Source organism: Paenibacillus hemerocallicola (genome assembly GCF_006265175.1).
Lineage (GTDB): Bacteria > Bacillota > Bacilli > Paenibacillales > NBRC-103111 > Paenibacillus_AB > Paenibacillus_AB hemerocallicola.
Genome location: NZ_VDCQ01000079.1, coordinates 1 through 43,071, shown reverse-complemented (window position 1 = coordinate 43,071; position 43,071 = coordinate 1). Strand labels below are relative to the sequence as shown.

The following is a 43,071-nucleotide window of genomic DNA, read 5'->3' as shown; positions in this document are numbered from 1 at the left end:
GAACCAACAACCGCAAGGCGTACTGCAATTGCTCCGTTAATTTGCTGTCTTTCTCTCCGGAGGGTTTGGTTTACGCCAAACCCTCTTTTCTTCTAAAGCGCAGCGTTACGTTCGTGTTGCGCTTCGGTTGATATAATCCTTTTATCAACAATTGAGTCATTTGCTGAGAGCTGACTCAGGGAGGATACGATCATGTTGGTGGTAGGCCGAAATCCGGGAGAATATGTCGTAATCGGTGACGGGATTACTGTTCGAGTAGTGAAGAGCAATGACGGAGACTTGCGGTTGGCCATCGATGCACCCAAAGATTTGCCCATTTGGCGAGGGGAACTGTATGAGGAGCTATTTCCCCGAAAGGACGGAGTTTCCATCAAGCGCTAGAATCGAACTGAAACTGCAAATGAGGCAGGCAAAGCCAAGGGCTCCGGGGTACACGTTCCGGAGTTTTTTCTTTTTGAATTTCAATAAATTTTCATCAACTACATGACGTATTCATCACCCCGAAGGAATTGTTCAGTATTTGTTCAGCGGCATCCGTTACACTGGAAGAGGGTGATATGGGATGCACAAATATAAGCAGCTCGAACAATTCCTCTATGTTCAGAAAAACACGAAGGTTACATTGGCTTTCGAGCAGATCGAAGAAATTCTAGGGTTTTCTTTGCCCAAGACGGCGAAGACGCAATGTCATTGGTGGAGCAATACGATCAGCGATTCTAGGTCGCCGGCGATCGCTTGGTTAAGGACGTTCCGAAGGGTTTCTCACGTCGAGCCAGGCAAGCACGTGACATTTAGCCGGTCCTTGATTTGAGCTATGCCTCCACAAGAAAGATCCCGTGATCCGAGCGGATAACGGGAATTTTTGCGTTTCGTTTTTGGAGGAGAGGGAATCCTAATCATACAAACATACGCAACGCATAGTAGAATGTGTCTTCAGCCACATTTTCTTTTTAATGCAACTTTTTGTATACTAAAGTATAGAAATTCATTCCATTTTGAGGAGGACAAGTTCATGTATGACATGGTTATCGTCGGAGCAGGCCCGGCTGGGGCAAGCGCGGCTCTTTTCGCGGCCAAGGCTGGTAAAAAAGTTTTGGTCGTAGACAACGACCATAGTGTAACGAAACGGGCATGGGTCGAGAATCATTACGGTGTGCCGGAAATCAGCGGACCGGATTTGCTGGAGACGGGCAAGAAGCAAGCGGCCAAATTCGGCGCCGAATTCGTGTCTGGCAAAGTGAGCGGTGTTTCCCGCGGGGAAGACGGCATCAAGGTACAGACGGAAGAGGCAGCATACGATGCCGGTCATGTTATATTGGCGACCGGATTCCTCCTCGATTTGGCGGAAGCGTCCGGGCTTGACACCGAACCCGGCAAAGAGCCTAGAGTGAAAGCCGTGTTCAAGACGGACAGCGAAGGCAGAACGAGCATACCGGGAGTGTGGGCGGCAGGAACATGCGCCGGAGTCAGCGTGCACACGATCATTACGGCCGGTGACGGGGCGAAGGTCGCCATCAATGTCATCAGCGAAATCAACGGCGAGCGTTACGTCGATCACGATGTTTTGAAGGCTTAAGAGATCTGCGAATAAATAAATGTCGAAGCAGCGGGTGCTAACCGCTGCTTTTTAATTTTGCTGCTTTTTTTCATTGAGGGATTCTGAGAAAAAAAACCCGAAGCCTGCCTGCAAAGCCAGTGCTTCAGGAGATTTTGCTGTTAAAGAAGCATGCCCCGTATTATCTCTGGAGAAAGCTTGGCCGGAGCCGGTGTTTCGACCGTATTAGTCGCTCCGAGGCGCAGCGCGCGTTCGATCGCTTCCGTATCCTTCAGCAAGTTCCCGGTCAAGACGCAGGCGACCGTTTCGTCCGATCCGATCGTACCGCCCGCAACGAGCCGACGCAGTCCGGCGAGCGTCGCAGCCGAAGCCGGCTCGCAGCCGATTCCGCACCGGTCTATTAGAGCCTTCGCTTCGAGAATCTCCTCGTCGGTTACCGAGGCGGTAACGCCGTTCGCGTTATCGATAGCGTAACGCAGCGCTTTCGGCCAATTGGGAGGGTTGCCTATACGGAGCGCCGAGGCGACCGTATCCGGCTTTGGGGTCGGGGATAGCGATCGTTGTCCCGAGCGGACCATCCGGTGAAAAGGCGAGGCGCCTTCCGCCTGAATAACGGCGATCCGCGGGGCGGAATCGATCAAGCCGATTTCGCGAAGCTCGGCCAGCCCTTTACCCAGCGCGGAAGCGTTGCTTAGAGCGCCTCCCGGTAAGACGATCCAATCCGGCAGCTTCCAGCGCATTTGGTGCGCGAGTTCGAATACGATGCTTTTCTGGCCCTCAATCCGAAGGGGATTGATCGAGTTGCAGACGTACAGACCGAGCGATTCCGCATAACGGTCCAGAAAAACGATTCCGTCGTCATACCCGCCTTCCGTCCGAACCATCCTAGCGCCATAAGCTTCGGTCTGCAGCGCTTTGTTCTGCGATACTCCCTCTGCGGGAAGAAAAATGACTGCTTCCGCGTTTGCAAGCGCCGCATACATGGCCATGGAGGAAGAGGTATTCCCGGTAGAGGTGCAGGCGAGACGTTCGTAGCCGAGCCAGAGACCGTGCGAGACGGCTACCGTCATGCCGTTATCCTTGAACGAGCCGCTCGGATTTTCGCTTTGCGCTTTCATCCAGAGCCGGCGCACTCCTGCCGCCTTTCTCAGCGATTCATTTTCGTACAGCCCGGTATTTCCTTCGTATTTCGTAATGATCCGGTCGACCGGCAGTTCGGGATGGATAAGCTCTTTGTACCGCCATACTCCGCCGGAGAGAGGCGTGTTGCGTTCTGACAGACGAGCGTCGAACAACCGCTTGAGCTGTTCCGCATCCGTGCGCGAGTAATCGTGGAGGACGTCAAACAAGCCTCCACAGCCGCAACGGTATAAGCCGCGCTCCGAGAAAGGGGCCTCCCTGCCGCATTGCAAACAGACGAATTTCATCCGGTGTGAGGAGCGTCCGCAACCGTGTTCCCGTTGCGCATGTCCTCGTCCCTCCTTATGTTCTTGTCATGGCGGCGCCGCAGCTTTAGAATAAGGGAGTATGAATAATAAATCCAATATATATTTATTACATAATCATAAATTTGTTTGATAGGATGATGCTCGGTGAATTTGCACGCGTTTCGCGTATTTCACGAGGTTGCGGAAAGCGGCGGGGTAACGAAAGCGTCGGAAAGGCTGCGGATTAGCCAGCCGGCGGTAACGGCGCAGCTGCGCAATCTGGAACGAGAGCTCGGGCTGGTTCTGTTTCGCGCGAAAGGACGCGGCGTGGCACTAACGGAGGCGGGGGAGCGGCTGGCCGAGCAGGGGAGACGGCTATTCGCGCTGGAGCACGAGATCGAACGCGAGACGGAACGAATTCGTCTCGGAGAGCAAGGACGGCTGCGCATAGCGGCCACGTATTTACCGGCCAATATGCTGTTGCCGCGATGGATTGCGCGGTATAAGCGGGAATATCCGGAAGTGGAAATCCTTTTGACTACGGTCAATTCGAGTAAGGCATTCGACCGGCTGCTTCATTATGAAGCGGATTTGGCTGTCGTGGGGGGCGGACGAGAGCTGCCGGACGGGCTGGCGCACATGCCGCTCATGCAGGACGAGCTGTGGTTTATTGTGCCGGGGGGTCATCCGTTGGCGGGACGCGAGGCGTCGCTTCAGCGTCTGGTCGCGGAACCGTTTGTCGTGCGGGAAGAAGGCAGCTCCGGTCGGGAGCTGCTTGAGGCATTATGCCGTCTGCACGGAGTGACCATGCCCGGTATCGGTCTGCAGGTCAGCGGCACCGGCGAGACGATCAGGGCGGTAACCGCAGGTTACGGAGCGGCTCTCGCTTCCGCCCTGGAGGTCCGGGAAAGCATCGGACGCGGCGAGATTGCAAGAGTGAGCGTGGACGGAATCCGTCTGCACAACCCGATCGGGCTGTATACGCGCAGCGGAGATACGCTTCCGCCTTTCGCCCGATTGTTTATCGACTTTATTACCGGCGGGCCGTAACCGTTTGTCGCAGAATCCATTCCGCGGTTTATGCCGCCGTCGTCATGCGAAGAGGCTCGACGGACGTTCGAGGTTCTTTTTGCGAAGAGTGGGCAGCTAGACCACGTCGGATGCTTTTTTGCATGTAGATCAGCGATGGCCGGCTGCCCCTTGGTTCTGTAACGATAGTCGCGCTTGTGCGGCATTGACAATGAGGATGTCTTCACCTAGAATAAACTTATTTATTAAGTTAAATCAATAAATCGGTACTTGATCACGGAGTTATGCAGACTGGTACAGAATATTCAATGAAACAAGCGCGGGTTGTGCCGGATGAAAACCGTAATGCGAAGCAGCCTGATGGATAGAGGGGCTAATCGGCGGTGCGGAACTGTTTCAAGGGGAGGGAAGCGCGTGTATAAAACGGAGCGGATTTATGATCTGGAGCTATTGGCCCGGCAAAACCTGCACATTCATACCACTTATTCGCCTTGTGCAAAGCCTGAAATGATCGCCCGCGAAATCGTCAATACGGCCGTGAGGGATCATATCCGGATCATCGCCCTTACCGATCACTATAACAGCAAGGATTTCCGAATATTGGACACGAATTTGGCTTTGAAAGAGCAAGCGGAGGCATGCGGCGCCGATATTCAAGTGCTGTATGCCGCCGAGCTGTCCGCATACGGGGTCGGCAAATTTCTCGATGCTCCTGAAATCAACGAAGCATTGGACTACAGACTGTATGCCTACAACCACTACCATCTGGACTACTGGGAACACCCCGAGGACAAGTCGCCGCGAGGGTATGTACGGCATGCGCTGGAAGTTTTGGAGTCTTTGTTCGCGACGAACCGGGCCGATTGCATCGCCCATCCCTTTATCGGCAGATTCATTCGTTGCTTCGATGACAAGACGCTAGTTACGAGGGAGATCATCGATAACGAGTTGGGGGATATCCTCGAGAAAGGGAAGCGAGCCCAGGTCGCCTGGGAACTGAACGTGCCCGCCATATTCGCCGATCCGGAATTCTCTAAGCGTTATTGGCGCATCGGCCAAGAGGTCGGCGTAACGTTCAACATGGGTACGGATGCCCATCAACTGGCTGCGGTCGGAACATCGCAGCACCTGGATCGATTGAAACGGTTATTGCAATAAGGCGATCCCCGGAAGCGCGTGCTTCTCGTACGCCACCTGCTTGCTGAACGCAACCGGCTATCCGGCGCGAATAGTTTCCATAGTAGCAGTCGGGAGACGATCCCGACTGCTATTTCGCATGCATGCAATGGCTGCTACTGTGCTCTTGCATGAGCTCCATATCGAGAATGGCGGGATCGTGTACAAATAAATGCAAGGATAGAAACCCTTTTTGGGAAATATAGGTGAAGGCAGGCATGTTGGACACCCGCAAGTCTTTGCGGTGGACAAACAAAATCACGGTCGTCTCTCCTTGTAAAATGTGCTCTTATGAAAGGCCGGCGAGTAAGTCCGCTACAGATCGGGAATATGCCCCCGCTCGCCTCTACACCAGACTTTCTAGCGAAACTCGGCTTTGCCGCATCTATTCATTTTCGCAATGGTACCGTCTTATTCCTGCCGAAAATCGTGCAACGGAACCGTCTTCATCTTTTGCACGATTGGCGGGGAAGCGATTTGTTCTGTTCCGCCCCATTGGGGTGGCTTATAATTTTCATATAACACTTGCGATCGGAGGGATGGCCGATGCGGCTGCATGTACGTGCTCGCGACGTATTGCTCGTTCTGACCGAAGCGGGGCATCCCGTGAAAATCAAGCAATTGGCCGAACGGTTCGCCGTAAGCGAACGGACGATCAAATACGATCTCGAGCTGATTCGCGAACGGCTCGCCGGAACGAAGGCGGAGCTGATGTCGCGGCCGAACCGCGGCGTATGGCTGGAGGGAGACGAGGCAACGAGGCGTCTGCTGCGCGAGGCGGTAGCGTCGGAAGAATCGTCTTCGTTCCTGAGCGCCCGGGAAAGGCAAAACCGCATGGCGCTGCTGCTGTTGGACCAGTCGGGCTTCATCACGCTGGAGCAATTGGCCGAAGGCGTGCAGGCGAGCAGAAACACGGTCCTGTCCGATCTGCAGAAGGCGGAGGAAAGCTGGGGCAGATGGGGGATCGGCTTGGAGCGCGAATCCGGCAAAGGGGTCCGCTTGACGGGAGCCGAATCCGAGAAGCGCAGATTGCTGCAGTCCGTGGCCGAATCGGTGCTGACGGGAAGCGACATGCTGCGCATCGTGCAAGGCTTGTGGCGCGGATTTCCATGGCCGAAGGACGTCGGGAACAAGCTCGAGCCTTCGCTGCTCGGATTGGCGGACATGGATCGCGTGCAAGCCGCAACCGGCCGGATCATACGATTATGGAAGGAACGTCTCGACACGACGGTTTCGGACGAAGCGGCAATAGGCGTCCTGTTTCGTATGGCGGTCACGGTGAAACGTCTAAGGAACGGACAGGCGCTCCCGGCGACGCGGGCGGAGGACGGCCGCAGGCAACAGCAAGAACAAGAACATGTGGCGGAAGGCGGGGAGGCGGTACCGGCATGCCAAGAAATGCTTTTGCAGTCATTTGGCGAGCTCGGGCTTCTGCAGGATATGAATGCGAAAAGGTTTAGTGCGGAGTGGGAGACCGCTTATGCGCTCATGCCGCTAGTGTCGGGAGAAGGCAGGAGCGACATGGTGGTGCCCGCCGAACAGAGGCGGAAACGGATGGAGCTGGCGTCCTTCGTCCGAAAGCTTGTCGACCGGCTTGCGGAGCGGATGGAGCTGCCGTTTGGCCGCGATGGCGAGCTGTATGAAGGGCTGCTGACCCATTTGATCCGCAAAGCGGATCGAAGACGGTTCGGCGTTCATGACGCCAACCCGCTGGCGGCGGAAATCGCCAGAACGTACCCGGAGCCGTTCGAGGCGGTGAAGCTCGCTTGCCGGCAGCTCGAGAGCGCATATGGCTTCAAGCTGAGCGATAGCGAGGTCGCGTACTTGGTCATGCATGTGCAGGCCGCCATCGAGAGGGAGCGCGAGACTGTCCGCTTCCGCGCAGTCGTCGTATGCGGGACCGGCAAAGGAACGGCACGGCTGCTGAAGACGCTCATCCAAAACCGCGTGCGGCATATCGAGGTGGCGGAATGCTGCTCGGTGTCGGAGGCCGAGAACGCAGTCAATCGAACCGATGCGGATTTGGCGATCAGCGTGCTGCCGATGGAGCTTCCCGTGCCGGTGGTCAAGGTAAGTCCGCTTCCGACCGGAGAAGATTTCGCGGCGATCGCGGCTTGCCTGGAGAGGCTCGATCCGTCTAAAACCGAGTCCTCGGACCGGCGTGGCAAGGCGGGAGGCTGGGCGCATCCCGCAGCGGCCACGCCGGAGCCTTCCTCGGTAATGCCGCTGGCCGATATGCTAGGTCGCCTTGATCCGGCGGACTGGCCCGCTGCCGAGCAGGTCTCCAGAGATTTGACCATTCGCGGCTTCGAGCTGATGCAGGCCATCGCCGGCCGGTTTCAGGCGAACTTGACGGAGTCGGCAACCGCCGGGCTGTCGCTGCACGTCATGCTGATGGTGCAGCGGCTGGCGTTCGGCCATCCCTATGAGGATATGCAGCCGGTCTTGCCGGCGGACACGCCGGAGGAGGCGGAGTGGCGCGAAGCTCTGGCCGGTATTTTCGGGCAATACGGACTACCGGCCGCGGAAGCGGAATGGCGCGCGATCATGCGCTACTTTCAACCTTTAGGGGAGGGGGGATTATCATGAACAGCAAAACACTCGTTATCCGGAACGGAACCGTGATCGACCCGTCGCTCGGCTTGAACGGGAGTTACGATGTACGGGTCCGCGGCGGGCTTATGGAAGGCGTGTATGCCCCGGGCACGCTGCCGGCAGGCGACGGGACGGAGCAGGAGCTGGAGATCGATGCCTGTGGCTGCATCGTCACGCCGGGCTGGATCGATTTGCACGCACACTTGTTTCCCGAGCGGGCCGTACTGGGCGTGGAGGCGGATAGGGTCGGCATCCGGCAAGGCGTGACGACACTGGCGGACGCGGGAAGTACGGGGACGGCCTACTTTGGCCGATTCGCCGAGGAAGTTATAGCGGCGAGCCGTACGGAAGTGCTCGCTTGGCTCAATATCGCCGAGCAGGGGCTTTGCGAAGGAAGGGCAGAGCTTGCCGACTTGTCGCGGCTAAAGGTCGAGCAAACGGTCGAGCTTGTGCGGGCAGAGCCGTCCATCATCGGGATCAAAGCAAGAATGAGCGGTTCTGTCGTCAAAGAGAACGGCATCCGGCCGCTCGAAATCGCCAAGGCTGCGGCCCGGACGGCGAACGTACCCGTCATGGTGCACATCGGCAACGCGCCTCCGCGCCTCGGCGAGGTTCTGGACTTGCTAACGGCGGGGGATGTCGTTACCCACGCATTTCACGGCAAGGCGGGCGGATTGTTCGATGCCGACGGGCGGATCATTCCCGAAGGGGTGGCCGCGCTCGCGAGAGGCGTCCGCTTGGACATCGGGCACGGAAGCGCCAGCTTCAGCTTCAAGACGATGCGGCGCGCTCTGGAGGCGCGTATAGGACGATACACGGTAAGTACCGACATTTACCGGCAAAATTGCGAGGACGGGCCGGTATACAGCTTGGCGGTTACTATGTCGAAGCTGCTCGCTCTCGGTATCGGGCTCGACGATATCATCGGAGCGGCGACGAGCCTGCCCGCGCAGATCGCGGGACGCGGGGAACAGTTGGGCACTTTGCGGACCGGAACGATAGCCGACATAACGATTGCACGGGTGAAAGAGGCGGAGACGGAGTTCGTCGACGCGGAAGGGGAACGGCTGGCCGGCACGCAGGTTATCGAGCCGGAGTGGACGATTAAAGGGGGAGAGCTGCACCGATGCGGGTAGACAAGGAGACGATCGGGCAAGTAACGGCACAGCTGCTGGCCGATGAAAGCGAGCGACGACTGGTGGCCGGTTGGCTGGAAACGATTCTGGAATCGGCGGGCGCGGCGGGCTTGACCTTTACGCCTGAGCAGCATCTTGGGCTCGGTACGCATATGCTGGCGGCGCTTAGACGGGGTGAAAGCGGCGAAGCGCTGCCGGAAGTGGAGGCGGACACGCTCGAGCAAGTGTCCTCGAAAGCGCTGACGCTTAGCCGGGACATACTGGAGCCGATTGCCGCAGAGCGCAACTACGCCTGGAACAGCACGGAGGCGCTGCTGCTCGCCGTACATTTCGAAGCGGCCATGGAGGAGTAACGCGACATTCGCACACAAGAACCTATAACGGAGGAGAAACCATTATGGAACATCAACAAGTGAAAGTCGTTATCGGCGATCGGCTCGGCAAAGGGCAAAACGTAGCCAAAGGCGTGGAGGCCGCCGGCGGCATCGCCATCGTCATCCCCGGGGTAGGCGCGGATATGAAGCTTGGCGACGTGATGAACAAGGAAAATGCCGATTTCGGCATCTCGTTCTGCGGCAGCGGAGGAGCCGGCGCGATTACGGCCCAGACGAAGTACAAATACCCGGCCGCCTACAGTCTTCGTTCGGTCGAGCAAGGCTTGACCGCCATCCGGGACGGCAAGAAGGTGCTCGGGTACGGATTCATGGATACGGAGGAGCTGGGACGCCGTCTGACGGAACAGTTCATTCAAGCCAAAAGGGGTTGAAGCCTCGCGATGGAATTCGTTCTTTTTATGCTGAAATCGATGGCCGTAGGGGCGCTCGCCGGCTTCGGCGTCGGCGCGGGCATCGCCCGCATGTTCCATGTTCCGGACGTGCAGGGGATGGGGGCGTTTCGGGTCATGGGCGAGCTCGGCGCCTGCGAGAACGATCCGCGGGCCCATGCGAAGTACGGGACCCAATATTTATGGTCGTCACTGCTGACCGCGCTCGGAACCGGAGTGCTTACCCAGGATGTGACCAGCCGGATCGTTCCGAACTGGGCCGCGGCCATTTTGTTCAAACGGCGAAGCGCGCCCGAGGAGGCGCTCTATCACCCCCGCCGCATGGCACTGCTCGGAGCGCTGCTGGGCATGGCCGTCGTCGCTCTGCTGAACGGGGCCTTCTGGATGATGCCGGAGTCGACCAAGGCTGCCGCCGCCGCGGTGCTCATCCCGGCCGCGAAATGGTTCGTCCATCCGGTCATGCCGGCCATCTTCTGGCTGGCGGCCATGGACGCGGGCAAGCGGACCGGCATATGGGGAACCGCTCTCGGAGGAATATCGCATTTTGTGCTGGGCAACGCCGTTCCCGGCATTATGCTGGGCATTTTTATCGGCAAACGGGTGGAGGACATCGGATGGAACCGCGCGACGATCGCATGGGTAGCCTTCATCCTTGCAGCGTTAGCGGCCGTAGGATTTGCTAGGGAAACCGATCTGCAGCTGCTGCGTGATATGGATGCAAGCGCGCCTTCCTGGCTGATCGGCGTTCACGACTTTTTCGGAACCGGAGGGGGCGGGCGGTAATGGAGAACAAATCCGGGTTCTGGTATTCCAATCGGGCGTTTCCGTTATTTACGGCCATTATGGCCGCCGGAGTATTCGCCGGCACGCATTTGTACTATACGGCCCACACGGGCGTGTTCAACGAATTGTCGGTAGTGGCCATGCTTACGGCCGCGCTGCATGGCGGCGGATATGGCGCGGCCGCGGCATACGGGATCAGCTTCATGCTGGCCCGCGTGTTCGAGGGCTCTCTGACCGGCGTCCTCGATATCGGGGGCGGCATGCAGACCGGTATCGGGATCGGCATACCTGCGCTGCTGCTCGGCGCAGGCGTTACGGCGCCGCTCGCTTCTTTCCCGCTAGCCCTGCTGACGGGCGCGCTCCTCGGGTACGCGGTAGGCGCGGCCGTGCTCTGGCTGCGGGCGAGGTCGCAGCGACCCGATGCGGTTCCCGCGGCCTCGACGTACGGCTCCGATATCATTATAGGGGCGGGCAATTCGGCGGCGAGATTTCTCGGGCCGCTCGTCGTAGCCTCGGCTCTGACGGTATCGATCCCGATCGGCCTCGGCGCTCTCGCCGGAGCGATCCTGTTCTATTTATGGGATCGGCCGGTCGCCGCCGGCGCCATTGTCGGGGCGATGGTCCTCGGAACGATTTTTCCGGTCGCGTAGAAGATGGATGAATAAATCCTAAGAGATGATTGAAATGCAGATGGGGGTGGGAAAGATGCAGCGGAAAGTTTACGGGCCTCATTTGAAATCAGCCTCCCACCGCACGGTCTATTCAAGGGAACCTGATTTCAACGGGAGGCTGAAGCGCTTATTCCCGCTTCCAGTCTTAACCGCTCCATCTCTTGGCTGACTTATTCTCCGTACCTCTTCACCGGTTTAAACAACCATAAAGGCGGTGTCCATATGAACGTATTCAGCAAATTCGGCTTGAAGCAAGTCGTCAACGCCAGCGGCAAAATGACGGCGCTCGGCGCAAGCGCGGTCCACCCCGAGGTAGCCCGGGCAGTATCCGAAGCGGCGCAGGATTACGTGGAGATCGACGAGCTGCTGGTCGCGGCCGGCCGCGAAATCGCCAAAGCGACCGGGGCCGAGGACGGCTGTCCGACGACGGGCGCGGCTGCGGGGATCGCCATCGCGACGGCTGCGGTGATTGCCGGAACGAATTTATCGCTTATCGAGCGGCTGCCTCGTCCTGCCGGCGTGCCCGACGAGATCGTGCTGCAGAAAGGCCACTCCGTCCACTTCGGCGCTTCCGTCACTCAGATGATCGCGCTGGGAGGCGGCAACCCCGTGGAGGTCGGCCACGCCAACCATACGGAGAAAGCGCATCTGACCGAAGCGGTCAACGACCGCACCGCGGCGCTGCTGTTTATCCAATCGCATCATGCGGTCCAGAAGGGCGTGCAGTCGCTGGAGGCTATGAAGGAAATCGCGGCTGCCAAAGGAATACCGCTCATCGTGGACGCGGCGGCGGAAGAGGATATGCGCAAATATATCGCGCTCGGCGCCGATCTCGTCTGCTACAGCGGCGGCAAGGCGCTGGAAGGTCCGACGTCGGGCTTTATTTGCGGGCGCAAAGATTTGATCGAAGCTTGCCGTGCGCAGTACAAAGGGATCGGCCGGGCCATGAAGGTAGGCAAGGAAGGCGTTGTCGGCCTGCTGACCGCTCTGGCGCGGTATGGCGCCAAGGAAGAAACGGGCGGCGAGCAGAAAGCGCGGATGGAGCGGTTCCTGCAATTGCTGGAGGGCGTCCCGGGGGTCAAAGGGGGCATTTCCCAGGACGAGTCGGGACGGGACATTTACCGTGCCAAGCTGGAAATCGATCCCGCTACCGCCGGCATGGACGCCAAGCAGCTGATCAAACGGCTGCAGTCCGGAGATCCGGCCATTTATACGCGCAATCATTATTCGAACGTCGGCATTATTTTCATCGATCCGCGTCCGCTGCTGCCGAATCAGGAGCAGCTGATCGCGGACCGTATCCGTGACATTATTTCGAAGGGGAGTTCCATATGAGCCGCAAGCCAGCAGTAGGATTGAACGTACTTGCCAAAGATTTGGACAATGCCAAGCTAATAACGGAAGCTGCCCGGGGAAACGTCATGGTCGGCGTGATGGTTAAAGAGTTTGCGACCGTAGACGCGGCAGTCGAGAGGGTCGAGGCGTTCCAGGCGGCCGGTGTGCAAGTGTCCGTCGGGCTGGGCGCGGGAGACCCGACCCAATGGGAGAAGGTCGTTCAAGTAGCCGTACGGACGAAGCCCGTTCACGTCAATCAAGTATTTCCGGCAGCAGGCTATACGATCGGGGCGCTGAAGCAAGCCGGTTCGTCCGGCACGCTCGTCAATGCCTTGGTTCAACCGGCCGGGGAGCCGGGTAAAGTGATCGTAACGACGGGAGCGGCGAGCCGGGCGTTCAAGGAAGCCTTGTCCTGCGAGGCGGCTGCGGCTATGCTGGCCGACATCGGCGTACATTCGGTCAAACTGTTTCCGATCGAGGGCGCGAAGCGTCTCGACGAAGTCGCCGCGATGGTTAAGGCGGCGGTTGCTCAAGGCATTACGATGTTCGAGCCTACGGGAGGCATCGAGCCGTCGAATGTGGCCCGAATCGTGCAAGTATGCGCGGAGAACGGGGCGCAGCGCATCATTCCGCACATCTATACATCTATCGTAGATCCGGCTACCGGTCTGACCCGCATCGGTGATGTGGAGCAGTTGCTGGATCAGTTGAGCGACTGGATCGATTAAGGGGGAGCTGCATCATGATTAGCCGGGAACTGGAATTGCGCAATGCGGGCGGGCTGCATGCCCGTCCGGCAACTTTTTTCGCCGAGACGGCCGCCAAGTTCGAAGCCGTCGTTACGGTCAAATTCAAAGACAAGCAGGCGGACGGCAAACGGGTCATCGGTCTGATGAGGCTCGGAGCGAAGCAAGGGGACAGCGTGACCATCGTGGCGGACGGAGCGGATGAGGCCGAGGCTATTGAGAGTCTTGCCGGGTTTCTGGCCCATATCGACGGCTAAGGGAGGAATCGAGCGATGATTCAGGGGATACCGGGAGCGTCGGGAATCGCGATCGGCCGCGCATTGCTCTTAAGCCGCAATGCCGCCGTAGTCAAGAGAGAAACCGTGCCGCAAGGGGAAATCGGACGGGAGCTTATACGCATCGACGAGGCGCTCGGGCGGACGAAGGAGCGGCTGCAGCGGCTGCGCTGCGAAACGGAGCGAAAGCTGGGCGAACGCGAGGCGGACATCTTTGCCGCTCATCTGGCCATCTTGTCCGACCCGGAGCTGGAAGAGGAGATACGCCGCAGCGTATCGGAGGAGGCTCGCAGCGCGGAAGCGGCCGTTACGGCGGCGGTCCGGCTGCTCGCCGACGAATTCGAGGCCATGGATGACGCCTACATGCGGGAGCGGGCAGCGGATTTCCGCGATCTCGGCCAAGCGCTGTTGGAGCAGTTGGGCGGGGCCGGGCTCTCACCCTTTGCCGGAATCGAGGAGGAGTGCATCCTGATCGCTTACGAGCTGACGCCCTCGGATACAGCCCAGCTGCCCCCGCTCGTGCGAGGCTTCGTCACGGAAGCCGGCGGCGCAACGTCCCATGCCGCGATTATGGCCCGAAGCCTGGGGCTTCCGGCGGTCGTAGGAGCCCGCGCGGTCATGCAGAGCATCTCGGACGGCGATACGATCGTCATAGACGGGGCTTCGGGGGCCGTATGGGTGAATCCGTCCCCGCAGCGGCTCGGCGTCTATGAACGGAAAAGAGCCGAATGGCAGGCGGGAGTGGCGGCGGATCGGGAGCAGGCCGGCGCCGAGGCGGTTACGTTGGACGGCCGTACGATTGCGCTCGGGGCCAACATCGGGAGCGCCGCGGAGGCCGGGAACGCGCTCGCGAACGGAGCCGAAGAAATCGGCTTGTTCCGAACCGAGTTCATGTACATGAACCGGGACCGCGCGCCGGACGAAGAGGAGCAGGTGCGCCAATATGGAGCCGTCTTCGCCGCCATGGGCGCCCGTCCGGTCGTTCTCCGGACGCTGGATATCGGAGGGGACAAGGAGCTGCCCTATTTGAACCTGCCCGCGGAACCGAATCCGTTTCTCGGCTGGCGAGCCATTCGTCTATGCCTGGACCGCCGCGATTTGTTCGACGCGCAGCTTCGCGCTATGCTTCGGGCGGCAGGGGCGGACGGCCAGTTGCGCATTTTGTTTCCGATGATCTCGACTGTCTCCGAGCTTCGCCGCGCCAAAGCTGCCGTAGAGGAAGCTGTCGCCGGCCTGCGCCGGGAAGGGTCGGCGGTACCGGAGCGGTGGGAGACGGGAATCATGATCGAAATCCCGTCTGCGGCGCTGCTGGCGGACGTGCTTGCGGAGGAAGCCGACTTCTTCAGCATCGGTACGAACGATTTGACGCAATATACGCTGGCGGTGGACCGGATGAACGAGCACATTTCCGCGCTCTATGACAGTTATCATCCGGCGGTGCTTCGCCTCATCCGACACGTGGTCGAATCGGCGCACGCTCGCGGGAAGCGTGTCGGCGTCTGCGGCGAAATGGCCGGAGATCCGTCAGCCGTGCCGCTTCTTGTCGGACTGGGCGTGGACGAATTGAGCATGAACGCGCCTTCGCTGCCGGCCGTCCGCAGAATCGTTCGCGGTATCCGCCAAGCGGAAGCGTGTGGGCTTGCCCTGGCGGCGCTCGGGCTGGAAGACGGACATCAAGTACGGGAGCTGCTGGAGCGGGGATTATAGACTTCAGACGCAAAGCGGCTCGGTGTAATAGATTACAAGCCCGGCAAGGCGGATATCCGCGCTTGCCGGGCTTGTGCCGGGTTGTTGCCTTTACTTCGCTTCCGCTACCAGCTCGTTGTAGAGGTCGTCCCAGATGACTCTGCGGGCGGACACATAACGAGTTTTGTAGTACTTCTCGTTCATATTGTTCCTCACAACGCCATCGTCGGTTGCCGAGTGAATGAACTCGTCGTTGCCGAGATAGATGCCGACGTGGGAAATGCCTTTGCCGTCGGTGTTGAAGAACACCAGATCTCCGGGTCTCAGATCTTTTTTGTCGATCCAATACCCTTTCGTAGCTTGCGATTTCGATTGGTGGGGCAGCTCGATGCCAATCTTGTTGAATATGAACATCGTGAAGCCGGAGCAGTCGAACCCGCTCGTGGTCGTCCCAGCGCTCTTATACTTGGTGCCGATATACTCGTCAACCGTCTTGTCGAGCACGGTTTCCGCGAAAGCGCTACCAATCTGAGCACAGAACAGAACGACCATGGTTGTTAACACAATAGCTGCCTTTTTCAAAGAGGCGACTCCTTCCGGTGCCTACGAGGTTAGCTGAGGGTTCGGTCGAAGGTGCCCTATGATCACTTGCATGCGAGATCAATTCACCCGGAATGGTTCCCCCGTTTCCTGCTTGCGCAGGAATTCGGCATGTTTCGATTATTTTGTTTCCGGGTAATTATAATTCGCCTTTTCCGATGGATTTCCTGCTTTATTCCAACATTTTTTTTGATAAAATCAATTTTATTTCAAAAAAGCTTAAAATAACGAGAAAAAACCCCTTCTCTGTCGTGAAAGAGAAGGGGGCGGGCTCGGTTATAAAGTCGAAAAGAGATTATGGAATACTAAAAGGGGGCGGGGAAATGTGCGTAAAGCGGAGCGGCTGACTTTATAATCGAGTTGTAACCTCGGCAATTTCAAATAAGACAACTGGATTTTAACGGAAGTGGAGTGCATTCCCCGCCTCCTTGCCTTCATAGCTTCCTCTCTTTGAATACTTCCGGTTCGCCATATCTCATTTCGCTTCGCCGGCATATACGTGATACTGCGCGGCGATCGTCCACAGCTTGAACAGCAAGTTCACGATATGGAACAGCTGCTGCAGAATAAGGGCGGAAATGCCGGCCCACAAGAGAGAGGCGGATAATGCGGCGGCCGTCGCCGCGCCGGACAAAGCGATAATCGTCAGAGCCAGAGCCGCGATGACGGGAAGCTTGCGGAGGAACAGCAGGAGAGACTTGCCGGCCGTGTCCTCCGCCGTTCGTCCAAGCTGAATATAGATGAAGCACAGGCGGAGCAGGAAGCCGTACAGGACATAGGCAGCGATCCAGGGCAGAAGCGCGAGTCCGAGCGATGTGTAATCGCCGTGCTTCAGGAACGCTTTCTCCGCTACCGGATACAGCCAATACAAGGGCGCCAGCGTCAACGCCATCTGGATCAGATAGTATCCGAAGAACGGCCGTCCCAACTGCCGGATTCCTTGCAGAAACCGATAGCCCGAATTCATATGGGCATTGTGGATCGAATAGTAGACTCCCGCGTTCAGCAGCGGAGTAAGGAGCATTCGCGCGGCCACGAATGCGAGCAGCAGCCACAAATACGTATGGCTGATATCGGTTTTCATCAGGCGGAACTGCCCTTCCGCCATAAACAGATGGGAGGCGCCCGGCGCCAGATGCTGGCCGGGAAACCGGTGCATCAGCGGGACGACAACCGATTTGACGAATAGGAGCAGCAGGAAGCCCCAAGCGAAATGGTACAGCCATAGCACGAGAAGGAGAAACGTATGCGATGTCGTCGTTTTGAAGCCGTTTTTCAAATGGCGGAGCATAAGCGGCATTCACCTCACCAGGCGACCCCGTTCAACAAGGTCTCGATCAATTTGACGATCCCGATATTCCAGCGTACCTTCCACTTGCTGTCCACGGACACTTGCATAAAGTTGTTGATCCGCTTCGTCTCCAAAATCATTGTCTGCCGCGGATCGATCGCGACCCATTCGATCGGCGATTCGCTCGTAAGCGTGTACAGCACCTGCGGATCCCGGCCGTCCCAGCTTTTGTCCACGTCGGAGCCGTCCGTAAAGTGAAAGCGGATCGGCACGTCCATATAGTGGCCGCCGTATTTCTTGATCAGCACGGCATTCTCGTACACCGTCTTGTCGTCCTGCTTGATTTTGCGGGTCTGAATATGCTCGACGGCATAGTCGGTCATGCTGCCGCCGTTGACGAACTGATCGAAATATTCGCTCCAGCTCGTTTTCGTGACGCTTTCGAGCACGGCTTGGAAATCGCTCGTACCCGGGTGCTTGAATTTCCATCGTTCGAAATACGTTTTCAGCACGCGAAGCATCTGCTTCTGTCCGATTTGCTTCTCGATGCCCGTCAACACGAGCTTCGCGCGGGTATAGACGTTATCGGCGTAGCGGCTGTGCCCGCCATACAGCCATGACGCTTGCCGGAGCGGCTCCGGACTCGTAATATAGCTCGATTCGAGCGGGAGGTTCGTTTTCTGCCCGAATTCGCTCGCCATGAGCAAATCCTCGGCATAGGACGTAAAGCCTTCGTCCAGCCACGCCTCCTCGAATTCGTTGCTCGCGACCATGCCGTACCAGTACTGGTGGCCGATTTCGTGCACGATGACGCGCTCGAGCTCGAAGCCGTCGGTGCTGTCGGACGCCTCCCAGCCGGTGACGAGCGTCGGATACTCCATGCCGCCCGCGCCGTTGCCGCCAGGCGGGGGGATGACGATGGACAAGGTCGAATACGGATAAGTACCGAACCATTCGCTGTATTTGGCCAACGCCCGCTTCGCCGCGTACAGGTAGCGGTCTTTCAACGATTCGTGCGCGGGATCGAGGTACAGCTTGATTTTGACGCCGGGCACGTGAGGGGTCGAGAACGGCTCCTCCACATAAATGAAGTTCGGAGAGGCCGCCCAGGCGAAATCGTGAACGTCGTCGGCGTAGAACTGGTACGTCTTCTTCGTCCCGTCGTCGGCGGCAGGCTTGGTCGGAAAGCCGGTAGCCGCCACCGTATAGTTGGTCGGAACCTGAATGCGCACGTTGTACATGCCGAAATCGGCGTAAAATTCCGAGTTGCCGTGATATTGATGCAAATTCCAGCCTTCCTCGGCTCTGCCGCGCATCCCTTTTTTCTCATAGACGGCGATCTTCGGAAACCATTGTCCCGCCATGACGAAATCTCCCGCATAGCCCATCCGGGCGAATACATAAGGGAGCTTGACCGAGAAACGAAACTTGACGGTCGTCTCGCCGCCGGGATTGACCGGTTGCGGGAGGCGTATTTTCATTAATGTCTGATCCTGCTTGTTGCCATCGTCGGGCTGTACGAATTGCATCGAGGGTGTCAGATCGGTTCCGTCCTCGGTTGCGATCGATTCGATCGTCATGGCACCGTAGCTGTCGTTTTTCATTTCGTCCTGCCGCAGCTTGCCTCCGGATTCGCGCAAAAACGTCGACTTCTTCGATTGGAATGCATTCGGATACAGATGAAAGTATAGCTCGCTGACAGGCTGGGTTCCCGGGTTTTTCCATGTCAAGGCTTGGGCACCGGTCAAGCTCTTCTGTTCGGCGTCCAGCTGGACGGCAATATGATACTCCACGATCCGGTTGCTGAGCGGCTTCGGCGTATCCTTGACGGTCGGCGACGGCGGCTCGAGCGGTTGGGGCGCAGGCCCGGGTTCGTTCAAGACGGTAGACGCTGCGTAAGGCCAGGGGCGCCCCGCGAATTGGACGGTAATCGTCGCGGCAAGCAGTGCAAGAAGGACAAGCCATAGTGTGCTGCGTTTGGACAGGCGTTTGATCATAAACGATTCTCACCCCGTTGACAAGCATCTACAGCATGTATATGTTTGCTTTTCGCGGATTATTAGCTAAAATAAGTGGAAACGGGACGATTTTTCGCCAGTCGGAAAAATGGAAGGTGAAGCTGCCATGGAAAACAATGAAAAAAAGAAGCTGGCGCTGAACGTCGTCAGCAGCAAAGAGCATAAAGGCTTCGGCGCGGGCGCGCTCGATTTGTCCAATTTGTCCAGCGTCATCATTGACGGAGACGAAGCATACATCGATTTGGGCGCGATTCATGCCAAGAGCAAGGTGGAGCGCGGCGTCAAGTTTTCCATGAACAAGGAGGACGTGCCGAACGGCCGCAAGTGCTGGATCGTGTGGGTGTACGTCGGAAGAAACGAGGAAGGGCAATTTTACTCGGGGGCGACGGCCTGCGAGATGCTGGTCGATACCGAAGCCAGAAGAGGCTGGAAAATTCTCGCCGAACACGTCAACAAAATGGACTACGCGCTCAAAGGGCGAATCATTTTGGACGGGTTGAACGAGACGGAGAAGACGGCTCTCCGAAACGTCTTGATCGGACATAACGCGGAATGGTGGGAACGCTCGGGAGAGGCTCTGAAGCAAGGGCTCGCCTGATCTCGAATCTTTTGTGTCGATTGTGTGTCAGCCGTTGTGGGATTGAGGCTTCTCGGTTAAACTAATTGGAGTATATTTGCACAATATACTAGGACAGCAAAAAGGCAGACGATTTCTCGTCTGCCTTTTTGTGTTGCGGCGCAGGCTTCGGGCCCTGCAGGGCCGCTCCACGCCGAACATCGCGGCGCTTTGTCCGGACCGCCTCAGTCGTTCCACCAGCGTTTCAAATCATTCCACCACGAGCCCTTCTTCTGCTCGTTCTTCCCGTCGCTCGGCGGAGCGTTCCCGTGCTCGGAGCAATAGTCGGTCGGCTCCGTCCCTTTGACGAACACTTCCGCCCGGGCGCCCGGACACTTGTCGGTAGCCAGCTTGCCCGTAGCCGGGTCGATATAGACGCTGACCACGTTGTCCGGCATCGGGAACAGCTTCGGGGGGACCGCTTCGAGGGCATGCTCGGTGAAGTCCGCGAAGATCGGAGACGCCTTGTACGAATCCACGGAGCTGATGACGCGGTCGCGGTCGTATCCGACCCAGACGGCGGTCGCAAGCTCGGGCGTGAAGCCGACCATCCACGCGTCGGTGTTTGTCGTACCGGTTTTGCCGGCAACCGGCCGCTTGATCTGCTCGGCGACCCGGCCGGCCGTTCCTCCCGGGTCAAAGACGCTTTTCATCAAATTGGTGAGCGTATAAGCGTATTCCGGCTCGACGACCTTTACCTTGGAAGGCTTTGCTTCATATAATACTCGACCGGTGGAGGATACGATTTTCGTAATGACCGTAGTCTCGATTCGCACGCCTTGATTGGCGATAACCCCGAATGCCCCCGCCATCTCGAGGGGGCTGACCGGGTACGTGCCGAGCGCAAGCGAAGGAAGCGGCTCGAGAGGGCTCGTCACGCCCATTTTTCGCGCCGTCTCGATAACTTTGTCCGCGCCGACCTGCATGATCGTTTGTACCGCGTAGATGTTGTCCGATTTCGAGATCGCTTCCCGCAAATCGATAAAGCCGTTCGGGTATTTGCCGGCGAAATTGCTGGGCGTGTACGTTTTCCGCCCGTTGTCGTACGTGAACACGGTCGGTTCGCTCTTGAACCGGCTAACCGGAGTAAAGCCCGGCTGCTGCAGCGCCGTCAAATAGACGAACGCCTTGAACGCGGAGCCCGGCTGCCGGCTGTCCGATATGGCCCGGTTAAACTGATTGGCGCTGTAATCTTTGCCGCCGACCATCGCCTTCACGTAGCCGTTGCGCGGATCGATCGCCACGAGAGACGCCTGCAGCTCGTCCTTGTCGTCCAACTGCTTGGCGACGGCTTCTTCGGCGACCTTCTGCATAGCGAGATCAAGCGTCGTGTATATCCGGATGCCGCCCTCCTCGAACTCGCGATCGTCGATACCGAGCTGCTGTGTGGCTATATGGCGCACGTAATCGCGGAAATACGGCGCCTGGACGACTGTGTTTTTTTTGGCCGCCGGCTGGATATCCAGCTTCTCCCGCTTGGCGTTCTCCGCCTCCTGCTCCGTAATGAAGCCCTGATTGGCCATTTCGGATAAAATCAGCTCCTGGCGCTGCTTGGCATTGTCCATATCGAAATAAGGCGAGTAATAGCGCGGCCCCTTCGGTACGCCGGCGATCATCGCGCTTTCGGCAAGCGACAGCTCGCTTACGTCTTTGCCGAAGAACAGCTTCGCCGCGGCTTGGACGCCATATGCGGAATTGCCGTAATACGTGGCGTCGTTCAAATACTTCTCCATAATCTGATCTTTGCTGAGCTGCATTTCGAGCTGGACCGCGTACATCGCTTCTTTTATTTTTCTCGACCAGGTGCGATCCTGGGTCAAATATAGATTTCGGGCCAGCTGCTGGGTCAGCGTGCTTGCTCCCTGGACCCTGTCCATATGCTGCACGTTGACGACGGCGGCGCGGGCAATACCGCGCAAATCGACTCCTACGTGATCGTAGAAACGTTTGTCCTCGATGGCCAGCGTAGCGTCGATCAAAGATTTCGGTATGCTTTTCAGCGGCACGAATTCGCGGTTTTGGCCCGGCTGGAACGAGGTGATCAGCTCGCCGTGCATATCGTACATTTGCGACGGCTGGGAGAATGTCCCGACCGGGAGCGCTTGGGAATGCAAATAGAGCACGAGCACGACGAGTCCCGATATGCCGAGCAGGGCGCAGCTGAACATAAACGTCACGAATTTGCGGAAGCGCCCCTTTTTGGGACGGCGTCCCTGTCTCGAACGGCTTCCGCCGCCGCGGCCGTTTGTGCTATGATCCGTTCCCTCCATAGCGGCTCCTCCTTCGGTGGGCATCTTTGGAAACTACTATTCCTAGTATGGGGTGCGAAGGAGGCTGCTATTCAAGGAAGCCGAAGAAAAAGCGAAGATTGCTTCCGATTTCGTGCTGCTTCTTTTAAGTTTTTATGAAAGACGACGGTTTTTGCATCGGGCCGTTGCATTTTTGCGGTGTTTTACTATAATACAATTTGTGCCTTGTGGTACAATGAAGGAAGCGAGTTAAGGGAAGGAAGGGATGACCCTCATGGAACTGTGGTATACCGAGAAACAGACCGAGGAATTCGGCATTACGGCCAAAATTAAAGAAACCCTCGTTAGGGAGCAGACGGAATTTCAAGATTTGGCGATCATCGACACGACGGAATGGGGCCGCATGCTCGTGCTGGACGGCATGGTCATGACCACGGTACGCGACGAGTTCGTCTACCATGAGATGGTAGCCCATCCCGCCTTGTTCACCCATCCGAATCCGAAGCACGTGCTGGTTGTCGGCGGCGGCGATGGCGGCGTCATTCGCGAGGTGCTGAAGCACCCCAAGGTCGAGAAAGCGGTACTGGTCGAAATAGACGGCAAAGTTATCGAATATTCCAAAAAATATTTGCCCGAAATCGCAGGCGAGCTGGATAATCCGCGCGTGCAAGTCATTGTCAATGACGGATATATGCACATTCATGAGCATAAAAACACGTATGACGTTATCATGGTCGACTCTACGGAGCCGGTCGGGCCCGCTGTGGAATTGTTCAGCCGAGGCTTCTACCAAGGCATCTACGAGGCGCTTAAGGAAGACGGCATTTTCGTCGCCCAGACGGACAACCCTTGGTTCAAGGCGGATTTGATCCGCACGGTCAACCGGGACGTTCGCGAGATTTTCCCGATCGTTCGCGTGTACGGGGCGAACATCCCTACTTATCCGAGCGGTCTGTGGACGTTTACGCTCGGAAGCAAAACGTACGATCCGCTGCAGGTCGACGAGACCGGCATTCCCGAGATCGAGACGAAGTATTACACGCCGCGGCTGCACAAGGCTGCGTTCGCGCTGCCCAAGTTCGTGGAAGACTTGATCAAATAATCGAAGCATCACGATAAAGCCGAAAGATGAAGGACGCCCTTCATCTTTTTTTTCAGCTTGCAGGCCGAATACGGCTCGTACCTACATACCTGGGGAGAAAGGGAGAGGATTGCCGATGCCACGGTTGGATTCGCCGGTACTGCTCGACGATTACAAACGACATTTGACGGATGTGCTGCTGCCTTTCTGGTGGAATGAAAAGGCGCTCGATCGCGAGCTGGGAGGCGTATTTACATGCTTCTCGAATGACGGCAAGAGCCGGACAAGCACGGATAAGTACGTATGGTCCCAGGGGAGATTCGTGTGGGCACTGGCGCGGCTGGCCGATGCGGTACGGCGGGGCATGGTGCCTGGCGATGCGAATGCTTATTTGGCTCATGCGGCGAAGACGGTCGGCTTCCTGAAGCGTCACGCGATCATGGATAACGGCAACTGCGCCTACTTGTTGACCCGGGAAGGCGAGAAGAAAGAAGTATACCCGGGCAAGGGGTACGATATCAGCTTGTTCGTCGATTGTTTCGTGGCGATGGGGTTTGCGGAATTCGGACGGGTAAGCGGGGATGCGGAGACGATTGCCGAAGCGCTCGGACTGTTCGACCGTCTGGAGCGGCGGATCGCTTCCGGGGATTTGCGCAGCGAGCCTTACACGCTGCCGGATGCTTTCCAGTCGCATTCGATTCCGATGATTATGCTGAACGTCGCGCAGTCGGTTCATGAAGCTTTGCTCGCTTCCGGACATCCCCGGGCCGGCGAGCTTTCGCAGCGGCGGGTAGCCTACGCGAACGAGATTATTACGACTTTCTTCCAACCGGACGATACAGTGGCGGAGGTGCTCAGGGCCGACGGCAGCCGGGACGCGGATTGGGTCGTGTCGCGCCACTTGAACCCCGGACATACGCTCGAGGACATGTGGTTCGTCCTGCACGAAGCGGAGAAGGAGCGCAACGCGGAATGGATCGAACGCGTATCCCGGGCAATCAAGCGGGCGTATGCGATCGGTTGGGACGAGACGTTCGGAGGGCTTCTCCACTACGTCGACTGCGAAGGCGGACCGCCAAAGGGAACGGACCGGGGGACGGCCTTCGACGCCAATGTGTTGAATACGTGGGACAGCAAGCTGTGGTGGGCGCATTCCGAGGCGCTGTATACGACGCTTCTCGCCTACCGTCTGACGGGGGATCGCGATTTCGCCGAGCTGTACGAGAAAACGCATGAATACGTGTTCCGGACATTCCCGAACCCGGACGTAACCGTCGGCGAGTGGATCCAGATCCGGGACCGCGACGGACAGCCGCTGGATAAAGTGGTCGCGCTGCCGGTCAAAGATCCGTACCATATTATCCGCAATGTGCTGCTGATCGTCGAACGGCTTTCCGACAAAGCTTGAACGTCCGTTTTCGACAAGATCCGTTGAATTTCGGGGCGCGGTGCGATACACTTAGGAACTGGTGCTAAAGGAACGTAAACGGGAGCGGTCGATATTATGAAGCGGAAAGTCCGAATCCGCATCGAGAGCAAGCAAGCGGAGCAGGTCCATGTCCAGCAAGCGCAAGGCGAGCTGTACCATATGAACGATTCGTACTATTTGCGCTATGCGGAGCCCGACCCGGATATGGGCAGGACGACCGCTACCGTAAAGTGGGACGAGAAGCAAGTGAAAGTGATTCGCCACGGCGACGTCGAGTCCGATCTGACGTTCCGCTCGGGAACGCGTACGGCCGGTACCTACGCTCTGCCGCAGGGCCGGATGCAGCTGGAATTGGTAACTCACGGTATCGACCGCAAGCTGTCGGACGGATTGGGCTCGCTCGCATGGAGCTACGACATGTACACCGATGGCGTCTACGCCGGGCGAATACGGCTAAGGCTAGTGATCGAGGAGGATTGTACGGAATGAACGTTATCGCACGGATTGAAGCTTTGCTGCAGGAGACGATCGCGGAAGCGGTCGTGGAGGCGGGAATCGCAGATCGTTCGCAGCTGCCGAACATCGTACTGGAAGTGCCGAAGGAAAAGGCGCACGGCGACCTGTCCACGAACATCGCCATGCAGCTCAGCCGAGTGGCCAAGCAAAACCCGCGGCAAATCGCGGAGCGTCTGATCGAACGCCTCGATATGGCAAGAGCGTACATCGCCAAGGTCGAGATCGCCGGTCCGGGCTTCATCAACTTCTTCATGGACCGGAGCTATTTGTACGACGTCGTCCATGAAGTGCTGGAAGCGGATGCCGATTACGGCCGGGTGCCGGTAGGCGTAGGAAAAAAGGTGCAAGTCGAGTTTGTCAGTGCCAATCCTACGGGCAGCCTGCATCTCGGTCATGCGAGAGGGGCCGCCGTAGGGGATGCGCTTTGCCACGTGCTCGATTTCGCGGGCTACGACGTCACACGGGAATATTACATCAACGATGCGGGCAATCAGGTGGACAACCTCGCCAAGTCGATCGAAGCGCGGTACTTGCAGGCGCTCGGACAAGAAGCGGAGATGCCCGAGGACGGCTATTACGGAGAAGATATCAAACGGTTCGCCCAAGAGCTGAAGGACCGGGAAGGCGACAGGCTAGCCGTCTTGACCGAAGCGGAACGCAGAGCTTACTTCAAATCGTACGGGCTGGAAAAGGAGCTTGCCAAAATCAAACGGGATTTGGCCCGCTTCGGCGTTACCTTCGACGAATGGTACAGCGAGACGTCCCTGTACGAGACCGGCAAAATCGCTCCCGCGCTCGCGCAGCTGCGCGAGAACGGCCACATTTTCGAGCAGGAGGGAGCGACCTGGCTGCGCACGACGCCGTACGGCGACGACAAGGACCGGGTGCTCATCAAGAACGACGGCAGCTATACGTATTTGACCCCGGATATCGCCTACCACCGCACGAAATACGAGCGCGGCTTCGACGAGATGATCAACATCTGGGGAGCGGACCATCACGGATACATCCCGCGGGTGAAAGCGGCGATGGCAGCTCTCGGCTTCGATCCGGACAAGCTGACCGTGCTTATCGCCCAAATGGTAAGCCTGTATCAGAACGGCGAGAAGGTGAAAATGTCGAAACGGACGGGCAAGGCGGTCACGATGGAGGACCTCATGGATGAGGTCGGCGTAGACGCCATCCGTTACTTCTTCACGATGCGCAGCAATGACTCCCATCTGGATTTCGACATGGATTTGGCCATCTCCAAATCGAATGAAAATCCGGTGTTTTACGTCCAGTATGCCCATGCGCGCATTTGCAGCATTTTCCGCCAGGCGGAAGAGCAGGGAGTAGCCGTCCTGCCGCACGGCGATGTCGATCTGTCCCCGCTGCAGACGGAGGCGGAATTCGATCTGCTGCGCAAAATGGGGGAGCTTCCGGCAGAGCTTGCGGAAGCCGCCGCCCAGTACGCTCCGCACCGGCTCATCCGTTACGTGTATGAGCTGGCTTCGCAGTTCCATAGCTATTACAAAGCGGAACGGGTTATTACCGACCGTCCGGAGTTGACGCAAGCCCGTCTTGCCCTCCTCGCCGCGCTGCGGATCGTCCTTCGCAACGTGCTGGGGTTGGTTGGCGTATCGGCGCCGGCGAGCATGTAAGGGTGCGGTTCGGGATGACCGGAAGCCGCCGGTTACCTTTCGAAGCGGCATGGAGCTGTCACGGACCGAGGTGCCGCAGTACCCGGGCGGCATCGATTTCGCCGCCCTTCGCCCCGGCGCGCGACTTCAGGCCGGATACGGGATTCGACGTTTTTTGCAAAATCGATTTGATTTCGGTCGGAGACAGTCCCGGCTTGACGGCCAGCATTAGGGCAATCACGCCGGATACGTGCGAGGTCGCCATCGAAGTGCCGCTCAGCTCCATATATTTATGCTGCAGCCAGGTCGACTTGATTTTGTCGCCCGGCGCATACAGATCGATCGCCCTGCCCCTGTTGCTGAACGGGGCTATTTTTTTGTTCGCGGCCGTTGCCCCGACGGAGATGACTTGGGAGAAGCGCGCGGGATAGTCGATGGACGACAGCTTGCCTTCATTGCCGGAGGACGCGACTACGACGATCCCCATTTTGTGAGCGTTCCGGACGGCGTCGTGAAGCGATCTGCTGCGGTTTTTCATGCCGAAGCTCATATTGATAATATGCATCCGGTTGCGGACGCACCAATCGATGCCCAGGACGATGTCCGACACGTACGCGGTTCCGTTCTGATCGAACGCCTTGACGGGATGGATGACGGCGTGAGGCGCCACGCCGACGAGGCCGGAATCTTGATTGGAAGCGGCGATGGTGCCGGAAATATGCGTGCCATGGCCGTTATCGTCCACCGGAAGCAGACTGCGATGCAGCAGGTTGATGCCGCGGGATATCCGTCCCCGCAGGTCGGGATGCGTATAGTCGATACCGGTATCGACAACTCCGATCCGGATGCGGCTGCCGCGCGTTTCTTTCCACGCCTCCGGCGATTTGATTTGACGGACTCCCCAAGGGATCGCCGGCCCGGTTTGGCGGAGAGCCGCGGATTGCTGCATGTATTTGGCATGCGGCGCATGAACGCGTATCGGAATATCCTCTTCGACAAGACGGATGCTCGGATGTCGAAGCGGCGTTGAACCGGGCTTCAGCGTGCACGATATCGCGTGGATGATTTTAATCGGCTGGATCAGCGATTTGACGGGGAACAGTTCGTTTGCTTTCTCGAATGCGGCCAGAAACCGGCCGTACGCCGACTTGTTTTTGAAATGGATAATATGGCGCTTCGACGGCTTCGGAGATACCCCGATCGCTTCGCGCAGCATTCGCAGCAGCGCCGATTCGCTCAAATGAATTCCCTCCCCTACTCCTCATGTCGGTACGTGATATGATATGAACCTGTACGATCCGCCCGCATAGGATGAGCGCCTTTTTTCGCAAAAGTTAGGCGTGCGGTTGTGTCATCGATGCGCCGGGCTCATAGTATGAATGAAGAGCACCTCCGGGCGCTCTTGTCGCATGCAGGGTGGTGAATGGTCGTCACTGGCCTTGCGGATACAGTCCGAGCGGAAGCCGTTTATCGGCTTCCGTTTTTGTGCCTTGACGGCGGCTCCGGGATTTGGAGGCGGTACAGTTGCATTTTTGCAAAAAATAGGTTTTACTTAATGAATATAATGGGCATTGTAGTGAAGGGACCGTCTCTATGCCCTTGAGACAGGCCGGGAGATACAGGATCGGTGTTGTCATCAGACCCTATTGGAAAGGAAGTGTCAGGCCATGAGCAGCCCATATACGCTGAAAATCGATGCGGAGCAGGCGAAAGAAATGCCGATGGTCGATCTTGCGTTCGAAGTGTTGAAAGCTTCAAAAAACCCGTACTATTACCGGGACTTGATGCAAGAAATAGCCAAAATCAAAGGCTTGACCGACGAGCAAGTGATGCAGGTTATTGCACAGCTCTACACGGAGATTAATATAGACGGAAGATTTGCATGCGTCGGCACGAACCTGTGGGGCTTGAAGCGGTGGTATCCGGTCGAGAAATCCGAGGATTCGGTCGGCAGCGCCAAACATCCGCGCATCATCAATGACGACGATGACGACGACGATTATTTCACCGAAGAGGAAACCGAGGAAGAATACGAAGCGTACGAAGGCGAAGACGAGTTCAGCGGGGAAGAGGAAGAGGACTTCTACCAGGACGAGGAAGCGATCGACGACGCGGAGATCGAGGAAGTCGAGGGAGAAATCGCCGAAATCGACGAGGAAGCGGAAGAGGACGAGGATTTCGAGGAAGGCGAAGAGGAAGAGAGCGACGCCGAAGAAGACGATTCCGACGAGGACGACAAAAAATAAGCCGGTCGATGAACCGGCCGGAAGATGTCTTTTAAGAGATGATCGCGTTCCCTTGACAGGCTCCCGGCTACCGGGTAAACTATGTTTTGGGCTATAGATTTACAATTCGGCAACGAATCCGACTAAAGTGCCCCGTCTCGGCGGGAGTCACTTTTATTTTTTTTGCCCGGGCTATCGGGCGTACTTGCTTTCCAGACTTGAACGGAGGTTTACAAACGTGACCAAGTATATTTTCGTAACAGGCGGCGTCGTTTCTTCGCTCGGTAAAGGGATTACCGCTGCGTCCTTGGGGAGACTGCTCAAAAACCGGGGGCTTAAGGTGACGATTCAGAAATTCGACCCGTACATCAACGTCGATCCCGGCACGATGAGCCCTTACCAGCACGGCGAAGTATTCGTTACCGACGACGGAGCGGAAACCGACCTGGACCTCGGCCACTACGAACGCTTCATCGATATCAATTTGTCCAAGACGAGCAATGTAACAACCGGGAAAATTTACTCGTCCGTCATCACGAAAGAGCGCCGCGGAGAATATTTGGGCGGTACCGTTCAAGTCATTCCGCATATTACGAACGAAATCAAGGACCGGGTGTTCCGTGCCGGGCGCGAGACGCAATCCGACGTCGTTATTACGGAGATCGGGGGCACCGTCGGCGATATCGAGAGCTTGCCGTTTCTGGAAGCGATCCGTCAGATCAAGAGCGACATCGGGCGCGATAACGTCATGTACATTCACGTTACGCTTATTCCATATTTGAAGGCGGCCGGGGAAGTGAAGACGAAGCCGACCCAGCATAGCGTCAAGGAGCTGCGCAGCATCGGCATTCAGCCACAGGTAATCGTATGCCGCACGGAGCATCCTCTTGCCGAGGATATGAAGCGGAAGCTGGCATTGTTCTGCGATATCGACGCGGAAGCCGTGATCGAATGCCAGGATGCGGGGACGCTGTACGAGGTGCCTATGATGCTGAGGGAACAGGGGCTGGACGACATCGTCGTCAAGCATTTGAAGCTCGACGCGTTCAGGAACCCGCCGAATATGACGGAATGGGAGCAACTCGTCGCCAAGGTGAAGTCGCTCAAAAACCGTACGGAAATCGCCATCGTCGGCAAGTACGTCGCGCTGCACGACGCTTATTTGAGCATTGTGGAGGCGCTCGGCCATGCCGGAATCGACTGCAATACCGAAGTGGAAATCCGCTGGGTCAATGCGGAGGACATATACGATCATAACGTCGCCGAGCTCTTGAAGGGCGTGCAGGGCATTCTCGTGCCGGGAGGCTTCGGAGACCGGGGGATCGAAGGGAAAATTTCGGCCATTCGTTATGCCCGAGAGAACGGCGTGCCATTCTTCGGCATTTGTCTGGGCATGCAAGTGGCGGTCGTGGAATATGCCCGTTCCGTAACGGGCTTGGACGGAGCGAACAGCTCGGAGATTCACCCTACTACGCCGTATCCGGTCATCGACCTGCTCCCCGAGCAGAAGGACATCGAGGATTTGGGCGGAACGATGCGTCTCGGGTTGTATCCGTGCAAAATCGCCGAAGGATCGCTCGCGATGAGATGCTACGAGGACGAGCTTGTCTACGAACGCCACCGTCATCGGTATGAGTTCAACAACGAGTACAGGGAAGTACTGGAGTCTGCGGGTTTGAAAATATCCGGCACGTCCCCGGACGGACGGCTGGTGGAAGTGATCGAGCTGCCGGGTCATCCGTGGTTTCTGGCGGTGCAATTCCATCCGGAGTTCACGTCCAGACCGAACCGGCCGCAGCCTTTGTTCAAACATTTCGTACGGGCATCCATGGAGGTTTCGGTACAAAAGCGAGAAGAATCCGCGGTTAAATAATAAGGAGAGCATCGGGTGAATCGGCCCGGTGCTTTTTTTCGTTCATTAACTTTTTTGTAAATACTTACAACTTTCTTCGAGAAGCAGCAGGAATCTCGAAATTCGCATCGAATTTGAATTAAGAACGAAAGATAAGCATGGTATTGATGTGCGGTTCAATATTAAAAAGCCGCCTTATGGCGAAAGCTTGCCGGGTTGTCGAAAATGCGGAATTTCGATTCCGGAGAATGAGCGGATGCCGGGGCGGGTACGGGCGTTTCTTAAGCACGAATGTACTTCTTCGAAAATGCTTCGATCCGAAGCTTTTCTTACCGTTAAAGAATGATTGCTTCGCTACGGCACTAGAGCGAAGGAGAGGCATTCTTTACCAAGAAAAACTTCCGGCTTTCGGGGTCCCCGAAAAGTAACCGGTGTAGGCTCGAAGGCTTGCGTCACTTTTTGGGGGAGAGAGGCGGTCGCACTTCTTCGAAATACGTCGATAGACGTTTTTCTTATAAGGCTTTGCTTCGCAAAGTTGTGAGGAGGTTTGATGATTGGATAAGAAGAAAGTGTTGATTGTCGACGATCAAAACGGCATCCGGGTATTGCTGGTCGAAGTGTTCAGCAACGAAGGATACAATACGTTCCAAGCTTCCAACGGCAAATTGGCGCTCGAAATCGTCCGCAAAGAATCCCCTGATCTAGTGCTGCTCGACATGAAAATTCCGGGCATGGACGGCTTGGACATTTTGAAGCACATCAAACAGATCGATACGAGCATCAAAGTCATTATGATGACCGCATACGGCGAACTGGACATGATCAAGGAAGCGACCGATCTGGGAGCATTGACGCATTTTACGAAACCGTTCGATATCGACGACTTGAGACTGGCGGTCAATAAGGAGCTGCGCTCCGGCTCGCCGAGACTGGCGATAGGATCCTAACAGGATCCTTTTTTGTATTTTCATCCCTGCTGCCGACAGCCCGCAAGGCCAGACGACATCGGGAAAGTCGGCGGTGAACAGGTTACCATTTCGCGGACGAGTATGCTATAATAGTTCAGTATTGCACCCGGATCTCAATTCATGTAGAACGTTTAGGAGGAACGACAATGCCACTTGTTTCGATGAACGAGTTTTTACCCAAAGCGAAAGCTAATAAATTTGCTGTCGGACAATTCAACATGAACAACTTGGAGTTTGCTCAAGCGATTACGGATGCGGCCATCGAGGAAAACTCGCCGTTCATTTTCGGCGTGAGCGAAGGCGCCCTGAAATATATGGGCATGGAATACACCGTAGCGATTGCCGAAGCGGCAGCGAAAAAATCCGGCTTGCCAATCGCGCTCCATCTCGACCACGGCAGCAGCTTCGAAGTCGCCATGAAATGTATCCGCGCGGGCTTCAGCTCCGTTATGTTCGACGGCTCCCATTACACGCTGGAGGAGAACATCCGTCTGACTAAAGAGGTCGTGAAAGCCGCTCGCGCCATGGGCGTATCGGTCGAAGGCGAGCTGGGTACGATCGGCGGCGTCGAAGACGACATCAGCGTCGACGAAGAGCATGCCAACTTGGCCAAGCCCGAAGAAGCGATCCGGTTCTACGAGGAAACCGGCGTGGACTGCCTCGCTATTGCAGTAGGCACGGCGCATGGTATGTACAAAGGCGAGCCCAAGATCCATTATGACATCATCGAGCAAGTCGCCAAAGCCGTTCCGGTGCCTATCGTGCTGCATGGCGGTTCCGGCGTGCCGGACGAAGCGATTCGTCTGTCCATTGCTGCCGGCGTAGGCAAAATCAATGTAAACACCGAGAATCAGGTCGCCTGTACGGAAGCGATCCGTGAAGTTTTGGCCAAAGACGCGAACGTATACGATCCCCGCAAATATTTGACGCCTGCCCGCAAAGCCATGGTTGAAGTCGTCAAAGCGAAAATTCGTTTGTTCGGCAGCAGCAACCAGGCGTAAACGGGTGCGTGGGCGGGAAATTCACCGGCGGGAAACGTCCCGGTGGGTTTCCCGTTCTCTTCATTCGCAGCAGGTAAGGGGGGAGTTAGCAGGAATGGCGGGAAAACTCATGGTCGCAGGAGGCCGACCGCTTCGCGGCACGGTCACGGTCAGCGGAGCCAAGAACAGCGCGGTAGCATTGATTCCTGCGGCGATACTGGCGGAAACGACGGTAGTGTTGGATAATCTCCCGATCATCAGCGATGTCGGCATATATACCGAGTTGCTTACGGAGCTGGGAGCAAGCGTACAGCGGAATGGCGATCAGATGATCGTCAATCCGGAATCGTTGAAATCGGTACCGATGCCAAACGGCAATATCAAGAAGCTTCGCGCTTCGTATTATTTGATGGGAGCGCTTCTCGGCAGATTCGGGGAAGCGACGATCGGACTTCCCGGAGGCTGCAATTTCGAGCCAAGGCCCATCGACCAGCATATGAAAGGCTTTGAAGCGCTCGGGGCGGAAGTGCGCAATGAATACGGCAGCCTGCACATACGGGCGAAGCAACTGCGAGGAGCCAAAATTTATTTGGATGTCGTCAGCGTTGGGGCGACCATCAACATTATGTTGGCGGCTTCCCGCGCCAAAGGAATCACTTTGATCGAAAATGCGGCCAAAGAGCCAGAAATTATAGATGTAGCAACTCTACTGAACTCGATGGGTGCCAAAATCAAAGGGGCGGGCACGGAAACGATCCGCATCGAAGGGGTCGACTCGCTTCACGGTTGCCGGCATTCCATTATTCCCGACAGAATTCAAGCAGGCTCTTATATGATCGCGGCAGCGGCCACGCGGGGAGATGTCGTCATCGACAATGTCATCCCGAAGCATTTGGAGGCTTTGACTGCCAAACTCCAGGAAATGGGTGTCCACATCTACGAGATGGACGAATCGATTCGCGTCGTAGGCCAGCCGGAATACGAAAGCGTCGACGTGAAAGCGCTCGTCTACCCCGGATTCGCCACCGATCTCCAGTCCCCGATGACCAGTCTCCTCACTCAAGCGAAAGGCGTTAGCATACTAACCGACTACGTGTACAACAACCGCTTCAAGCATGTTCCCGAACTAATCCGGATGGGTGCCAAAATCAAAGTCGAAGGACGCTCCGCCATTATTGAAGGCGGCATACTATCGGCGGCGAAAGTGCGGGCGACAGATCTTCGCGCGGGAGCGGCTTTATTTACGGCGGCGTTGACGGTACCGTCGGGCGTAACCGAAATTAGCGGAACCGAGTACATACACCGGGGTTACGAGAATTTGGTGGCGAACTTGCGCAATCTGGGTGCTGAAGTATGGGAAGAGGAGAGCACGGAACTGACGGCTGCAAGAATAGATTGAAAGAAAAACGGAAATGCTAGATTCAAATGCCCTTCCGAACTTATGAATAGTGTGGTGGATGAATAATATGGACATGCATCTGGCGCAGCTGGAGCAGTTGAAATTAACCGAATTATACAAGTTGGCGAAAGAACATCAAATTACGGCTTATGGCCAAATGAAGAAAAAAGAACTGATCTTTGCCATTTTACGAGCCCAGGCCGAAAAGGGCGGTTTGATGTTCATGGAAGGCGTGCTGGACGTTTTATCGGAAGGGTACGGATTCTTAAGACCGATCAATTATTTGCCGAGCGCGGAAGATATATATATTTCGCAGTCGCAGATTCGCAAATTCGACCTGCGCTCCGGCGACAAAGTATCGGGCAAATGTCGCCCCCCAAAAGAAAACGAGCGGTATTTCGGTTTGCTTCAGGTCGAAGCCGTTAACGGAGAAAAGCCGGAGACGGCGGCGGAGCGGTTGCACTTTCCAGCCCTTACCCCCCTCTATCCTGAAACGAAGTTCGTGCTAGAAACAACGCCGACCCATCTTTCCACGCGCATAATGGATTTGTTGAGCCCGGTTGGCATGGGGCAGCGCGGTTTGATCGTCGCGCCTCCGAAGGCGGGGAAAACGCTTCTTCTGAAAGAAATCGCCAACAGCATCTCGTTGAATTATCCCGAGGTAGAGCTGTTCGTGCTGTTGATCGACGAGCGTCCCGAGGAAGTAACGGACATGCAGCGTTCGGTCAAAGCGGAAGTAGTCGCATCCACGTTCGACGAGCTGCCGGAAAACCATATCAAAGTAGCCGAACTTGTGCTGGAACGGGCACAGAGAATGGTAGAGCATAAGAAAGACGTCGTCATTTTGCTGGACAGCATCACCCGGCTGGCACGGGCGTACAATCTAGTCATTCCGCCTTCGGGCAGAACGTTGTCCGGCGGTATCGATCCGAGCGCGTTTCATCGCCCGAAACGATTTTTCGGCGCGGCACGGAACATCGAAGAGGGCGGAAGCTTGACAATACTCGCCACGGCTTTGATCGAAACCGGCTCGAGAATGGATGACGTCATTTACGAGGAATTCAAAGGAACCGGCAATCTCGAGCTGCATTTGGACCGCAAGCTGGCGGAACGCCGCATTTTCCCGGCGATCGATATTCGCCGTTCGGGAACGCGGCGCGAAGAAATGCTGCTCGGCAAAGAAGACCTCGACAAAATTTGGGCAATACGCAAAAATATGAACGATTCGCACGATTTCGTCGACGCATTTCTTAAGAAATTGGGCGATACGAAAACGAACCGCGAATTTTTGGATACGCTGGAAGCGAAGCCGGACGGCAAGCGCGTCAAAAACTCCGCTTCCTGACCAACTTGGCGATAAAAGAGGGACATCTCATGCATCTGGTATATTCGGACGAAACGGGCAACGTATTCGACCACCCGGAATGGACCGGACTCGGACGCAGCGGCGACATGATTACGGAAATTTGGGAGGACGAGCTGATTCCGCTGCCGGAAGGCGCTACTCTGGTCAGTTTGCCCAATACGCGGGCGATCGGTTGGAACAACCGGACCGAGTCGATGGAGCCGTTGGACGGGGCCTGTTCGGCAGTAGGCGCTCTTCTGCCCCAAGGTTACACCCGATTGCTGCTGCCGGGCTACGTGAAAACCGACAAGACGCAGCTGCTGCCCTTGTTCGGCTATACAGCCGTCGTCTGGAAAGACGGACAATTTTTCGTTGCGGCGAAGCAGTCCGATAACCCGGAACCATGGAATCCGAAAAATTGCGATACGCGCGAGCTCGGTATTGGGGTCGAACGACTGCTGCACACTTATCCGGACAACCGGCTGTATCAGCATTTGTCGAAATGCGCCTTGGAATATGAATGCTTGACCGCCTCCAATACGTTCTTATCCCGGCTGGAAGGTGCGGTCCCGGTATCGTTTTCCTGCAATGCGGGATGCTACGGCTGCATATCGGAGCAGCCTGACGACAGCGGATTTCCGGCGCCGCAAACCCGGATGAACTTCAAGCCGACTGTGGACGAGATTGTCCAGATCATGCTCGAGCATCTGCGGGCGCCGGAAAGCATCATCAGCTTCGGCCAAGGCTGTGAAGGGGAGCCTTCCACGCAGGCCAAGCTTATCGTGGACGCGATCCGCCGCGTTCGGGAGCAGACGGATATCGGCTACATCAACATCAACACGAATGCGGGACTCTCCGACCATATCCGGGCGATCGTAGACTCGGGACTCAATTTGATGCGGGTTAGTACGATCAGCGCCTTGGACGAGCATTACAACGCTTACTACAAGCCGCGAGGCTACACGCTTGCTAATGTGGAAAAGTCGCTGACTTACGCTGCCGGAAAAGGTGTGTATACATCGATCAATTATTTGGTGTTTCCCGGCGTTACGGACCGGGAGGAAGAAATCGAAGCGATGCTCGGCTTTGCCAAACGGACCGGCTTGCGATTGATCCAGCTTCGGAATTTGAATATCGATCCGGAAGGATACTTGAAGCTTATTCCGAAGCCGCAAGGCGAATTGTACGGCATGAAGCGGATGATCGAAATATTCGAATCGGAGCTGCCTGACGTTGTAATCGGCTCTTATACGCATGTGCCGCCTCAGCCGGCAGCCAAATAACGGGATCACAACAATTCAGTTGCGCAAGACATGGACAGCGTGATATAATGCCGTCATATGTCCATATAACTCTGGGTCACCAATGAGACTCAGGGCGGAAAGAGGTGAAAGGATCATGAAAACTGAAATTCAACCGAAATATTTCGTGACGAACGTAACTTGCGCTTGCGGCAATACGTTCGAGACGGGTTCCATCAAGCAAAATCTCCGTGTGGAAATTTGCTCCGCATGCCACCCGCACTTTACCGGCAAACAGAAGTTTATCGATGCCGGTGGTCGTGTCGATAAATTTAAGAAAAAATACGGCATCTAAGCTTTACCCTTTGCCGTTATGCCCATGTGAATACAACAACCTCTCTTGGTCATCCTATACCCAAGGGAGGTTGTTTCTTTATGAAATACAGATCGCTGCGACTCCTCGGAGCCGCACTGCTGCCCGTACTGCTGGCCGCGGCTTGCGGCACCGCGGGCGGGGGGACGACGAAGACGAAATCGTACGACAATGACGGGTACTTGGGCATTAGCAATACGAATCCGAACTTGCAGACCGGTCCTTCATACCACACGTATCAAGTCGATACGGATATGATGCGCAGTGCGGTCGTTCCGATCGCTGGAGTGCGCAAGGTGCGTATTACGACGAACGGCACGAACGCCAATGTGAAGATCACCGCTCCGAAGGATTCGTCCGATGCGGAATTGGAGCGGATTCGGGGCGAAGCGCTGCAAGCTCTTCAGCATAATGTTCCCCGATACGACTTCAAGGTTACCGTGCGTAGCGAATGAAAAACGGTAAGGCAAAACGTTGGATCGCGTTCCAAATGATGAAAGTTGCGGATTGCCGGACAATCCGCTATACTATGTATACCGTGCTAGACGGGGAGGTAGCGGTGCCCTGAACCCGCAATCCGCTATAGCGGGGTTGAACTCCTGTTCTCGGTCTTATCGATGTGAGGTCTGACTTCTATACGCAGTGTTGACGGTCGGGTCCTCCGCAATGGGCGCTTGTGAACCCGGTCAGGTCCGGAAGGAAGCAGCCGTAAGCAAGAAGGTTCATGTGCCGGAGGGACGCCTGACTCGAGCTAAACGGTAGAGGTTCCGCTTGGATCGTAAGGTCAACAACAGGTGCACGGTTAATTCCATACAACTGAGCTATACATCACCGGATGAACGCATTGTCGTTTATCCGGTGTTTTGCTATTGGAAGGAAAAAACAATTCCAAGTAGAATTGTAATATGAAGGGGGGCCGGGCTATAGGCGTCTGGTATAAAAATAAAAAGGTGGTATTGCATGGACAAGTTCCGGATCACGATGCCGTCTCCGCAAAGTTATATTCGAAGTTTGGGTCCGATTTCGGCCGCCATCTTCGATGATCGTGGTATCATTATCGATTGCAATCGGCAATTTACCGCCCTGTTTAACGGGAACTTCGAAATAGGGAAAACCCCCTTGTCGGAGCTGCTTCCCGACGAAAACAACTTGGAGACGCTGCGCCTTCGCTGGGAGAACAGCCAGGAAACGGGAGAGAACGTAATTGTTAAGGCAAATACCGGCCCCGCCGCCCCGTCGGAAATCCGATGTTCGTTATGCAGCGCCGAACACGGGGAACGGAAAATGCACATACTCGTTTTGCACGATAAGGGGGTCGCCGGCGAGTTAAGCTTGCTGCAGCAGTTTTCGGGTACATTCATAAAGGACGTCAATCTGGGCGTTCTGCTTGTGGACAATGAGTTTCGGCTCGTCGACGTAAGCGAACTGGCGTGCTCCATTCTGGGGATCGACCGGCAGCAATCCATCAATCGCCCGATGGAGGACATTTTCCAATCGGTGCCGAAGGAGCATCAGCTTGTTCAGCGGACGCTGCTGGACGGCGTCTTGGTACGCAATCACGGGGTTTCGTGGACGAACAACCGGGAACGGTACGAGCTGCTGATGGATTCCAATCTGCTGCGCGATGAGGCCGGGAACGTCGTGGGCGCGTATGTCATCTTCAAGGACGTTACGAATCTGCGATCGCTCGAGCAGCAAGTGCAGCGCAGCGACCGGCTGGCGATGATCGGGCAGATTGCGGCCGGAACCGCCCACGAGATCCGCAATCCGTTGACGTCGATCAAAGGCTTTCTGCAAGTGTTGAACCGGACGTTTTATCAAACCGGGATGGAGCGGGAGCAAGGCTACACCGACCTGATGCTGGGTGAAATCGACCGGATCAACGAATTGGTCAACGAGTTTCTGCTGCTAAGCAAGCCGAAAAACGTCACGTACGACAAGATAGACATGTCTTCCGTGATCAGGGATATATTGCCGATCATCAACAATCAGGCCGTTCTGCACAATGTGACGATCCAATATCAGTCCGTCTACCAGATCCCGAAAATCGTCGCAGACCGCGAGCTGCTCAAGCAAGTATTTATCAATTTATGCAAAAACGGAATCGAAGCAATGGTGCAAGGAGGGACTTTGACGATTATAGAGAGGGTAGAATACCGCGAACGGAAAGTGCATGTGGAAGTTCATGATGCGGGCCCCGGCATTCCCGCTTTTCTGATCGACAAAATATTCGATCCTTTCTTCACGACGAAAGACAGCGGCACGGGACTCGGCCTATCCGTATGCCAACGCATTATACACGATATCGGGGGCAGCATACGGGTCTCTTCGAAAGGATACGGGACTACGTTTACCGTGAGCATGCCGTTCTCGCCGAGCTGACGGTTCGTTGGTCAAAAGAGGCCGGTATGGTGTATAATAAGGGGAGAAAACACGTCAAGCCATAACGAAGTATACGGTGGGAGAGTCGGAATGGCGCACATTGCATTATATCGTACGTGGAGGCCGCAAGCTTTCCGCGATATCGTCGGACAAAAGCATATTACCCAGACGCTGCAAAATTCGCTGCGCGAAGAAAGGCTCACTCACGCCTACTTGTTCAACGGTCCTCGGGGGACGGGGAAGACGACGGCCGCCAAAATATTGGCCAAAGCGGTGAACTGCGAGCGGGGGCCAGCCGAGGAGCCGTGCAACGAATGCTCGGCCTGCCGGCGCATTACCGAAGGGGCCGTCATGGACGTAGTCGAAATCGATGCGGCGTCGAACCGCGGCGTTGAAGAAATCCGGGACATCCGCGAGAAGGTGAAGTATGCGCCTACCGAAGTGCGGCAGAAGGTGTACATTATTGACGAGGTGCACATGCTCACGACGGAAGCGTTCAATGCGCTGCTGAAAACGCTCGAGGAGCCTCCGGCCCACGTCATGTTCATCCTGGCGACGACCGAGCCCCATCGGCTGCCCGCCACGATCATATCCCGCTGCCAGCGTTTCGACTTCCGCAGGGTGCCGCTGGACGAGCAAGTATCGCGCCTTACGTTCATTTGCGGAGAGGAGCGGGTTACGGCCGAGCCGGAAGCGCTCCAATACGTAGCCCGTCTATCGGATGGCGGCATGCGCGACGCGTTGAGTTTGCTCGATCAGATTATCGCCTACACCGGGAATCACGTTACGCTTCAGGAAGTGCTCGGAATTACCGGCGGAATCGGGTTGGAGCAGTTCGGACGTCTGGCCGAAGCCGTCGTTAACCGCGATGCGGGTGCGGCCCTATCTTGTATCGAGCTCATGATGCAGGAAGGCAAAAGCGCCGAGAAAAGCATGGAGAATCTGCTCTATTATTTTCGCGATGCGCTTATGCTCAAGCTGGTGCCCAACGCGGACGAGTGGACCGACCGGATTACGGATGCAGGCGCTTTCCGGACCATGATCGGCTCGTTTTCGACCGAGCGGCTGTTTCATATTATGGATGTGCTGAACCATTACCAGGCCGAGATGAAATATTCCGCTCAACCGCAAACCCTATTCGAAGTTGCGATTCTTAAGCTATGCAGCTCGCAGGAAGCGGCAGCACCGCAGGCGCAGTCCAATGAGGGGGCGGATAAAACCCCGAATGCGGAGATCGCGTCTTTGAATCGGAAAATAGTGCAGTTGGAACAGAAGCTGGACCAACTGCTCAAGACCGGGGTGGCCGCCGCGCCCGGCAAAGAGACGTCAGCGCGTTCGGCGATGGCGAATCCGCGGGTTTCTTCCGGTGCCGTAAGCTTGAAAACCGGAATCAAGCTCGATCCTTACTTGCCTCATGCCAGCTCTCCTGAATTGAAGCAAGCCCTTGGGAAATGGGGACAAGTGCTGCAGCAGGTGAAGGATCGGAGAATAACCGTCCATGCTTGGCTGATCGATGGAGAGCCGGTAGCGGCTACCGAAGACGCCCTGCTGCTTGTATTCAAGAGCGCGATGCACAGGGAAACGACGGAGAAGCCCGCTCACAAGGAGCTCGTCGAGCAGGTTATGCAGGAATTGCTTGGCAAGCCGTACAAGCTTGTCACGGCCATGATGAAGGACTGGAAGGAAGCGCAGGCCGGCTCTGCCGAGCAGCCGGAAGTGATGCGCATGGAAGCGCCGGATTCGGCCCAGCCGGGAGACGACATCGTGGAAGAGGCAATTAAATTATTCGGCGAAGATTTGGTCGTCGTAAAAGAATAAGCGGGAGGTTTGAATCGATATGAACAATATGCAGCAAATGATGAAGCAAGTGAAGAAGATGCAGGAGCAGATGTTGAAGGCGCAAGAAGAATTGGCGAGCAAAACGGTCGAAGGAAGCGCAGGCGGCGGTGTCGTCACCGTTACGGCTACCGGACAACGCAAAATTACGAATATCGTGATCAAGCCTGAAGCGGTCGACCCGGAAGACGTCGATATGCTGCAAGATCTCGTGCTTACGGCCGTCAACGATGCGCTGACGAAGGCAGAGCAGCTTGCGGAGCAGGATATGGGCCGGTTGACGGGCGGCATGAAGCTGCCGGGCATGTTCTAATTGAAAGCAAAAAGGAGTCGTTCGCTTGTTTTATCCGGAACCTATCGCAAAATTAATCGACGCCTTCTCGCGGTTGCCGGGGGTAGGTCCCAAGACGGCCGGCAGACTGGCTTTTCACGTGCTGCGCATGAAAGAGGACGACGTTCTCGATTTTGCCAAATCGCTCGTAAGCGTCAAGCGCAACCTGCATTATTGCTCGGTCTGCTGCAACATAACGGACGTCGATCCTTGTCGGGTATGCCAGGATAAATCCCGAGACGCCTCGGTCATCTGTGTCGTGCAGGAGCCCAAAGATTTGGTAGCGCTCGAGCGGATGAAAGAATTCAACGGCTACTATCACGTGCTTCATGGAGCAATCTCGCCCATGGAAGGGATCGGACCCGACGAGATCCGGATTGCCGAGCTATTGAAGCGATTGGGCGACGATACGGTGCAGGAGCTCATTCTGGCCATGAATCCGAATGTGGAGGGCGAAGCGACGACGATGTATATTTCCAGGCTCGTCAAGCCGTTTGGGCTGCGGGTAACGCGAATAGCCCATGGACTTCCGGTTGGCGGAGATCTCGAATACGCCGATGAAGTCACCCTTTCGAAAGCGTTGGAAGGACGCAGAGAACTGTCCTGAATATTAAGCTGTACGGAAAATGGCAAGTTTCCGTGCGGCTTTTTTTATTTCGATAAGGGAAAATTAACAACGGGGACCTCCAATTTGTGCGTTATTCACGTGGCTGCTTTGTTCTAATCTCCACCCCATTTCCATATGCTTCAGTAAGCTCTACCGCTGATATTGGAATCGATATGGGAGTGTGATGGACATGCAATGGCGTAAAATGTTCCGGTTGAAACGCACGGTCGAGGATCCGTTTCTGAAGGACAAGCAGGCGCTGCTGGAAGAAATTCGCGGCGCTCAAACCGAATGGCAGCATGCGCTGCAACGGTTGGACTACGCATCCGACCAGGATCAGATCGACTATGCCATTTTCGCCCTGGAAGCGGCCGAGAAACGATACGAGATGCTGCTCAAACTCGCAAAGCGTATGAACGTTCATGCGCTGCATATCGGCATGGGCAGAGCGGCGGGTGGCTGACATGCATTATGTGTGGCTTGGAGTGCTCGTTGTTTCCTCCTTGTTCCTGCTAATTACGCTAGTCCGCCATAAATGGTCGTGGCAATGGCTGGGATATGCCGTTCTGCATGTAGTCGTAGCGGCGTTTTTACTCTATTTCGTCAACTTGGCGGGTTCGTACTATGATTTTAAAATTCCGCTCAATATTCCGACAGTCTCTACCGTGCTTATACTTGGCGCACCCGGGCTGCTTATGCTGGTTGGTTTGAAGGTCGTTTTGTTCTGATGGAGGCGGTCCGGGTGAAATAAAAAAACACTTGATTCGGACCGCCCGGCGTGATATATTGTTGTTCCGCCCATAAAGCGGAGCGCCAATCGGCAAGTCTTTGAAACAAAGGAATGCAAAATAAAGCTTGCGAATAGATAGGCGGTTGTGATATATTAAAGAGGTCGCCGCAAAACGGCGAAAA

Annotated in this window: 43 protein-coding genes, 1 other RNA gene and 1 riboswitch; of the genes, 36 read left to right on the top strand and 8 right to left on the bottom strand. The window is 56.3% G+C overall.

The window, feature by feature from the left end:
• The first annotated feature begins 192 nt into the window (after positions 1-192).
• From FE784_RS35330 to FE784_RS35325, 3 genes are all read left to right on the top strand, one after another.
• A complete protein-coding gene (locus FE784_RS35330) occupies positions 193-381 on the top strand; it encodes a carbon storage regulator (protein ID WP_139606947.1) in 189 nt (62 codons plus the stop codon).
• Between the two features lie 181 nt (positions 382-562).
• Entirely contained in the window at positions 563-811 is a 249-nt protein-coding gene (locus tag FE784_RS43025) for a DUF7662 domain-containing protein (RefSeq protein ID WP_425465585.1), read from the top strand.
• Between the two features lie 201 nt (positions 812-1,012).
• Positions 1,013-1,576: an FAD-dependent oxidoreductase gene (locus tag FE784_RS35325; RefSeq protein ID WP_139606946.1), complete on the top strand. Its 564-nt coding sequence runs from the start codon at positions 1,013-1,015 to the stop codon at positions 1,574-1,576.
• Between the two features lie 140 nt (positions 1,577-1,716).
• Here FE784_RS35325 and thrC read toward each other — a convergent pair whose 3' ends face one another.
• Positions 1,717-2,982: a threonine synthase gene (gene thrC / locus FE784_RS35320; RefSeq protein ID WP_139606945.1), complete on the bottom strand. Its 1,266-nt coding sequence runs from the start codon at positions 2,980-2,982 to the stop codon at positions 1,717-1,719.
• Positions 2,983-3,147: 165 nt separating this feature from the next.
• On the opposite strand from thrC, the gene FE784_RS35315 reads away from it, so the two are divergent.
• Together FE784_RS35315 and FE784_RS35310 are read left to right on the top strand one after the other, a co-directional pair.
• The gene (locus tag FE784_RS35315) at positions 3,148-4,032 is read left to right on the top strand and encodes a LysR family transcriptional regulator (protein WP_139606944.1); all 885 of its coding nucleotides are present in this window, start codon (positions 3,148-3,150) and stop codon (positions 4,030-4,032) included.
• 393 nt (positions 4,033-4,425) lie between these two features.
• Entirely contained in the window at positions 4,426-5,169 is a 744-nt protein-coding gene (locus FE784_RS35310) for a PHP domain-containing protein (RefSeq protein WP_176706738.1), read from the top strand.
• 109 nt (positions 5,170-5,278) lie between these two features.
• On the opposite strand, the gene FE784_RS41310 is transcribed toward FE784_RS35310, so the two are convergent.
• Entirely contained in the window at positions 5,279-5,449 is a 171-nt protein-coding gene (locus FE784_RS41310; protein WP_176706737.1) for a hypothetical protein, read from the bottom strand.
• 284 nt (positions 5,450-5,733) lie between these two features.
• On the opposite strand from FE784_RS41310, the gene FE784_RS35305 reads away from it, so the two are divergent.
• The 10 genes from FE784_RS35305 (at position 5,734) to ptsP (ending at position 15,219) form a co-directional block, all read left to right on the top strand.
• Positions 5,734-7,776 carry a BglG family transcription antiterminator gene (locus tag FE784_RS35305; protein ID WP_139606942.1) on the top strand — a complete coding sequence of 681 codons (2,043 nt, stop codon included), beginning with the start codon at positions 5,734-5,736 and terminating at the stop codon, positions 7,774-7,776.
• A complete protein-coding gene (locus tag FE784_RS35300) occupies positions 7,773-8,918 on the top strand; it encodes an amidohydrolase/deacetylase family metallohydrolase (protein WP_139606941.1) in 1,146 nt (381 codons plus the stop codon). The genes FE784_RS35305 and FE784_RS35300 overlap by 4 nt, the downstream gene beginning before the upstream one ends.
• The gene (locus tag FE784_RS35295; RefSeq protein ID WP_139606940.1) at positions 8,909-9,271 is read left to right on the top strand and encodes a PRD domain-containing protein; all 363 of its coding nucleotides are present in this window, start codon (positions 8,909-8,911) and stop codon (positions 9,269-9,271) included. The genes FE784_RS35300 and FE784_RS35295 overlap by 10 nt, the downstream gene beginning before the upstream one ends.
• Before the next feature lie 44 nt (positions 9,272-9,315).
• Complete coding sequence (locus FE784_RS35290) at positions 9,316-9,684, top strand: glycine-rich SFCGS family protein (RefSeq protein WP_139606939.1); 369 nt, start codon at positions 9,316-9,318, stop codon at positions 9,682-9,684.
• A 9-nt stretch (positions 9,685-9,693) separates the two neighbouring features.
• Positions 9,694-10,485, top strand: a complete 792-nt coding sequence (locus tag FE784_RS35285; protein ID WP_139606938.1) for a DUF4311 domain-containing protein — start codon at positions 9,694-9,696, stop codon at positions 10,483-10,485.
• The gene (locus FE784_RS35280; RefSeq protein ID WP_139606937.1) at positions 10,485-11,135 is read left to right on the top strand and encodes a DUF4310 family protein; all 651 of its coding nucleotides are present in this window, start codon (positions 10,485-10,487) and stop codon (positions 11,133-11,135) included. Before FE784_RS35285 ends, FE784_RS35280 begins: the two co-directional genes overlap by 1 nt.
• A gap of 243 nt (positions 11,136-11,378) precedes the next feature.
• Positions 11,379-12,491 carry a DgaE family pyridoxal phosphate-dependent ammonia lyase gene (locus FE784_RS35275; protein WP_139606936.1) on the top strand — a complete coding sequence of 371 codons (1,113 nt, stop codon included), beginning with the start codon at positions 11,379-11,381 and terminating at the stop codon, positions 12,489-12,491.
• The gene (locus FE784_RS35270) at positions 12,488-13,219 is read left to right on the top strand and encodes a KDGP aldolase (protein ID WP_139606935.1); all 732 of its coding nucleotides are present in this window, start codon (positions 12,488-12,490) and stop codon (positions 13,217-13,219) included. Before FE784_RS35275 ends, FE784_RS35270 begins: the two co-directional genes overlap by 4 nt.
• A 14-nt stretch (positions 13,220-13,233) precedes the next feature.
• Positions 13,234-13,494: an HPr family phosphocarrier protein gene (locus FE784_RS35265; protein ID WP_139606934.1), complete on the top strand. Its 261-nt coding sequence runs from the start codon at positions 13,234-13,236 to the stop codon at positions 13,492-13,494.
• A gap of 15 nt (positions 13,495-13,509) precedes the next feature.
• A complete protein-coding gene (gene ptsP, locus FE784_RS35260; protein WP_139606933.1) occupies positions 13,510-15,219 on the top strand; it encodes a phosphoenolpyruvate--protein phosphotransferase in 1,710 nt (569 codons plus the stop codon).
• 90 nt (positions 15,220-15,309) lie between these two features.
• On the opposite strand, the gene FE784_RS35255 is transcribed toward ptsP, so the two are convergent.
• The 3 genes from FE784_RS35255 to FE784_RS35245 all read right to left on the bottom strand — a co-directional run bounded on the left by FE784_RS35255 (position 15,310) and on the right by FE784_RS35245 (position 19,086).
• Positions 15,310-15,780 (bottom strand): C40 family peptidase, encoded by a 471-nt coding sequence (locus FE784_RS35255; RefSeq protein WP_246132328.1) that lies wholly within the window; start codon positions 15,778-15,780, stop codon positions 15,310-15,312.
• Between the two features lie 3 nt (positions 15,781-15,783).
• A riboswitch (cyclic di-AMP (ydaO/yuaA leader) is annotated at positions 15,784-15,920 on the bottom strand.
• Positions 15,921-16,273: 353 nt separating this feature from the next.
• Positions 16,274-17,089 carry a hypothetical protein gene (locus FE784_RS35250; RefSeq protein WP_139606932.1) on the bottom strand — a complete coding sequence of 272 codons (816 nt, stop codon included), beginning with the start codon at positions 17,087-17,089 and terminating at the stop codon, positions 16,274-16,276.
• A 14-nt stretch (positions 17,090-17,103) separates the two neighbouring features.
• Positions 17,104-19,086 (bottom strand): M1 family metallopeptidase, encoded by a 1,983-nt coding sequence (locus FE784_RS35245; protein WP_139606931.1) that lies wholly within the window; start codon positions 19,084-19,086, stop codon positions 17,104-17,106.
• Between the two features lie 127 nt (positions 19,087-19,213).
• On the opposite strand from FE784_RS35245, the gene FE784_RS35240 reads away from it, so the two are divergent.
• On the top strand, positions 19,214-19,705 hold the full coding sequence (locus tag FE784_RS35240; RefSeq protein WP_139606930.1) for a YwhD family protein: 492 nt from the start codon (positions 19,214-19,216) through the stop codon (positions 19,703-19,705).
• Between the two features lie 203 nt (positions 19,706-19,908).
• Here FE784_RS35240 and FE784_RS35235 read toward each other — a convergent pair whose 3' ends face one another.
• Complete coding sequence (locus tag FE784_RS35235) at positions 19,909-21,993, bottom strand: transglycosylase domain-containing protein (protein ID WP_139606929.1); 2,085 nt, start codon at positions 21,991-21,993, stop codon at positions 19,909-19,911.
• A gap of 253 nt (positions 21,994-22,246) precedes the next feature.
• Between FE784_RS35235 and speE the strand changes: the two genes are divergently transcribed.
• The 4 genes from speE to argS all read left to right on the top strand — a co-directional run bounded on the left by speE (position 22,247) and on the right by argS (position 26,641).
• Entirely contained in the window at positions 22,247-23,074 is an 828-nt protein-coding gene (speE, locus tag FE784_RS35230) for a polyamine aminopropyltransferase (protein ID WP_139606928.1), read from the top strand.
• Positions 23,075-23,189: 115 nt separating this feature from the next.
• A complete protein-coding gene (locus FE784_RS35225) occupies positions 23,190-24,461 on the top strand; it encodes an AGE family epimerase/isomerase (RefSeq protein WP_139606927.1) in 1,272 nt (423 codons plus the stop codon).
• A 96-nt stretch (positions 24,462-24,557) separates the two neighbouring features.
• Positions 24,558-24,971: a YwiB family protein gene (locus FE784_RS35220; protein WP_139606926.1), complete on the top strand. Its 414-nt coding sequence runs from the start codon at positions 24,558-24,560 to the stop codon at positions 24,969-24,971.
• Complete coding sequence (argS, locus tag FE784_RS35215; protein WP_139606925.1) at positions 24,968-26,641, top strand: arginine--tRNA ligase; 1,674 nt, start codon at positions 24,968-24,970, stop codon at positions 26,639-26,641. The genes FE784_RS35220 and argS overlap by 4 nt, the downstream gene beginning before the upstream one ends.
• Before the next feature lie 58 nt (positions 26,642-26,699).
• Here the strand turns inward: argS and FE784_RS35210 are convergent, their stop codons facing one another.
• Positions 26,700-27,860: a S8 family peptidase gene (locus FE784_RS35210; RefSeq protein WP_139606924.1), complete on the bottom strand. Its 1,161-nt coding sequence runs from the start codon at positions 27,858-27,860 to the stop codon at positions 26,700-26,702.
• Positions 27,861-28,287: 427 nt separating this feature from the next.
• On the opposite strand from FE784_RS35210, the gene rpoE reads away from it, so the two are divergent.
• The 16 genes from rpoE (at position 28,288) to FE784_RS35130 (ending at position 42,887) form a co-directional block, all read left to right on the top strand.
• Positions 28,288-28,866 (top strand): DNA-directed RNA polymerase subunit delta, encoded by a 579-nt coding sequence (gene rpoE, locus FE784_RS35205; RefSeq protein WP_139606923.1) that lies wholly within the window; start codon positions 28,288-28,290, stop codon positions 28,864-28,866.
• 217 nt (positions 28,867-29,083) lie between these two features.
• Positions 29,084-30,718 (top strand): CTP synthase, encoded by a 1,635-nt coding sequence (locus tag FE784_RS35200; protein WP_139606922.1) that lies wholly within the window; start codon positions 29,084-29,086, stop codon positions 30,716-30,718.
• Between the two features lie 533 nt (positions 30,719-31,251).
• Positions 31,252-31,644, top strand: coding sequence for a response regulator (locus tag FE784_RS35195; protein ID WP_139606921.1), 393 nt, complete (start codon positions 31,252-31,254; stop codon positions 31,642-31,644).
• A 167-nt stretch (positions 31,645-31,811) separates the two neighbouring features.
• Positions 31,812-32,666, top strand: coding sequence for a class II fructose-1,6-bisphosphate aldolase (gene fba, locus FE784_RS35190; protein ID WP_139606920.1), 855 nt, complete (start codon positions 31,812-31,814; stop codon positions 32,664-32,666).
• A gap of 94 nt (positions 32,667-32,760) precedes the next feature.
• Positions 32,761-34,044 carry a UDP-N-acetylglucosamine 1-carboxyvinyltransferase gene (locus tag FE784_RS35185; protein ID WP_139606919.1) on the top strand — a complete coding sequence of 428 codons (1,284 nt, stop codon included), beginning with the start codon at positions 32,761-32,763 and terminating at the stop codon, positions 34,042-34,044.
• Positions 34,045-34,111: 67 nt separating this feature from the next.
• Positions 34,112-35,389: a transcription termination factor Rho gene (rho, locus tag FE784_RS35180; RefSeq protein ID WP_139606918.1), complete on the top strand. Its 1,278-nt coding sequence runs from the start codon at positions 34,112-34,114 to the stop codon at positions 35,387-35,389.
• A 29-nt stretch (positions 35,390-35,418) separates the two neighbouring features.
• Positions 35,419-36,672 carry a radical SAM family protein gene (locus FE784_RS35175; protein ID WP_139606917.1) on the top strand — a complete coding sequence of 418 codons (1,254 nt, stop codon included), beginning with the start codon at positions 35,419-35,421 and terminating at the stop codon, positions 36,670-36,672.
• A gap of 115 nt (positions 36,673-36,787) precedes the next feature.
• Positions 36,788-36,985 carry a 50S ribosomal protein L31 gene (gene rpmE, locus FE784_RS35170; RefSeq protein ID WP_138883969.1) on the top strand — a complete coding sequence of 66 codons (198 nt, stop codon included), beginning with the start codon at positions 36,788-36,790 and terminating at the stop codon, positions 36,983-36,985.
• A gap of 80 nt (positions 36,986-37,065) precedes the next feature.
• Positions 37,066-37,458, top strand: a complete 393-nt coding sequence (locus FE784_RS35165; RefSeq protein WP_139606916.1) for a hypothetical protein — start codon at positions 37,066-37,068, stop codon at positions 37,456-37,458.
• Positions 37,459-37,539: 81 nt separating this feature from the next.
• Positions 37,540-37,805: signal recognition particle sRNA large type (gene ffs, locus FE784_RS35160), an RNA gene on the top strand.
• A gap of 158 nt (positions 37,806-37,963) precedes the next feature.
• A complete protein-coding gene (locus FE784_RS35155; protein WP_139606915.1) occupies positions 37,964-39,385 on the top strand; it encodes an ATP-binding protein in 1,422 nt (473 codons plus the stop codon).
• A 90-nt stretch (positions 39,386-39,475) separates the two neighbouring features.
• The gene (gene dnaX, locus FE784_RS35150; protein WP_139606914.1) at positions 39,476-41,203 is read left to right on the top strand and encodes a DNA polymerase III subunit gamma/tau; all 1,728 of its coding nucleotides are present in this window, start codon (positions 39,476-39,478) and stop codon (positions 41,201-41,203) included.
• Positions 41,204-41,222: 19 nt separating this feature from the next.
• Positions 41,223-41,534 carry a YbaB/EbfC family nucleoid-associated protein gene (locus tag FE784_RS35145; RefSeq protein ID WP_139606913.1) on the top strand — a complete coding sequence of 104 codons (312 nt, stop codon included), beginning with the start codon at positions 41,223-41,225 and terminating at the stop codon, positions 41,532-41,534.
• 25 nt (positions 41,535-41,559) lie between these two features.
• A complete protein-coding gene (gene recR / locus FE784_RS35140) occupies positions 41,560-42,159 on the top strand; it encodes a recombination mediator RecR (RefSeq protein WP_139606912.1) in 600 nt (199 codons plus the stop codon).
• A 190-nt stretch (positions 42,160-42,349) separates the two neighbouring features.
• The gene (locus FE784_RS35135) at positions 42,350-42,622 is read left to right on the top strand and encodes a DUF2508 family protein (protein ID WP_246132327.1); all 273 of its coding nucleotides are present in this window, start codon (positions 42,350-42,352) and stop codon (positions 42,620-42,622) included.
• Position 42,623: 1 nt separating this feature from the next.
• The gene (locus tag FE784_RS35130) at positions 42,624-42,887 is read left to right on the top strand and encodes a pro-sigmaK processing inhibitor BofA family protein (RefSeq protein ID WP_176706736.1); all 264 of its coding nucleotides are present in this window, start codon (positions 42,624-42,626) and stop codon (positions 42,885-42,887) included.
• On the opposite strand, the gene FE784_RS41680 is transcribed toward FE784_RS35130, so the two are convergent.
• Positions 42,853-43,071, bottom strand: a 219-nt coding sequence (locus FE784_RS41680; RefSeq protein ID WP_218103864.1) for a hypothetical protein, incomplete at its 5' end; no start/stop codon positions are given. The two genes, FE784_RS35130 and FE784_RS41680, sit on opposite strands and share 35 nt — an antisense overlap.

What these genes read in the sequence shown, in the direction of transcription:
- FE784_RS35330 (WP_139606947.1), top strand. Translation starts at nt 193, where the DNA reads ATGTTGGTGGTAGGCCGAAATCCGGGAGAATATGTCGTAATCGGTGAC.
- FE784_RS43025 (WP_425465585.1), top strand. Translation starts at nt 563, where the DNA reads ATGCACAAATATAAGCAGCTCGAACAATTCCTCTATGTTCAGAAAAAC.
- FE784_RS35325 (WP_139606946.1), top strand. Translation starts at nt 1,013, where the DNA reads ATGTATGACATGGTTATCGTCGGAGCAGGCCCGGCTGGGGCAAGCGCG.
- thrC (WP_139606945.1), bottom strand. Translation starts at nt 2,982, where the DNA reads ATGAAATTCGTCTGTTTGCAATGCGGCAGGGAGGCCCCTTTCTCGGAG.
- FE784_RS35305 (WP_139606942.1), top strand. Translation starts at nt 5,734, where the DNA reads ATGCGGCTGCATGTACGTGCTCGCGACGTATTGCTCGTTCTGACCGAA.
- FE784_RS35300 (WP_139606941.1), top strand. Translation starts at nt 7,773, where the DNA reads ATGAACAGCAAAACACTCGTTATCCGGAACGGAACCGTGATCGACCCG.
- FE784_RS35295 (WP_139606940.1), top strand. Translation starts at nt 8,909, where the DNA reads ATGCGGGTAGACAAGGAGACGATCGGGCAAGTAACGGCACAGCTGCTG.
- FE784_RS35290 (WP_139606939.1), top strand. Translation starts at nt 9,316, where the DNA reads ATGGAACATCAACAAGTGAAAGTCGTTATCGGCGATCGGCTCGGCAAA.
- FE784_RS35285 (WP_139606938.1), top strand. Translation starts at nt 9,694, where the DNA reads ATGGAATTCGTTCTTTTTATGCTGAAATCGATGGCCGTAGGGGCGCTC.
- FE784_RS35280 (WP_139606937.1), top strand. Translation starts at nt 10,485, where the DNA reads ATGGAGAACAAATCCGGGTTCTGGTATTCCAATCGGGCGTTTCCGTTA.
- FE784_RS35275 (WP_139606936.1), top strand. Translation starts at nt 11,379, where the DNA reads ATGAACGTATTCAGCAAATTCGGCTTGAAGCAAGTCGTCAACGCCAGC.
- FE784_RS35270 (WP_139606935.1), top strand. Translation starts at nt 12,488, where the DNA reads ATGAGCCGCAAGCCAGCAGTAGGATTGAACGTACTTGCCAAAGATTTG.
- FE784_RS35265 (WP_139606934.1), top strand. Translation starts at nt 13,234, where the DNA reads ATGATTAGCCGGGAACTGGAATTGCGCAATGCGGGCGGGCTGCATGCC.
- ptsP (WP_139606933.1), top strand. Translation starts at nt 13,510, where the DNA reads ATGATTCAGGGGATACCGGGAGCGTCGGGAATCGCGATCGGCCGCGCA.
- FE784_RS35250 (WP_139606932.1), bottom strand. Translation starts at nt 17,089, where the DNA reads ATGCTCCGCCATTTGAAAAACGGCTTCAAAACGACGACATCGCATACG.
- FE784_RS35245 (WP_139606931.1), bottom strand. Translation starts at nt 19,086, where the DNA reads ATGATCAAACGCCTGTCCAAACGCAGCACACTATGGCTTGTCCTTCTT.
- FE784_RS35240 (WP_139606930.1), top strand. Translation starts at nt 19,214, where the DNA reads ATGGAAAACAATGAAAAAAAGAAGCTGGCGCTGAACGTCGTCAGCAGC.
- FE784_RS35235 (WP_139606929.1), bottom strand. Translation starts at nt 21,993, where the DNA reads ATGGAGGGAACGGATCATAGCACAAACGGCCGCGGCGGCGGAAGCCGT.
- speE (WP_139606928.1), top strand. Translation starts at nt 22,247, where the DNA reads ATGGAACTGTGGTATACCGAGAAACAGACCGAGGAATTCGGCATTACG.
- FE784_RS35225 (WP_139606927.1), top strand. Translation starts at nt 23,190, where the DNA reads ATGCCACGGTTGGATTCGCCGGTACTGCTCGACGATTACAAACGACAT.
- FE784_RS35220 (WP_139606926.1), top strand. Translation starts at nt 24,558, where the DNA reads ATGAAGCGGAAAGTCCGAATCCGCATCGAGAGCAAGCAAGCGGAGCAG.
- argS (WP_139606925.1), top strand. Translation starts at nt 24,968, where the DNA reads ATGAACGTTATCGCACGGATTGAAGCTTTGCTGCAGGAGACGATCGCG.
- rpoE (WP_139606923.1), top strand. Translation starts at nt 28,288, where the DNA reads ATGAGCAGCCCATATACGCTGAAAATCGATGCGGAGCAGGCGAAAGAA.
- fba (WP_139606920.1), top strand. Translation starts at nt 31,812, where the DNA reads ATGCCACTTGTTTCGATGAACGAGTTTTTACCCAAAGCGAAAGCTAAT.
- FE784_RS35185 (WP_139606919.1), top strand. Translation starts at nt 32,761, where the DNA reads ATGGCGGGAAAACTCATGGTCGCAGGAGGCCGACCGCTTCGCGGCACG.
- rho (WP_139606918.1), top strand. Translation starts at nt 34,112, where the DNA reads ATGGACATGCATCTGGCGCAGCTGGAGCAGTTGAAATTAACCGAATTA.
- FE784_RS35175 (WP_139606917.1), top strand. Translation starts at nt 35,419, where the DNA reads ATGCATCTGGTATATTCGGACGAAACGGGCAACGTATTCGACCACCCG.
- rpmE (WP_138883969.1), top strand. Translation starts at nt 36,788, where the DNA reads ATGAAAACTGAAATTCAACCGAAATATTTCGTGACGAACGTAACTTGC.
- FE784_RS35165 (WP_139606916.1), top strand. Translation starts at nt 37,066, where the DNA reads ATGAAATACAGATCGCTGCGACTCCTCGGAGCCGCACTGCTGCCCGTA.
- FE784_RS35155 (WP_139606915.1), top strand. Translation starts at nt 37,964, where the DNA reads ATGGACAAGTTCCGGATCACGATGCCGTCTCCGCAAAGTTATATTCGA.
- dnaX (WP_139606914.1), top strand. Translation starts at nt 39,476, where the DNA reads ATGGCGCACATTGCATTATATCGTACGTGGAGGCCGCAAGCTTTCCGC.
- FE784_RS35145 (WP_139606913.1), top strand. Translation starts at nt 41,223, where the DNA reads ATGAACAATATGCAGCAAATGATGAAGCAAGTGAAGAAGATGCAGGAG.
- FE784_RS35135 (WP_246132327.1), top strand. Translation starts at nt 42,350, where the DNA reads ATGCAATGGCGTAAAATGTTCCGGTTGAAACGCACGGTCGAGGATCCG.
- FE784_RS35130 (WP_176706736.1), top strand. Translation starts at nt 42,624, where the DNA reads ATGCATTATGTGTGGCTTGGAGTGCTCGTTGTTTCCTCCTTGTTCCTG.